Genomic DNA, 57,671 nt, shown 5'->3' on the forward strand with positions numbered 1-57,671 from the left:
GCCTTGCTTTAATCAAGACAAAAATTTTAAGGCAGAGCAACAAAGAATGAATTTCTTTGACCTCCCTTTCCATTATTTATCCCACCAAACACGAGTGTTCAAATCATTTTTACCTTGCACCGCTATGGCAGCATTTAAATTGGTTGAATTGGTAATAATCTCGCTATCAGGGTAAGGCATCCGGCGAATAAAACTGCCTGTAACATCTGCACTGGGGTAAGGATTTTTTTGTAATGCCGGATATCCACTTCGCCGGAAGTTAGCAAACAACTCAGAGCCGTTCATGAAAGTAGCAACCCAGTATTGAGTATTGATCTGTTCAATTGCATTAGCAGGGTTAAGTGGATTAGCATCTAAATAAGCTTTGATTGCACTTTCACCTATTGCAGCACTTGCATCGTATTCAACCATCTGCTCCATGTGGGCTCTTATACCTGATTGATATAATGCTGCTGCATCACCTGTTGCCCATCCCCGTACAACCGCCTCTGCTAAAAGCAATTGAGTTTGTGCATGTGTAACATGATACTCAGGTGCCGTTACCTTAAGAATGGTGTTTAAATTTACCTGTGAGTAATCATACAAACTTGCTACACCAAAGGTTGAAAAAGTATTTTTTATAGACACATCGTCATAACCCATTGGCATACCAATTTGCAGGGCCGGATCGGTTGTTGTACGTGGGGGTGCTTGCTCTGCACCTGACTTTGCCCCAACATGCCTGTAAGCAATTGATTTAAGACGTGGATCATTATTATTTTTCAAAAAATCTACAAACGGCTTAGCTAAATAAAAATTAGCTTTTTCACGCGCCGTCAAATGCACCGCTATCCAATTATTAAACAGCGAGGTATGGCGTAAAACAGAATTGTCTGCATTTGATTGCATTAACCCTCCGGCAACAGCTTTTGCAACATACGTTTTGGCTACATCGGGGGCTACTTTTGTAAGTCGCATAGCTGCTCTCAGCAATAAAGAGTTCCCTAGTTTTTTCCATCTCAGAATATTTCCTCCATACAATATATCACCGGTAGAAGTAGCCTTGGCAGGATCAAGTGCTGCAGAAGCTTCATCCAGCTCTTTCAATATATCCTTGTAAATTAATTCCTGTTTATCATACTTAGGTTGAATAATTTGAGAGGTAAAACCTTTGGATGCTTCAAAATAAGGAATGTCGCCGTATGTGTCTGTCAATATCATAAATGAATAAGCTTTCCATATCCTTGCCTGGTTGTGTAAATTAGTACGGTTAGCATCGCCTCTTGTCTTTTCTAAAGCGTCAACATTTTGTTTTAAAACATTGCGGTAGAAATTAGTCCATACGAGGCTTGAATTACCTGGATTAAAATTGTTGTAATTACCCCCCGAGAGTGAACTTCCAAAAGGCGTTATAATTTGCTGAACAATGCCAAAGTCATAACAAAGCATTTGCAGCGTTGCAAAATTGTCAGGGTAAGTCGTTTCTATTATTGCCCTGTTCATCACAAATTGGGCATCAAGAGTGGTAGGGTCAACTTTGTTAATGTTTAACTCATCGAATCCCTTATCGCAGCTTGCAAGCAAACTGATTGCAGCAAGCATTCCCAAAAAGTATGTTTTAATATGTTGCATGATTTGGTTTTTTTATTAAGCTGTTACTATAATTTCAACAAATTAAAATTTTACGTTTAGGTTTATGCCGATACTCCTTGTAGGAGGAACGGCAGTCCAGAAATCAAGACCTGTCTCATTATCAGAAATATTAGCAATGTTTTCAGGATCCATATTTTCCGTCCATTTTTTTAGGATAGCTACATTGTTTGCAACTGCACTAAGTCTTAACCCTTTCACAAACTTAAATTTGCTCATATGCTTTGTAAAGTCGTAGCCCAAAGTAACCTGGCGCAGCTTCCAGAAACCCGAGTTGAAAACAAAGTCTTCATTTACACCCAGTACATTTGGCGTTTCGTAAAAGGGTTGCAGATCAGATTTGGTTACATTTTCCTTTCCGTCAGGATTAACGCCCACTCCAATTACATATCCTTCTGCGCGGCCCACCAAAGTTCTTTTGTGTAATCCGTGACGTAAAGCATTCATGTTTGAACCTGCAATCATTTTAGCACCTAACTTAAAATCAACCAGGGTAGTTAAAATCAGTCCTTTGTAATTTAATGTGTTAGTTATGCCGCCAAAATACTTTGGCAAAACATTGCCGACATAGGAGTCGAAATTGTTCCTAATAGGTCTTCCGGTACTTGCATCAAATACCTGTCTGCCCTGGGCATCTCTTTGGTACAAGAAAGTATACAATGCACCAATTGGTTTGCCAACAACCTGTTTTACGATCCGGCCTCCACCACCGCCGACTGATATTACCGTATCGGCTGGGGATAACCCCAATTGTAAAACTTTAGAAGTGTTATAAGACACATTCGCACTCACATCCCATTTGAAAGAAGTTGTTCTAACCGGAGAGAAGGTTAGAAGCATTTCCAACCCTTTATTTATGCTGCGACCTACATTAATCAGTTGATTGGTATATGAAGAGGCATCCGAAACCTGTGCAGCCAGTATCTGGTCTTTAGTAATTTTGCGGTAGTATGAAACATCTAATCCAACCCTGCTTTGAAACAATCTTAATTCAACTCCAAACTCAGCTTCTGATACTCTTAACGGCTTCAAATTAGGATTTGGAATTAGTGATGCATTAATGCCACCCACTGGTATACTTTGTCCTGAAGGGTTAGGAAAAAGATTATTATTTACAGCATAATACAAAACATTGGAATAAGGAGCCACATTATCGTCACCTACTTCAGCATAAGCCGCCCTGATTTTTGCATATGAAATCCATTCGGGCAAGTTATTAACTGCCTCCGACACAATAAAGCTGCCCGTTACCGACGGGTAAAAAATGCTTCTGTTTGCAGGGGCAAGTGTAGAGAACCAATCGTTACGCCCGGTAACATTTAAAAACAAGAAACTTTTATAAGAGAATTCAACTGCGCCATATAAAGAATTCACCTTTCTTTCAGCTTTGCTATAGAGCGGATCTTTTGCTCTTCCATTCATGATAGTATACAATCCCGGCTGAACAAAATCTTGTACACTCACGCTGTTGTATTCACTTCTGCGATACATTTGATTGCCACCCAAAGTTAGATCTACACCAAAATCACTGATTTTACGATTAGCCCCTAAAAGGAAGTCATAGTTTCTTTCTCTAAACCGTCGTACATCCTGGGTATAGGAACCATTTATAAACCCGGTAGGGGCTGCCGGAATAGGTGCATATCCATTAGGTATATTATAGTCCTGACCGCGGGTATACATATCTTGTGCAATCCGTCCCTGCAAATAGATCCAGCTATTAATTTGATACCTTAAAGCTATGTTTCCAATAAGCCTGTCTCTTGTTATATTTTCAAAACGTTTATTTACTGAATAGTAGGGATTATTTCTTACTAAAAACCGTGACATCACAAATTCGTTACCATTAGGTAGTGTTTGATTTTCTTCCATTGCATAAAAAGGCATCGAATTAGCTAAAGTGTACAATACCGTTGGCACTGCCATATCCTGGGTGTTTACCTGCGGAGGATTGGTATTTTGCTCGTTAGAATAATTCGCATTGCCCTGCACTGACAATCCTTTTGCAATGTTTTGGGTAAACCCAAGATTAATTGATTTTCTATTGAACTTAGAATTGGGCATAATACCCCTATTATCTGTATTGGAGATTGAAAGACTAAAACCACCATTTTCTCCACCGTTTGAAAGTGTAATCGTATTGGTTAGATTTTTACCTGTTTTGTAAAATTTCTTATACCTGTTAAATACCGGCTCGTAAGGATAAGTTTTGCCATCAAATAAAACCTGGGTCATTCCCGGCTGAAACTTTTCTCCAAAACTCCACACCCCCGATTGTGGAAAAGCAGTTGTAGGCCGAACTCCTCTTTCTCCCTGCCCATATTCATATTGAAAATCTGTAAAATCTAATGGAATATCTTCTGTATAGTTAATGTTATAATCAACCCCTATTCCCTTACCTGCACCCCTGGTTTTTGTAGTGATCATTACTACACCATCTTTCGCCCTTGATCCGTATAAAGCCGAGGCAGTAGCACCTTTTAAAACCGTCATTGATTCTATATCATCCGGATTAAGGCTGGAAAGACCATCTCCACCATCAGTACTGTTTACCTGGCCGCCCCTAAACCCGTTTCCTCCTCCTAAACCAAAGTTGGTATTATCCATCGGTACGCCGTTAATGACTATAAGCGGACTATTTACACTGCTGAAAGACGATTGCCCCCTGATACGAATTTTGGCAGAGCCTGCAGGACCAGTTCCCATAGTAGAAATATTTACTCCGGCTAATTTACCTTGAAGGCCGCTAGCGACATTTGGTGTGCGGTTAGTTGAAATCTGATCAGCATTTACAGTTGCAGTTGCATATCCCAATCGTTTTGATTCTTTTCTAATGCCTAATGCTGTCACTACCACATCCTGAAGGTTTCGTGTATCAGTTAGCATTTTGACCTCAATTGAATTTCGTGAACCAACATTTACAGTTTGCTCAGCAAATCCAACAAAAGAAAATACCAAATTAGCGTTCCTGGGCGCGTTAATAGAAAAATTACCGCTTTCATTTGTAACGGTTCCCTGGTTTGTACCTCTGACAGTAACGTTTACCCCTGAAAGGTTTTCGTTATCTGGTCCGGTAACTTTACCGGTTATATTAATATTCTGAGAATACACATAACCATGGCAAAAAAACAATACCGAAAAGATTAGTTTTAAAATTTTTTTCATGGCAATCGTATTTAGTAAAAAGGTTAAATGAGAGAGTATGGATAGTACAAATATTTCAAATAGCTAAAAGAGAAATGGCAGATTTACCAATTATGGATAGCACCGTCGGGGCTTAACAAATAAGGATGAGGGAATTTGGTTTTAGTTGTTACCTCCATCACGAAATCTGCTTTTTTACGATCAAACTTCACTCCTAATCCAGGTGCAGGGTTAAGATACAATTTTCCATTTCTATACAGGAGATAGTCTTCGTTAAAGTAGGCGGGCTTCTCAATTTCCCCTCCCCCCAATTCCATCATACAACGGTTGGGAGAGCTTGAGCCTAAAGCATGTACAAGAGCCGCCGATGACAATGGACCCGTAAAGTGAGGGATCATACCCACATAGTGAGTTTCGGCCATTGAGCAGATCTTTTTAAATTCTGAAATCCCTCCGGTATTAGGCAGGGTTACACGTGTATAGTCTATCAGCCTGTTTTCGATTAATTCATTAATATCCCATCGATCGCCAAACTGTTCGCCTACTGCCACAGGCACTTTTGTCATCTGACGAACGGTTTTATAAACTCCCGGATTTTCAGATCTAACAATATCCTCCACAAAATAAGGTTCAAGCAATTCTAACGCGTTCGAAACTTTTATTCCCTCGGTTAAATCAAAACGTGTGTGTAAATCAATTGCCCATTTACCTCCGCCACCTACAGCCGCATCTATTCGCTTGCAGAACTCAATTGTTTTTTTCGCATTCTCGTAAAAGTCAAACCGTGCATCCCCATTTCCACCTGTAGGTCCAATCCGATAGCTTCGCAAACCGGCTTCAATGCAATCTCTTGCTCTTTGCTCCTCTGTAGTGGCCTTCGAAGCCCGAAAGCCTGTAGCATAACATTCCACATAGTCCCGCGTCGCTCCTCCCAGCAATTCGTAAACCGGCACATTTAAAGCCTTCCCTTTAATATCCCATAATGCCATTTCTATAGCTCCCAACGCATGCAACTTTTCCCGTCCCGGGGGATAAAACATACCCCTGTATAAGTATTGCCAAAGATGTTCAATTCTAAACGGGTCTTCACCAATAATCATCTGGGCACATTGTTCAATCATATCTTTCGATCCGCCTTCACCAATGCCTATAATACCACCGTCGGTTTCAATCTCAACTATGCCACGCGCCTGATTAAAAAGGGGTTTGTTATAACCGGGAGCAGCATAATACCTGATTTTAGTTATTCTCATTTTTGATGCTGCTGTCCCGCTTATAGCTGCGCTGGCTTTAAGCAAAGGGCTTCCAACTAAGGCAGCAGTCGTTCCTACCATCGCCGATTTTATAAAATTTCTTCTTCTCATATGGTACAAGCAGTTTAAAGAGTTGGCCTATTAATCGATTAAGTAAGAAATGTTCTTCTATTTTAAATAATGAGTAACTGGTTAATTTGCTAAATAAGAAGCTACTTACCTGATTTACTAACTAATAATAATTCTTCAGATAGAAGTGGTTTGAACATTCGCTATAAATGTTAAAGTAAACTAAATCTTTTTTCTTAAATCTCCATCTTTTTAAGAAACTGGGCTGGCTGTTTCTTAGTAATTAGTGAAGTGAACAAAGAATTAAGATCTCATTACTCCTTCTAACGAGTTTCCTGGTAACCGCCCGGCTACCAATCCACCACTGATCCGTCAAGAAAATTATAAGACTCCGGGTTTTTCCAATCGTGACCAATCTTATCCTTTATCAGGTCTTCATCCAGTTCTATACCCAGACCAGGCCCTTGAGGAATAAGTACGGTACCATCTTTTTGTAGTTTAAATGGGGTTTTTAAATAACCTTCACCCAGCGACACCTGCTCCTGCACAAGAAAGTTTGGAATACTTGCTGCCAGCTGTAACCCCGCAGCAAGAGAAATGGGACCCATGGGGTTATGGGGAGCAATAGGAATATAATAAGCCTCCGCCATGCCTGCAATGATGCGCCCTTCGGTAATGCCGCCTGCATGGCAAAGATCGGGCTGTAAAATGCTGGCAGCTTTTTTTTCAAGCAATTCTCTAAACCCCCATTTTGTAAAAATTCGTTCGCCTGTTGCTATTGGCAAATGCGTTCCATGAGCAATATCGGCCATCACGTCGGCATTTTGCGCCTGGCAAGGTTCCTCTATAAACATGGGCTGGTACCGTTCCAATTCTTTGATGACAACTTTCGCTGTTTGCGGCGATATATTACCGTGAAAATCTATTCCTATATCCATGTCGGGTCCCGCAGCATCTCTTAGTGCAGCAAAGCTATCAACCGCGTGTTTTATAAACCTAGGGTTCTCTACTATATTGGCAGGATGTTCATGAGCTAAACCTGTTTTTATTACTGTATATCCTTCACTCTTTCTTTTTTTTATGTCATCAGGGGTGCTGGCGCGGCCATATACTCTTACCCGGTCGCGGGTTGGCCCTCCTAACAATTCGTAAGTAGGTACTCCCAGCAGTTTGCCTTTTATATCCCATAAAGCCTGATCGATACCACTCAATGCGCTGGTAAGAATGGGGCCTCCACGGTAAAATGCATGACGATAAATAGCCTGCCAGTGGTGGATAACGTGCCTGGGATCTTTACCAATTAAATAAGGTTCAACTTCATTAATAGCAGTCTGTACAGTTAATGCTCTGCCTTCTAGCAATGGTTCGCCAAGACCAAAGACACCAGCATCGGTGTGTATTTTAAGAAACAGCCAGCGGGGTTTAATTAGAAAAGTTTCCAGTCTTGTAATTCTCACTTCCTTTTTGTTAGGCACTTTTTCGGGAGAGGGGGCAGCATAAGATGAAACAGGCAAGGTAATGCCTGCGCCAATGATACCTAGAACAGACTCGATGGCTCGGCGCCGCGAAACAGGCGTTCTCGTTGATTCCATTTTTTATGGTTTATGGTTAGAAGATCCTTTTAAGAAAATTTTTATACAAGCCGCAGTATCTGGCAGAGTCATCGTTGCGTCGCAGTTCGTTCATCTGTAAACCGCCGCGCATCTTAAGTTTCTACTGCAAAAGCTCTACTCCATCCACTTTCCTTAAAACTCATCAAATCATAACTAGCTTGAGCTATCACTAACTTCAATCCGTTCAACTTTACCAACTAAAAAAATATAAGAACAGGCGCCAATACAAGCGAGAACGCCGACGAAAATAAGTGCAGGAGCAAAATTGCCACCGCTAACTAAAAAACCGATAACGAGGGGAACAACTACAGAAGAAAGATTACCTATAAAGTTAAATACTCCACCGGTTAATCCAATTAAATGTTTTGGAGCCAGGGTTGAAACGAACACCCAGGAAATTGCAGCGAGTCCATTACCAAAAAAGGCAATAGTCATAAACAAAATAATAAGCGCGGTACTATCCACATAATTAGCACCAATAATCGAAATAGATAAAATAAGCCCGACAATGATGGGAGTTTTACGGGCAACACTTACTGACACTTGTTTTTTAATTAAAAAGTCAGAAAGAAACCCTGAAAGTAAAACGCCTGCAAATGCGGCTAAAAACGGAAACGATGCTAAAAAGCCGGATTTTAAAAAATCAAGCCCCCGGTATTTAACGAGGTAAGTCGGAAACCAGGTAAGAAAAAACCACATGGTAGAGGTTGCACAAAACTGGCCGATATAAATCCCCCATAATTTTCGATGAATAAACACTTCTCTAAGGTTAATCCATTTGATAGAAGTTTTTTGCTTGCTGTTGATAGCTGAACTGTTAATAACACCACCACCCTGTTGTATGTGATTAAGTTCTGCCTGGTTTACTTTTAGGTGTTCAAGCGGGTCGCGGTAAAAGAAGTACCAGACAAGTCCCCATACAATACCAAGGGCACCGGTTATGATAAAAAGACCCCGCCAGGTAAGAAAATGTTCTATTGTTGTAAGTACAGGAGTCAAAAAAGCAAGGCCTATAAACTGCCCTGACGTATAAGTAGCTATAGCAGAAGCCCTTTCCTTATCCGGAAACCAGGCAGTAACTACGCGATTGTTAATGGGAAATGATGGAGCCTCGAAAGCACCCGTTGCAAGACGAAGACTAAACAACATGCCGAAGCCTTTTACAAACCCCTGCAACAATGTAACGGCGGACCAGGCAATAAGGCAAAGCGCATACAAAACTCTTGGTTTGATCCGATCCACCAATACTCCACCGGGAATTTGAAGTGCAGCATAAGTCCAGCCAAAGGCGGAGAAAATAAGACCTAGCTGTACGGGGGTTAATTGCAAGTCTTTGGAAATGGCGGCTGCTGCAACAGAAATATTACTGCGGTCCATGTAATTAATGATGACGTTGCCAAACACCAGAGCGAGCATTCCAAATCGAACGCGGGTTGATTTTGATGCAGCTAGCTGTTTTTCCATGGCAATTAATCTACTTAAAATCGATAAAAAAGCTTTTTTGCAGAATATTGAGAAAAAGGACGGCGTAGACCTAAGTCTGTAATCGGCCTAAAAGCCGGATAAAATGGGCCGTCCACTTTTTTGTTGGCGTACAAGTGTGCGACGCAACGATGCTGCTGTATCTTCCCATAGGTGGTAACCAAAAAAAATCGTCTTCCTTAATACGGTTAAAGCTAATAAAGGCGGCTCACCAACATCTGTTCGTTTATGGTAAACTTCGGTATTACCATTCCGCTACACTACCGTCTTCATGTCTCCACAAGGGATTACGCCAATTATGTCCGATAGCTGCCATTTTTCTTACGTACGCTTCGTCGATCTCGATACCCAGACCGGGCGCTTCAGGAATTTTTACATAACCGTTTTCATAGTCGAAAACAGTTTTGTCGGTAAGGTAGTCGAGCAAATCGTTGCCCTTGTTATAGTGTATACCAAGGCTTTGCTCCTGTATAAACGCGTTGTGGCAAGTAGCATCTACCTGCAAGCAGGCCGCCAGGGCAATAGGGCCAAGCGGGCAATGGGGAGCAGCAGCCACATCAAAAGCTTCGGCCATCGAAATTATTTTTTTACATTCAGTAATTCCACCTGCATGAGAGACGTCAGGCTGAATAATATCAACATATCCGTCTTTTAATAAGTTTTTAAATTGCCACCTCGAAAACATGCGTTCGCCGGTAGCAATTGGAATAGCCGTGTGCCGCGCGATTTCGCGCAGGGCTTCATTATTCTCGGGCAAAACCGGCTCTTCAATAAACATTGGGTGATAAGGCTCAAGCTCCTTAGCTAATATTTTAGCCATTGGCTTGTGCACCCGGCCGTGAAAGTCGATACCAATACCAACGGAAGGGCCTACCGCCCGGCGTACAGCATCGATGCGGGCAATGGCATGGGTTATCTTTTCGTACGAGTCTATGTATTGCAGTTCTTCTGTTGCATTCATCTTAAGGGCAGTAATGCCCTGGGCAATAAGTGCTTTCGCGGCTTGCCCAACCTCCGACGGTCGGTCACCACCAATCCACGAATAAATTTTCATGGCAGTGTGGGCTTTGCCGCCCATCAGTTGGTGTATAGGTGCATTGTAAAATTTTCCTTTTATATCCCAAAGAGCCTGGTCGATACCAGAGATAGCACTCATGAGTATGGGTCCGCCGCGATAGAAACCCGCACGATACATGACGTTCCAATGATCTTCAATGTTCATGGGGTCTTTGCCGATGAGATTCTCCATCATTTCATCCACCGCTACTTTTACCGTGGCAGCTCTACCTTCAATAACCGGCTCGCCCCAACCAACAATGCCTTCATCAGTTACAACTTTTAAGAACAACCAACGGGGAGGCACCTGGAACAATTCGTAGCTGGTAATCTTCATGAGCTGAAAGCTTAATGGTTAAAGCTGTAAATTAAAAAGTAAGAATCTTATTTGCAGATGTTTTTTTACTAGTACCGCAAAGGGGTGTCTCTTGTGTCTGCGTAAGCTTTAGTAAAATCTCGTGCTTTAACCTTACTGGCTACATATTGGATGCCCTGGAAAACATGCTTTACGAATACGGGGTCAGAATAGTCTTTCTTATCATGCCCGTATACGGTGCACCAGCTATGTCCGCCATCATAGTCATAATACCAGACTGAGGGGTAAAACTGGGCATAGGCGCCTGCATTTTTTATAATTAAATTCTTTTGTGTTGAATCGCTTGTGTTTAATGTAGTGATATCATGAACTGCCAACACGCGTGGGCCGGGATACAATTCTTTTGCGAAATAACATTCGTCTGCTTTTTCCCATACTGCAGGTAATCCTACCATAGATGGATGTGAAGGATCAATAATTCTGACTTTAAATTTTTGGAAGTTAGCGTGCCATGAGAATGTGCCGCCCATCATCATCTTAAACCATTTCCAGTTACGTTCGGTACCGGTAACAGAATGAAGGCCAACAAAACCGCCGCCTGCTTCTATGTAACGCCTAAATGCCAGGCGTTGCGCATCTGTATCAAAAACATCATTATTGGTGCTGGGGAAAAGAAGCAAGGTGTACTGCTTCAGATTAGCTTCCGTCATCACTGAAGCACTGCTCGAAGTATCTACCTTAAAATTATATTGTGTACCTAGAGTTTGTACGCACTTTACTGCACTGGCAATATTATCATGCACGTATCCTTTACCGTTTTTTGTATAAACCAACACCCGCACATTTTTCCAGTTAACCTGATTTTGTGCCTGGGCTAACGAACAAAAGACAACAAGAAAAATGAATATAGACAGAATGACTCTTTTCATAAGCTTTGATATATGTATCCTAAAATTTGCAAGGATTAAAAATGGGTGGAAAAAAACCCGAAAGCAGTTTGCGATGAAAAGACTTTCGGCTTCAATTTAATTAAGAACGACTCTGTGTCTACTTTTTTATGCTTTCTTATTTACAACATAATTGGTTCCGTAAGGAAAGCGTTGTGGTCTTGACAATAATTTGTTTGCTTCGACATTATCTTTAAAAACTTCCTTCTTCGGATCCCAATACAACTTGCCCTCAGTTTTCATTGCTGCGTGTACTAAAAGACACGCACTACATGAACGATGGGCTACTTCGGCCGGGCTAATGTTTGGTTTTTTAGTTTGAATTGAATCCAACCAGTTGCCATGTTGTTCGTGGCTTGAATACAGATGCGTTTCATTTGGTCCGATAACTGAAGTAAGTAAAGCAGGGTTACTTGCATTAAAAGCTTTTTCAACTTTACCAGATGTGGGATCTGAAGCAGTAACACCTACATTACCGCGGGTAACAAAGATCCATCCGTCACTGCCTTCGAATTTAATACCGTTTGGATTTTTGCTGCTCAAAAACATATTTACGCCGTTCGCGTATTTCATTTTTGCTTCATAGTCTCCATGAACATTCCACAGCCCTTTTGTCGGAAAATCAGCAGTAGCTTCAATTTCGATCGGACCAGTTAATTCCGTATTCATTCCCCAATGGGCAATATCAATATGATGAACTCCCCAACCAGTAATCATTCCTGCTCCGAACTGCTCGCAACGCAACCACCCACCGCGTGAATTAGGATCGGATAGTGAATGAACCCTATCAACAGTGTAATAGATATAGGGAGTGGAACCCAGCCACATATCGTAATTGAAATTTGCAGGAACAGGCATTTCAGCAGTGTTTCCTCCAGATGGATCAGAAGGAAGGCCAACATGTACTGAATGTAGTTTTCCAATTCTTCCATTTCTGACAAGCTCACAAGCTCTCTTAAACTGTGGCCATGGATCTAACGAACGTTGCTGACTTCCCAATTGAAAAACCACTCCGGACTTTCTTACAATGTCACTCATCTGGCGGCCTTCTTCAATAGTTAGAGATGTAGGCTTTTGACAGTAAATGTGCTTCCCAGCCAATGCTGCTTCAATGGCAGGTTGGGCATGCCAATGATCGGGTGTGCTTATAATAACCGCATCAATGTCTTTATTTGCAAGCAACGCTTTATAATCATCATAGATCTTTACATCCATGTAGTTTGCTTTGCCTGTTTTTTTTGCATACCACCCTTCTATCATTTGTTTGCCACTTTCCAAACGCGTTCTGTCAACATCAGCAACAGCCATAATATTTGCAGTGTCATATTTAAAGGTTTCAACCAGGTCGTGTGTGCGGGCAATACGACCAATACCAATCTGGCCAATATTGATTTTATTGCTGGGGGCGTTTTTACCAAACACTGATGCCGGAACAATTGTAGGAAAACCTGCCAATGCCACTGTGCCTGCAGTTGCTTTTATTGTGTTCTTTAAAAAACTGCGTCTGCTGTTAGCGTTATTAATGTCTGTCATTTTTTTAATTTAAGTATTCTGTTTAGTTAAAAATGCGAGTTCTTAGCTCGCATTTTTACTTAATTTTTTTAAGTATAGCCCCGTTCTTAATTGAGACTAATCAGGGATTTTATCAAGTGCCGGAAGATTGTTTTCAAAACCAACGTATCCCTTATTTTGGTTGATACGTCCGTTACTATTTCCGTTGATAGAACGGGTTGGTATAGGCCACCAAATATGATATGGACTCATCGTGTATTTATCATTGTGGTTAGTAACAAGGCCGAGTTTATAGAAATTATTCTTAGCCATAACCCTGTCGTATAAATAATTGCTTTCAGAGATATTAGCTAAAGAATATACTTTTCCATTCTCGGCTGCCTTACCAGTCTTCGCAAAAAGTAAAGATATTCTCGTCATTTCTGTTTTGCGGTTTTCTTCAAAGAACAATTCGCGAGCTCTTTCGTCTAAGATAGCACCCATATTTACATTAGCTGCAGTTATTGGTGCACAACCTGCCCTGGTTCTAACGGCATTTATGTCTGCAGCAGCTAGTCCTAGGTCGCCTTTCCAGAAATAAGCTTCGGCTCTTAGCAAATAGGTTTCGGCGAGACGGAACATGTACCAATCACTATGACCACCGGTCTTTGGAGAATTTTCAACGTCATCAACGAATATTTTGTAATGAGGCCATCCGTACCAGCTCCTGATAGTATCAGTGGTAAGCAACCCGCCAGCAGGATTTCTTAGCTGCAGGTTCTTAAGATAATTGGTATCTTTTAAGGTCTTCAAACCGGGTTCGTTGTAAAGAAGATCCTCCATATTCATCCAGTTGCCTTTAGCATGCCTCAAGTCGTTGGGATCATTCCAAATTTCGTATTGAGCATAATTACTGGGACGTGTTCTTCCTATACCCCTTCCTACATAATTTGACTGGATGAACTCAGCTGTCAAGTTATCATAGGTTCCTTTTTTACCGGTCGGTGTATTTATAGTTGTACCCCAGAATGGAACTGCCTGGCGCATTATAGTCATACCAGTACCAAATTGTCCGTCTCCAAATCTGTCAATGATCGTATACAATCCTTCCCTATTTGCAGCAATGGATTTATTTTCAGGCCGGTGAAGATCCCAAATTACATTATGAGGCAAAGAAACAGGTGTTGGCGAGCCGGGTACAAATTGAAGTGGCCCAGGCGCACTACCGAAATTACCTTTCATTAAACTATAAGGCCCGTTGATGGCGACATTAGCTGCAGTAATAGCACCGTCAAAATCTCCCAGAGCCAGGTTTACTTTTGTAAGTAGATGTGCTACCGCCCCTTTGGTTACTTCACCCTTGTTCACATTATCCGAAGTCCATAAAAGAGCAGAATCAAGATCCAATTTAATTTTTTGAAGGATAACTTCCCGTTTGGTAGAATAAAAGTCAAGTCTTGGAGCAGTAATTTCTTTCATGATAGCTGGCACATCTCCAAACTGGTGTGTTAGTTTATAATACCGAAGTGCTCTATGAAAGTAGGCCGCACCTAAAATAGCATTACGTTCAGCAGGAGACGCGTACGTGGCATCATTAATTCTTGAGATAACGGTGTTTGCGTATTTGATTCCGCTATATCCTTCTCTCCAATAAACATAAATCTTATTATGGTCATCATCATCGAACTGAACACCGTCGGGGGTAATCTGCAGGTTTAGATCTTGTGCAGGTCCTGATTTATCTGTGATGCCTTCAACAGCAATCTCTGTAAAAAGCATTTCAGTAAGGATTGCCGGATTTCCACCATAGTACTCAAACCTCAGGTTCCTGGCACAGGCAGCTAAGGCAGCACGCATCGCTGTAGCATCAACATAAGTAGCAGAAGGTTCATAAAACGAAAGCGGCTCTGGTTCAAGGTACTCTTTCTTACAACTGGTAGCGAAAGCTATCATAATTGTAAGAACCCCGATGATCTTTATATATTTCAAATTTGTTCTCATTTTTAATCTTATTATGTAGGTGTAATTATAGGGTAAGGTTAACGCCGAATGTGTAATACCTCGGAGGTGGTACAACGGTACGATCGTTCGGTAGGTTATTTCTATATTCTGCATCCCAAAAAGTCCATTCTGGCTGATATACCGCAGCATTATTCACATTCATGTAAATCTTTAAAGCCTGAATTTTAGCTCTTGTTAAAAAGCGTGGAGATACTGTATATCCCAAGGCTATAGTGCTAAGCCTGATGAAAGAAGTTTTTCTGTAAACACTAAAACCGGCGCTTCCGTTACTAGAGAAAAGACGGGCATAATCATTAATAGGATTTTCTGGTGTCCAGTAAGGTACCTGGTAAGAATTCTGCCTGTCTATAAAACCACCATTATTTTTTGCCTGGTTGAATTCTTCCTTCTGTCCCCAGCTCGAATACATCATGAATGAAAAATCGAAATTCTTGTAATTAAAGTCGTTTCTAAAAGTCCACATATACCTTGGATTTCTATACCCTACAAATTGCCTGTCCGCATCCGAATACTTACTATCTCCGTTAACATCTTCTACTTTAAAGTCACCCGGCTTCACACCGAATTTTGCAGCCGCTGCTGCTTCATCTTGTTGCCAAACTCCAAGTACTTTCAAATCCCATAACTCATCTATATCATGTCCAATAAACCATCTGTTTACCACGTCATCTTTTTCTGACTGGCCTATTACTTTTCCGCTTGCATCGTAATCAGGTGTAGGCCCATATAGGTGAACTATCTTATTACGATTTAAAGTAAAGTTCACTGTAGATCTCCATGAAAAACTTGGACTTTTTATGTTTAAAGTATTGATGCTAAGTTCTATTCCCCTGTTTTGAACTTCTCCAAGATTATCCAACACATTAGCAAAACCAGTCACATCTGGCAATGCCCTGTTTATTAAAAGGTCTTTTGTTGATTTACGATATACATCTATAGATCCACCTATTCTGTCTTTTAATATAGAATAGTCAAGACCTAGATTATACGATTCTGTTCTTTCCCATTTAAGACCAGGATTTTGCAAACGACTTACATATAGTTGAGAAACCAAAAGGACTGCTCCGCTTGGAAGTATGTATTGGTATTTCCCTGTAGTAAGATTTGCCAGTGCATCGTATCGGCCAATATCCCTGTTGCCATTTATACCCCATGAAGCACGAAGCTTGGCATAATTTAACCAACTAATGCTTGAAGCAAATTTCTCTTTTGAGAACACCCAACCCAGTGCAATTGAAGGAAAGGTGGCACGTGGATTTTGCAATCCGAATGCAGAATAGCCATCCCGGCGAATAGAAGTGGTAAGCAAATACTTATCCTGGAATGAGTAATTTAAACGACCCATTAAAGCATCGCCTGTACTTCTTGTATCTTCACTAAATAGACCAGGTTTAATTCCAGCAGCTATGTTATGATAACTTAGATTGTCATTAGGATCAAATCCTTCATTTGTATAGGACTCATCCCAGCGCTGATACTTTTCTGCGTTCACGAGAAAAGTTGCATCTAACTTGTGCTCACCAAATGATTTGTTCCACATCAACAAGTTATCCATTTGCCAGTTGAAGGTGGTACGATTTTGTCTTGACGCAACACCTTTTCTTACTGAAACGCGGAAATCTTTTGCTGAGGTACCATTGAAGTTTCTGTAGAATTCAAAGTTTGGGGTGAAGTTAGATTGATAAGAAAATCCCCATGGCAAATTACCTTTTGCATAAATGCTTCCGAACAGCGTATTAAACTTTCTAAGACGGTTAGTGTACACATTATCAAGGAATGGATTGGTATTATTACCTATATCATCATTAGGGCTGTCTCTTAAAGTAACCCCATCGGCTTTGTAAACTTCACCGTATGGAGAAGCGTTTACCATTTGTCCCCATGTAACTGGAACCTGGCTCTCGTCACGATCGGCATACTGCAGGTTCATACCCACAGTCATGAATTTTGCAGCTTTAGCTTCCAGGTTAATACGTGTTCTAAATGTGGTAAACTGGTCACCAACTATATAACCTTCGTTCCTTGTATAGTTAGCAGACATATAGTAAGAAACGTCTTCTTTCTTGCCTGAAACACTTACAGTATGGTCGTTCCTAACACCAGTATGGAACATCATATCATACCAGTTGGTTGTTTTACCTATTTTATAATTTTCGCGTTCTACAGGCAACAATTTTAAACGAGTTAACCAAATATCTACAGCATCACCAAGTTGATTATCGTACGCCTTCCATTGATCAACTGTAATATTTGAGGGTAGATTTCTTGGATCGTCAAATTGATAAGGTTTTGCATTGCTGATGTTTGTACTTTTCAAAACATCTGTTCTCCACTTTACAAAGCCCGGCCCATCATATAATGGCTCGTTCATTGCCAAAGTAGCAAGACCAGTATTAGAGTTGAAAGTGATGGTTGGTTTAGCACCTGATCCTTTTTTGGTGGTAACTAGTATAACCCCGCTTGCGGCTTTTGCGCCGTACACCGCAGCCGAACTAGCATCTTTTAATACGTCGACAGTAGCAATGTCATTAGGGTTTATATCAGATAAATCTCCGGGATAAATGACTCCATCAAGAACTAACAAAGGCGACGTTCCCGCATTTATTGAAGATCTTCCCCTAACTAATAAACTTCCACCACCTTTGGCATTGGGGCTCGATGTAACGCTAAGTCCCGGTACATTACCTCTTAAAAGATCTTGTACACTTTGCGGGTTTTCATTCTCTAATTGCGTTGCTTTTACTTGTGACACCGCTCCTGTAACATCTCGTCTCTGGCGGGTACCGTATCCTATCACGACAACATCGTTTAAAGCATTTACAGCTTCGGCTAAAGTCACATTTAAAGTAGTCCTACCACTTACTCCAATTTCTTGCGCAGTAAAACCAGTTGAACTAACCACAAGCGTTCCTCTTTCCGGAACATTTGGAAGTACAAAATGACCGTCCGCATCGGTTGTAGTACCTCTTGTGGTACCTTTCACTGTAACACTTACACCTTGCAGAGGGGCTTTTTTGTTGTCTAATACACTACCTGAAACCGTACGGGTAGCCTGGGCTACTAACAGAGACGGTAAGAGAATTGCAAAAAGAAGGAGACAAAAAATGGGGGGCGGATTTTGTACGTGAAACACACGTAACAAGCATTTTTTCATTTGACAAGTTTTGTTTTAAAAAATTCCAGAATCGTTATTTCAGCCTTTGTACAGACAGTTACGGTGCACGAAACGCTGTTCAAGAAAATAAATATATAGTAAAAGCGCGCAGAAAAAATTTTACATTAAAATTTTTCAGGCACTACGGGCTGCATTTAAATTTTTGCAACTACATGAAGCGTATTCAAAATGTAGCAGATGGTCAATGCAAAAAGAACTATCATACATTTGACTTTCAACTTTCATCATCATCATCAAGCACAAAAAAATAAAAGATGTCTATTGCACAGCAAAACAAATATTTTAATTTAAAAGAAAAGGTAATTGTTGTAACGGGTGCCACAGGCATCCTTGGCGACTCGTTTGTTAATGGATTGGTTGATATGGAAGCAAGGGTGGTTCTGCTCGGTCGCAATGAAGCGGTAGGTGAAGAACGAATGAATGCACTGAAGGAAAAAGGTGGCGAAGCAATATTTATCAAAACAGATGTTTTGTCGCGGGCCGAATTGGAACATGCAAGAGACATCACGTTAAACACATGGGGTAAAATAGACGGGCTGGTAAACGCAGCAGGGGGCAATGTTCCCGAAGCCGTAGTTGCACCGGGAGCCGACGTATTCGACTTGGATATGGACGCTTTGAAAAGAGCTTTTGACCTTAATCTTTATGGCACCATTCTGCCAACCTGCATTTTCGGTAAGGCAATGACCCAAACAGGAAGGGGCAGTATCGTTAATATCTCTTCTATGGCTGCCCAATCTGCTATTACCCGGGTATTGGGGTACTCGATGGCAAAAGCAGGTATCGACAACTATACCCGTTGGATGTGTGTTGAACTTGCTCAACGGTATGGAGACTCCATTCGCATCAACGCCATTGCGCCCGGCTTTTTTGTCACCAACCAAAACAGGCATTTGTTAGTAGAGAAAGAGGGCTACACAAGCCGTGGCGAAGCTGTTATTCGCAATACTCCTTTTAAGAGGTTTGGCAATGCTGATGAACTCATCGGCACCTTAATATGGTTATTGAGCGATGCCTCGGTTTTTGTAAGCGGTGAGGTTATTTGCGTAGATGGTGGCTTTCACGTTTTCTCGGGTGTATAGGTAATATTCCTTTTTTGTAACCAGGCATTATTGCTACTATGGTGCATTGTTGTGTCACTCACTTGTACATTTAATCAATATTGAACGTGAAGGGTTCCTGCTATTAACGGCCTGATATCTTGTTTATTAAATAACTGCAAACCCCTTTATATTTAAAGTATTTTTCACTGTTTTCAACCTGCTATATGAAAAATTACGCGGAACGAAGGAAGTTTCTTAAAACTTTAATTGCGAGTCCTACACTTGCATTAACCGGAAGCGTGTTTCTAAACGCTTCCCCGCTTAAAGCCCAAAGTGCAGGCAAAGGAGCGGCCGGTTCAAAACTTAGAGTAAGCCTTAATGCCTATTCTTTTAATGGACCGCTGACCAAAAAAACAATGACTTTAGATGACCTTCTCGATTTTTGTGCTGAAAACAATTTTGATGCAGTCGATCTTACCGGTTATTATTTTCCTGGCTATCCCGGTGTGCCAGAAGACAGTTACATCTATCACCTCAAACAAAAAGCGCATCGACTCGGATTGGACATCAGTGGTACGGGAGTAAAAAATGATTTTACAAATCCCGATAAAAGCAAAAGAAAAGATGATATCAAATTAATAAAGAACTGGATTCAATGTGCAGCGAAACTTGGGGCTCCTGTTATCAGAATTTTTTCAGGCCTTAAAATTCCCGAAGGTCACACCTGGGATGAAGTGGCGACGTGGATGGTTAAAGACATGAAAGAGTGCGCGGAATACGGTAAGCAATATGGTGTTATTGTCGCAATCCAAAATCACGATGATTTTATTAAAACGGCAGAACAAGCTCAAAAAATTATAGAGCAGGTAAATTCGGAGTGGTTCGGTCTTGTTCTGGACATAGGTAGTTATAGAACCGGTGATCCGTTTAAACAAATTGAACAAACTGCCAGGTATGCAGTAAATTGGCAACTAAAAGAATTAATGTTTTTAGATGAACGTGAACAGAAAACTGATCTGCAGAAAGTGATAGGCATTATAAAAGCTTCGGGTTATCGGGGCTACGTACCGATAGAAACTCTAGGCGCGGGAGACCCCAAAATAAAAGTCCCCGTTTTTTTAGCAGAAGTACGAAAAGCGCTGGCATTAAACGCAATGTAATTTCCTGCTTTAAACAAACTTTTCTTTTTAATAATATGGATAGTTTTGTCACTATCTGAGAAACACAGAATTTCATTTCTGTAACAAGCTTCTTGTCCCCAAATAACTAATTATGAAAAAATCGTTTTTAATTGTCCTAAATAGTTTACTTTTTTTTGCTGCATCTGCTCAAAAGCAAAATTTGTCGGCAGCAGACGAATTGACCAAAAAGAGAGTTAGGTTACCCAATGGCTGGCAACTTTCTCCTGCAGGCAGGTCTTTCCCTTTAGGCGATCTTCCTCTTAATATAGCCGTTTCATCTTCAAAGAAATTTCTTGCAGTAACCAACAACGGGCAAAGTGTACAAAGCATTCAGTTGATAGATCCGAAAACTGAGAAGATTCTTTCTAATGTCATCATTCCTAAATCGTGGTATGGATTGAAGTTTAGCGCGGATGAAAAATTTTTATATGCTTCCGGTGGAAATGATAACTGGATTTTTCAATATGCTATTATAAATAACAAATTGCAGCTAAAGGACAGTATAATTCTTGGGAAAAAATGGCCCGAAAAAATATCGCCCGCAGGTATTGAAATAGATGATGCTGCAAAGCTGATGTATGTAGTAACAAAAGAAAATAATGCTCTTTATGTTATTAGCCTCACCGACAAATCCATCGTGCAGCAACTGCCTTTAGGTAGCGAAGGTTATGCATGCCTTTTATCACACGATAAAACCGAGCTGTATATTTCCATTTGGGGCGGTGATAAAGTGCGGGTATACAATACGAAGCAAAGAAAATTTACAGATGAAATAGCAGTAGGTGATAATCCGAACGAACTATTATTAAACAAAAGTGGCAATACTCTTTACGTGGCAAACGCCAATGACAACAGCGTTTCAGTGCTAGATATTAAAAAGCGAAAAGTACTTGAAGTGCTTAATGCAGCCCTTTTTCCCAATGCACCTGAAGGTTCATCTTCCAATGGACTTGCTTTATCTGCAAATGAAAAAAGCTTGTATGTAGCGAATGCAAATAATAATTGCCTGGCAGTATTCGACGTATCTATACCAGGCAGAAGCAAGTCAAAAGGTTTCATACCAGTGGGTTGGTATCCTACCAATCTAAAGGTGGTCGGCAATAAAATATTTGTTTCTAATGGTAAAGGTTTCTCATCATATGCAAACCCCGATGGACCCAATCCTTTAAAAACACAAGAGCTCGTTCTTCGTCATATGGGCGACACCTCGGCATTAGTCAGGCCGGGTTATATAGGAGGTTTAATGAAAGGAACCATGTCTATAATTGATGAGCCTTCTGATGCAACACTTGCAGGTTACTCAAAAGCGGTGTACACCAACACACCCTACACCAAACAAAGGGAAACGATTAGCCAGGGAGAGAAAGGCAACCCGATACCAATGAAAGTGGGAGACCCCTCACCCATAAAGCACGTGTTTTATATTATTAAAGAAAACAGAACGTACGACCAGGTACTTGGAGATGTACCCGAAGGAAACGGAGATACCAGCCTTGTTTTATTTGGACAAAGAATTACACCCAATCAACACAAGCTTGTAAAGGAATTTGTTTTACTCGACAATTTTTATGCAGACGGAGAAGTAAGTGCCGATGGTCATAACTGGAGTACCTCTGCACATGCAACAGACTACCTCGAAAAGAATTGGGTGACTAGCTACGGTGGCCGTGGCGGCTCTTATCCTGGCGAAGGAAAAAAAGAAATTGCAAATCCTAAAAGAGGATTTATCTGGGATTATTGCAACCGGGCTGGCGTAAGCTACCGGACTTATGGAGAATTTGCAGATGATGGCAAACCCAACATTCCTGTTCTTAAGGGTCACCTGTCTCCTACTTATACCGGTTGGGACCTAAAAGTTCCTGATACAACCCGGTATTTTCAATGGCAACGAGAATTTGATTCGCTTGTAAAGATCAATGCGGTTCCCCAGTTTAATTCCCTTCGTATGGGCAACGATCATACTGAAGGGCTGCGTCGTGGCAGCGCGACTCCTTTTGCACAGGTTGCTGATAATGACCTTGCAGTTGGAATGTTTATAGAGCATCTTTCAAACAGTCCTATATGGAAAGAAAGTGTTGTTTTCGTTGTTGAAGATGATGCACAAAATGGTCCTGATCATGTTGATGCTCACCGAACAACGGCATACCTGGCCGGGCCGCATGTAAAACGCGGTTATGTTGACCATAGTATGTATTCCACCTCTTCTATGTTGCGCACCATCGAATTGATACTTGGTCTTCCGCCAATGAGCCAGTACGACGCTGCTGCAACACCTATGTTTAAGAGTTTTACAGCCACCCCAAACCTCACTCCTTTTAAAGCGCTGCCTTCTAACATAAACCTGAACGATAAAAATTCAGCTACCGACAATTCACGTACAGCAATGCTGAGTGACAAAATTGACCTTAGTAAAGAAGATCTGGTACCTGATATGCTTTTTAGCCAGATTATTTGGAAAGCTGTAAAAGGCGAGGACAGCGAAATGCCGGCACCCCGTCGTAGTGCTTTTGTAAAAATTTCAGAAACGGAAGACGAGGAGGAAGAAGAAGAGAAAATGGAATTGATAAAGGAGAAAAAGCTAAAAAACAAGAGCGGCAAAAAAGCCAGATAGCTTTGTAATAGTACAAGCGTGCGACGCAGGAGTAACGCGGAACCCGTAAAAGGAGCTTTGAAACCAGACAAAGTGAACCTGCTGATTTTTTTGTTGCAGTACAAGAGTGTGACACAACGATGTTTAATAGATATTCTGCTGCCGGTAACAAAAAAATAAACATGTTCATTAGTACCGAGTGAAATGTTGTTACAATCGTGGGCTTCCATAAACTTCTTTATTGTGTTGGCATTAAATCCCCGCTCAACATTGTTGTGTCACTCTCTTGTACCTGTTTTCTCTTTATTTATCTTTTCGAAAACACGCTGTATTAACCCCCAGGCTGTATTTTATTTTTGAACAATTATGGGAAAATTTGCCACTACTGCTTATTTAATTTTATTGAATGTACTTGCTGCAAATGCGCAACAAGACACCACAACTGCTACGTTAGATGAAGTAGTAATTACCGCACAACGCAGCGCACAAAAAAAGTTACTGAGTCCTTATAGTACCCAGTCCGTGTCGCGATCTTACCTGGATAATTACTTGCCTCGCACCGCACCGGAAGCATTAACGGGTATAAATGGCGTATTCGTTCAAAAAACAAATCATGGCGGTGGCTCACCATTTCTGCGCGGAGTTACCGGAAATCAAACCCTGATATTAATAGACGGCATCAGGCTAAACAACTCCACTTCAAGGTATGGACCTAACCAATACTTCAATACGATAGATCCTTTTACCATAAATGAAATTGAAGTGGTAAAAGGTTCGGGTTCTGTACAATATGGCTCAGACGCTATCGGCGGTGTTTTACAGGTGTTTTCGAAAGAACCGCAATTTTCGTCGGCAAAGGGCAAATGGTCCGGCAGGGCAATCGGAAAGTACACGACGGGCAACATGGAAAAAACCCTGAGAGGTGAAGCGATGTACAGCACTGAAAAAGTGGCGACAACTATTGGCGCTACTTACCGAAACTTTGGCGACCTGATTGGTGGAGGTACCACAGGAAAACAATCACCTTCAGGCTACAACGAATTTGCGTTCGATGCAAAAGCGAAAATCCTCTTGCAGCCAAACCTTCAGCTTACGCTGGCTCATCAATTCTTAAAGCAGCCAGATGTACCGGTTTATCATAAAGTAGTGTTGGAAAATTTTGCTATCAACAATTTTGATCTGCAACAGAGAATGTTGAATTATGCCAAATTGAATATGAAGAATAATTCAGCATGGATCAGGAACATTGAAATAATTGCTTCGTGGCAACAAACCGTTGAGGGAAGAGGCAGCCGGAAAAATGGAAGTAACATTTTGAGAAGGGAGCGGGACGAAATAAACACGTTGGGACTTACCACCGACATTTCCTCAACCTTTACTAAAGCATGGACAGCAAATTCAGGCATTGAACTGTACCGGGATAAGGTTAACAGCACCCGGAAAGATATCAACCTGCAAAGTGAAGCAAAAACTACGTTAAGAGGATTGTATCCCAATAATTCAAATTATGGCAACTATTCAGTTTACTCTTTGCATCATTTTGCCTTCGATAAATGGATTGTAGAAACGGGTGTTCGATACAACACTTTTGCTATCAGTCTTTTTGATACAACTTTGGGTAAAGTAAAAATCCATCCATCTTCTTTCGTTTATAATGCGTCCCTTTTGTATAAACTTAAAGGCGAACAAAGTTTATACGCCACCTACAATACAGGTTATCGCGCTCCTAATATTGATGACGTGGGAACGTTGGGGATAGTAGACTTTAGATACGAAATTCCCACTGCCAATCTTGCACCCGAAAGATCGCAAAATATTGAATTGGGGTACAAGCTACAATCTGGTAAATGGAATGTTAGTCTCGCTGCGTACTACATGCATTTAAACAACTTAATTACAAGGGTTAGAATAGCTGGCGAAGTAATCGCAGGATACCCGGTTTATAAAAAAGAAAATGTAGAAGAGGGCTACATAAAAGGATTTGAAACCGAGGTTGGTTTTCAACCTTTAGCAGGCTTACAGGTAAAAGGAAACCTGGCTTACACCTACGGACAAAGTTTGAGCAAGAACGAGCCTCTCCGTAGAATTCCACCTTTTAATGGCAGACTGATTAGCACTTATCATCATAATAAGTGTTTTGCTTCTGCTGAGTTTTTATTTGCCTCCAGGCAAAGCCGCCTGGCACAAGGAGACAAAGACGATAACCGCATTGCAGGAGGAGGAACACCAGGATGGGACGTGTTTAACTTGTATGCCGGCTATCAACTTTCTCAACTTAAGTTTAACCTTAGCTTGCAAAACCTTTTGGACGAAGATTACAGAACCCACGGCTCGGGCATAAATGGAGTGGGGAGAAGTGCGTGGTTATCGGTAGCTGTTACATTGTAACGCATAAAGCAGCTATTTGATAAAACGTAAAAGTTGCTTAAAAAGATACAGTACAAGCGAGTGACACAACCGAAGCTGGAGATTGAACTGAAGTTAAGTACAAAAAATTAAGGTTTGCAACAGTGGGTCGGTTGCGTAGTATTTCATCAACTTGAAGTTTCCCTAGGTCAGATTTAAGTATTTAAAAAGCCTGCAGAAGTTTAAATACTTACTTTAAACTTCTACAGGCTTTTATGGTTCCTAAAATTAAACCTCTATTGGTTTCATCTTAGGAACCAATAATCTGAACATGATAAACCATGCGAGGAGGTAGCCTAAACCGCAATATAAAAACAGGATGTAGTAGCCTGTTTCAATATGTCCTAAAGCCTTATAATGATCAAATAATTTACCCGCCACTTTGGCTACTGCCATACCTCCGAAGCCCCCGGCCATTCCCCCAATACCGACAACAGATGCGACGGAGTTTTTTGGGAACATATCAGAAACCGTGGTAAAAAGGTTCGCAGACCAGGCCTGGTGTGCAGAAGCGGCAATGCCAATTATTACAACTGCATACCACATTCCGTAGCTACCGGCTGCTTGTGACACCATTACTGTTAATGGAAAAAAGGCATAAATAAGCATGGACGTTTTTCTTGCCTTCACAATGTCCCAGCCTTTTGCCTTTACAAACCACATCGGTAACCAACCTCCAAAAACGCTGGCGATACCGGCAAGGGTGTATACAAAAGCAATAGGCAAACTTACCTGCATACCTACAAGGTGGTACTGGGAATTTAAGAAAGCCGGTAACCAGAACAGAAAGAACCACCAGATACCATCGGTTAAAAACTTACCAACAATAAAGGCCCAGGTTTGTTTATAGCCTAATAATTGCGTCCACGTAATTTTAGGTTTCTCTTCGCCGGTTGCGGTGTGTGTATCAGGTTCAACATCGCTATGTATATAATCGAACTCTGCCTTCGAAAGCCTTTTTTGCTTGGAAGGAATTTCATAATAGATAAACCAAAAAATCAACCAGACAAATCCGATAGCACCAATGGCTATAAAAGCAACCTTCCAACTATAATTGATCGCTAACCACGGAACTAACAGCGGCGCAAGTATGGCACCTACGTTTGTACCCGAATTAAAAATACCCCCTGCAAAAGCCCGTTCTTTTTTGGGGAACCATTCTGCTACCGTTTTAAAAGCTGCAGGAAAGTTTCCTGCTTCAGTAACGCCTAAAAAAGCCCGAAAAACAGCAAAACTGACGGTGCCTGTAGCAAATGCATGTAGCACAGAAGCAATACTCCACAAGGTTAGGGTTAGTGCATATCCTATCTTGGTACCAATTTTATCAATAAACCTTCCCGCCCCTACCATACCTAAAGCATAAGCAAATTGAAACGCTACTACAATATTCGAATAGTCAGACTCTGTCCAGTTAAATTCTTTTTCTAAAGTTGGTTTTAGCAGGCTGATTACCTGCCGATCGAGGTAATTAATAGTGGTAGCATAAAACACTAATGAACAGATCGTCCACCTATATCTTCCTATTTTGGTCTGTAGACCTGTATTCATTTCTATGGCTGCCATTTATTTTAGTTATTGAAAAACAAGTGAAATAAGCGTTGTTAGATTTTTAAAATTATTGAATTAGGCAATTAGTTAAGTAAAAACATCTCAGAGGATGGTAATGGGCACCTCTGCCCCTTTTCTTTCGGCAGACACGTATCCCGCGTAGATGGTTGCTATTACGTCGGATGCGAGACTGCTATTGCTTTCTACAGGCTCTCCAAAAGCCGCCGATCTGTAAAAAGCATCCATTTCATGCTGGTATCCTGCAAACCAACCTTCATCAGGTGATATAGAAGACCACCCTTGTTTGGTTTCAGTTTTCTCCACTACGTAAACATCCTCAAAATGTTTATGAGCAGGGGTGTAAGCCTGCATAGAAGTATTAGGATTAATGTTGCAAATGGTTCTGTGGTTCGTAGTATTTACCTCCAGCCAATTATGCACCCCGCCAAGAACAAGTTCACTTGCAATTAAATTGGCAATGGTGCCATCTTCAAAAACTACATGAAGCATTGCAAAATCTTCCGTGTCCTTATAGGTTGTTCTTAAATATCCTTCGTCTTTAAAAGAGGGCATGCGGGTAATTGCATGGGTACGGGCTGAAATACTTTTCGGCCTTATCGGGTTTCCATCACGTGCCCTACCCTCTGCATGTTTCAGGTATATGGCAGCAGACAATGGATGGCACCCCTTTCCTATCATAGAACCACCGCCCGAAAATTTCCATTGTCCATACGTTAAAGAATGTGAGCCCGAATGAGACTCTTCGCCATTCATCCAAACAATCTGTGCCCCTGTTTTTTGCAACAGCTCCCGTTCTTTTTGAATAGCGGGCGCATACACCCAATTTTCAGCATACATGATCATTCCTTCACTCTCCTTCTCTGCGTCCAACATCCTCGTTACACTTTCCATTGAATGGCGCAATCCTTCTTCTTTTGAAAAAGTATCCCCGTTAAAGGCTGCACTTCCATCACCAAAATAACCTGTAAACGGCTTCTCTACAATAACGTGTTTATGTTGTTTTAAAGCTGCAACTACAATTGGCTCGTGTGTAACAGGCGGGGTACATACATGCACCACGTCAGCATTTGCTATTAATTGGTCTAAGCTGTCAAATGCTTGTAAGTATCTTGGTTCGGTAAATTTCCGCAGGTTTTCTGAAGAAGGAGAATAAGCGCCGGCAACTTCAACCTTTGTGCTAAAAACCCTTTGTAAAGCATCGTAATGAAACTTAGCGGCGAAGCCCGACCCTATTATTCCTGCCCGTAGCACTTTTTTTTCCATACGTTTTGTTCAGATACTTTCAGGAATTCGATTACAAATAATCGTTTAAAGATCTTTTCTTGTCAGCCGTCTAATAGCTACTGGTGTACATTGTTGCGTCGCACCCTTGTACAGATATTTCTTTATTCAACCTTACATTTGCCTAGCTAAATGTAGACATCACCCCTCTAAAGTATCCAATAGACTCAGCCATACCCGCCAACGGATCGCTCATATCTTTTTCAAATTCAATACTGCACATTCCCTTAAAATTATTCTTTTTTAACGCCTTCACCACTGCATTAAAATCAATAACACCCCTACCAATTTCTATGGCTTTACCTTCTTTCTGAGCGAGCGATACATCTTTTATGTGTAGATCATATAAACGGCCCCTGTAATCTTTGATAGCTTTCACCAGGTCTGTTCCGGCTCTTTGCGCATGACCAATATCTAAGCAAAGACCCATACGGGAGTCCTTGTCTTTAATACGGTCGTACACCTGCTGCGGACCTGGGTACAATGCGTCCTCCGGACCATGGTTGTGGATTGCTATACTTATGTCAGTTTCTTTTACCTTTTGTTCTGTGTAATCTATCAAGTCATAGTTAGGCACACCCACAATTAATTTAACCCCTACCTTTTTTGCATACGCAAAAGCATCGTCGACCGCTTGCTTTGTTTTCATGTAAATAACCCCAACGGCATATACATTAATATTTGCAGCAGCAAACTGCGCCATCACCGATTTCACCTTTTCATCACTGCTGTTTATTGGCAGATGAAACTCTTTCAAAGAAAGATTTTGTACTCCTATACGCTTCATCATTGCAATAGACTTCTCTAAATCAAACTTGTTGAAGGTGTATCCCGCAATCCCGACAGGTAATAAGTCACCTTGCTTTGCTACGAAATTATTTGATTGAGTGGCTGCCTCGTTGATAAAAGGCAGGCTGACAGCACCCGCAATACCTAGTGTTGCCTTTTGAATAAAGTTTCTTCTGGATTGTTCCATATTAGCAATTATTATTTAATCGTTTTTTGTCAGAGGTTTTAATGTCATTTATTTAGTGGCCATCTCCAACGCTTTTGTGGCGGTGTAATATTTAGCAAGCATATTGGGCACTTCCCACTCAGGTAATTTTTTATCTTTTAGATATTGTAGATAGCGGGTCATGACCTGTCCAAAATGAGCTTCGTGACCAATTTTATAAGATTGAGGAATAACAACTTTCCATCCGTTTGCCGTTTTTTCTGTGGTTACTCCGGCGTAAGTATTATTTAATTTTGAAATCGTGTTTCTAACTGTAGATTCAAAACTGTTTTGGCTACCATTAGGAATAATATATAAAGTAGGTTGATAAGCCTCTTCTTTTCCTTGTTTGATTTCAAGGTTTGATTTTGTTCCTTTTAAAATGGAATAATGAGTATCTCCGCCACCAGGAGGAGCTTTATATTCCCAACGTGCAATTGTTTTAACATGCACGTCTTTAAGCGTATAGTTTATTTCGCCATTTCCGTGCGTTTGCAGTATGGTGTCGTTCTTTACATATTGCTTCAGAAACTCAGGAAAAGCGCTTTGTTTTGTTATCAGGCTAAACTGGGAGATGGTTAAAGGCTCGGGCCATATTCTGGCAGAATTAATCTTAATGTCTCTTTTATAATCTATTGTTTCCTCCGGAAAACATTCCCACTGAACCAGGTCAATTAAATGAGTTCCTACATCTGCTATAGCATCTCCTTGTTGAGTGGGATCAAAAAACCATGCTGGCCTTGTTAATACTTTACCAGATACAAATTTGTAGAAAAAGTGCACGCTTTCTATTATAACCGAAGGGTCATCAGCGGTTCCCTTTTTCAATTCACCGAATAGCTCGGGAACCTGTGCAAACTCTCTCTGCAGTATGTTTGTAATTTCAGATCGCTCCGTCATAATATCGTACAGCAATAACTTTTTCTGGGCTGCTTTTGCAAACGCTGCCTGCAGTAAATTGAAATTTTGAAAGTTGATGGCCATCGGCTTATCGCCAAGCACGTGTAAACCTGCATCAATTGCCTTATTAATGTACTCGGTTTTTTGACGATTATTGCCAGATAGTACAACTACGTTTCCTTTCTTTTCGCTAAGCATTTTTTCAAAGTAATCGCTGCCGGTATAAACCTTTTCAACCCACTTTGTTGGATTTTCGGCTCTCTCATTATATTGTTTAACCAAGGCAAGATGAGCTTCTAATTCGGCTCCACCCGGTGCGTATACAGTTACCTCCGGATCGATGCCTGCATACATTTCTTTCTGCACTAAAGCGGCATGAAAATGACCTGGGTCTAACGTTATGATCTTTATGTTTTGATGGTTTGCGGAAGTGCTATTGGATACATTATTCATAGTACCGCAGCTATTAAGAACTGTAACCAATATAATTGCCAAAGATATTTTAACCGTGTATCTCATTCCTGTTATTACTATTTAGCTTGAAAGATAATTAAGTTTTGAATAGGTAATTTTTCTTCTGATGGCTGACCTTGCAGATCTTTATCTTACGAATACATTACCATTTAATCGTAAGAAAAATGACATGAATTGGTGAGTTCATGTCATTCATGTGGTGGCTTAGTTGTAAAGTATGCTAACACCGATCCATGAAGAGATATAGTACAAGGGTGTGACACAACCGGAGTTGATTTGAAAAGAAGTGTCGGCTACAAAATATATTGCATTACACTTTAGGCTCCCAACCCGGCTGATATGTGCGACCCCAAAGTTCCATTGCTTTTTTGTCGCCTACCACATGGCCGTTTGCCTGATCAATATTTAAAGTGTGTCCTGTGCGTTGTGCTATATTTCCGAGTTGCATCCAAAGTGTGCTTTTAAAACCGACTGCTACATCTGCATTTGGAACCTTTGAAAGACGAATACTATCTAAAAAGTTAGCGATGTGTACGGCGTCGAGGCTTTCACCAGGGCTTGATGTGTTGCGACCATCTATGACTGCATTTGATTTAATTTCTTTTAAAACCTTTCCCTTCTCATCGTAAATGGTATAACCGTCGTGACCGGTGAGCATAACTCCTTTGTCTCCGTAAAACAAAACACCCCTGTCGAGCCCCTCGGTTTTGAAATTATTACAGCTTCGACCCTCCCAAACCACTGTAGCCTCAGGACAGTCGAAAGTGATTAGCTGGGTATCGGGAGTCTGCCAGTCGTCTTTTGCAAAATACCTTCCACCGGTGGAGTTTACACGCAACGGGTAATCAACACCAAGGCCCCAGCGCGCTACATCAATTTCGTGGGTGCCATTGTTAAGCGCCTCGCCAGTGCCCCAGTGCCAGAACCAATGCCAGTTGTAATGGATCACATTATCCTTATACGGCATTCTTGGCGCGGGACCTTGCCAAAGATCATAATCAAGTCCGGGCATCACTGCTGTATGCAGACCAACACCAATAGGTTTTCTTGCATTTGTGTACCATGTTTTTGCCATATGCACTTTGCCGATCGCTCCGCCTTTTAGCTCGTTGATACCTTCTGTAAGCAACTTCCACGATCTACGTTGTGTACCCATTTGAACAATCCTGTTATACTTTCTGGCTGCTGCAATAGACATTTCCCCTTCGCGTGGATTATGTGCCAAAGGCTTTTCGCAATACACATGTTTGCCAGCGGCACAGCCTAAAATGGTTGCAGGAGCATGCCAGTGATCGGGCATGGCTATATAAATTGCATCAACATCTTTGTCTAGCAAAACTTTACGAAAATCGTTTTCTCCTTTTGGTGCGTCCTTACCTGTTTTTTTAACAGCATCAATTCCTTTTTGCCTTGCTTTTTCCTCTACGTCACATACATAAGTTACATCTGTGTTTGCTTGTTTGGCAAATGTTGCTGCCATACCTGCACCACGGCCGTTAGAGCCAATGACTGCAACCCGAACCCGATCATTTGCCCCTTTTATATTTCGATAACTTTTGGCTGTAAAGCCTGATGCAAGGCCACCAAAAGCAACGGCTGCAGAACTGCCTGCCATATTTTTAATGAACCTTCTTCTTGAATTTTTCATATGCCATTTTTAAAATTAAAGTTCCTTTATTTTAATGTTTCTATAGGCGACCCTATCGCCATGAGCCTGCAACAGAATGGGGGATGTGGCAGCTTCGGCAAAACCCTTATTATTTTTAAACTTGCTTTGTGCAATTGCCTGTTTAAACTGCTCGCTTCCCCTTGTGTATTCAAGAACTTTTGCTTCATTTAACCAGTGTTCCACCTTATCTCCTTTTACCACAATCCGGGCGGTGTTCCACTGGCCTGCCGGCTTGTAAGGTTTGTTTGGGTCGGGGGGAAGTACATCATACAAAGCAGCAGTTTGACGATTGCCGTTGATGCCGAGCTTAGCATCAGGATGTTTGCTATCATCGATTAACTGATATTCGCAACCAAGTGAAGAATTGGAAAATAACCGGTATTTAATGCCGCTATTACCAGCTTCGGAGACCTTAAAATCGACAGAAAGGTCAAAGTCTTTAAAAGTTTTTGTAGTAACAATATCACCACCGTGGCCTTTTGTTGGATCAAAGTGAAGCTCTGCATTTTGTACAAACCACGCCTGCTCTGGTGCAGTGTCGCGATCTGCTTTTCTCCAGCCATTTAAAGACTTTCCATCAAACAAACTCAATGAACCGTCTTTTGATTTAGGTTGGGCGTTTGCGATGTCAACAAATAGCACTGCCATGAGTAAGAAAAAATAGGGCAATCGTTTCATCTTTTTTCAGGAGTAATTTATGAATGATGAAGGAATAAAAAGTGTTTGAATTATATTTTAAAACTAGTCTATTTTTTAAAACAACCGATAACCGGGCTATTTCCAGGTAGTAGAAAAACTGATCTTATTAACGACAAAGATGGTAGCGTTACCTTTCTAAAACAATAACACCTTCTTTACGGGCAACGACAGCTTTGTTTGCTATTCGGTAAAACAGCGATGTTTCAACTATTCCGGAAACGCTTTTAAAAATGGGATTAATTGAAGAAAGGTCTGGCCACTTTTCAAAATATACATCTATTAAATAATTTCCATTTTCAGTTATTACAGGCCCGTCTTTGCCAGTCATTCGCATGTCAACTTTTGTTCCTTTGAAAAGCTGGCTGATTTTATAAGGAACAAATGCAACGGATTGAGGAAGTATCTCAAGAACAACCGGATACTTTAAATCAAAACTTTCTACCAGTTTTGTTTCATCCCCGATTAAAACAAATTGTTTTGCCATTGAAGCTAATAGCTTTTCGTGGGTATGAATTCCCCCTCCGCTTTTTAAAGCATTCAATTGCTTGTCCAACTGGTCACATCCATCAAAATAAATATCCATTTCTTTAAAGAGTGCGGAAGAGTAAACAGGAAGCTTTTTCTTCTGCAACATTAGAGTTGTAGAAAAAGACGATGTAACAAACCTGATGTCTAAACCATCCCGTATTAATAACTCTAAAAACCCGGCTAAATAAGCAATAGTAGAACCTGCTCCCAGCCCTACAATAGTGTTGTCTTCAACTAATGTAGCTGCCTTTTGTGCTGCTTGCATTTTTAAGTCCATGACCACGTACGATTTAAGTTGTAAGTAACGAACTATTTAATAACTATCAGAAAGTTGTAATAATAGCTTCGGTCACCTTGAATTTTTTGCGCTACTAAACAAACTATCATCAACCCCATTTTAGTTATCGTAGCGATCCAATTTTGAACTGCCCTTTATTTGCAGCTACAGTAAACAAAGACGCTCAACCTGCCAGCAACAATATCTCAAACATTATAATTTGTTAGATTTACTCATTAACTAATAGATGAAATACTTTTTACTATTCATATTATTTACAAGCTCTTCGTTGATCTATGGCCAGGTAGATCCAACTATCAGTGTTATTAGTCGAGCCCGAGGAGCGGTGCTTCAAGCAACTGATGCAACTGGCGGGCCGATACCATCAGCAAAGGAAGTAGTTGATGGATCTTCTATGTTAAATGAAAGCTTTGAAAAAGGAGTAGTGAAATTTAAAACCGGGCAGCAATTCAAAGACGTCCTCCTCAATCTTTCCCTCGTTAACCAACAGCTTTATCTTAAAAAAGACAGTACCGAAATGACTTTTATTCTGCCGGTAGACTACTTTGTGCTGCCGGTTACAGACGAAGGAAAAGTACAAACGTTTCTATTCAGGAGCGGATATCCTGCAATTGGAAAACAGACCAGTAAATCGTTCTACCAGATAGTGGCCGATGGTGCGAAATTCGAGTTATTGAAATTTAGAAATAAGACAATTAATGAGCGGTATGTTTATGGAAGTCCTTTTAAAAAAGAATATAAGTTAGAGCATCGTCTCTTTATTTATAATGTGATCAACAAGCACATTTCAGAAATCACCACTAAAGTAAAATCTTTGAAAAAAGCATTACCAGGCTACGAAGCAGACTTTGATAATTATCTATCTCAGAAAATATTACCCTTCAAAAAGGAGGAAGAAATAAAGTCATTAGTTGATCGTATCAACAACTAATAGTAAAGAAAACTTTCTATTTAGAGAAGTAGTTTTCATTCATAACGTTACCAAGCCCAAAAAAGCCTTTTAGAAGTATCTCTAATCTTATCGTCAAATTTTCCACAAAGTCATACTGATTAAAATTCCATTTAATGCAAAGACTATTTTTGCCGGATGATGTTATTGAGTCATTGGCGTGAGATTGTTTTTGCTGCTTTTTGCCTGGTCACCATTATTCAACTATTTTATTACATAGCTATTTTTAGTCGCCTAGCCTTTTATGAAGTGCAAGCTAAATCACAGTCGCAGCAACAACCTGTTTCTGTTATTATTTGTGCACGTGACGAAGCGGATAATATTGTAACAAATCTGCCGGGTGTATTAGTTCAAAATTACCCCACTTCTAATGAAGTTATTTTGGTAAATCATAATTCTACCGATGATACAAAGTACCTGATTGACGAGCTTAAAAGAACTTTCAAAAACCTCATCCCGGTTTCGTTAACCCAGGATGCGATGATGATCTCCGGAAAAAAATTTCCATTAAGCATGGGAATAAAGTCGGCACGATATGAAACGCTGCTATTGACCGACGCAGATTGTGTTCCTGCCAGCGAGAATTGGATTCAGTTGATGCAGGATGGATACAGCGGTGAAACTGAAATTGTACTTGGCTACGGTGCTTATAACAAAACCGATAGCATGTTGAATAAAATAATCCGCTTCGAAACTTTTCATTCGGCTCTGCAATATTTAAGTTATGCCCTTGCCGGCATACCCTATATGGGAGTGGGTCGAAATCTTAGTTATAAGAAGCAAGTTTTCTTTAAGAACAAAGGTTTTTCATCTATCAACTTTATACCTGGCGGCGATGATGACCTTTTTATAAATAAAGTGGCAACAAAAAAAAATACGGCTATTGTAATAGATCCTGAAGCGCATACTTTAAGCAAGGCAAAAAAAACCTGGGAAGAATGGTTTACGCAAAAGACAAGGCATTACTCAACAGCTAAATACTACCAGAAAAAGCACAAGTGGTTGCTTGGAATGTATTCAGCAACGCAATTTTTATTTTATCCCCTTTTTATTGCTGCTGCCATTTTTTTTAGTTGGTGGATGGCACTTATTGCTTTTGGAGTTAGATTAATAGTGCAGGCCTTTATCTACTTTAAAACCATGAAAAAACTTAACGAAGCAGATCTGTTTCCCATGTTTCTGTTATTCGAATTGTGGATGTGTGTATACTACGTATTGTTTTTGCCAGCTTTATTTAAGAAGGCAAAAAAATCATGGAATTAGGAAACTGATCATTTGCTAATTTCTAATTCAAATAAATAATTCATATGGAAGTCATCCTTAAATATTTCAGCGATTTTAATGAAAAGCAATTGCAACAATTTGCCCGGCTGGAAGAATTGTATAAAGAATGGAATAGCAAGATCAATGTTATTTCACGCAAAGACATCGAAAGTTTATACCTGAAGCACGTTTTACATTCACTTACCATTGCTGCAACTATAGAGTTTCAGCCGGGAACCAACGTTATCGACATTGGCACGGGCGGCGGCTTTCCTGGTGTACCGTTAGCTATTTTTTTTCCTGATGTACGATTTCATCTTGTTGACAGTATTGCCAAAAAGCTTAAGGTTATAAATGAAGTTTCGGGTGCAATTGGATTAACGAACATAACGACTCAACATACACGTGCAGAAGAAATTAAAAACAGGCAGTTTGATTTCGCAGTTTCAAGAGCTGTGGCACCAATTAAAGATTTATGGAGATGGGCTTATCCTCTAATTAAAAAAGGTAATAAGCAACAGCTTCCAAATGGATTGATCTGTTTAAAAGGTGGAGATCTTGTGCAGGAGATTGCAGAAAGCACAGTTAAACCTAGAATGATAGCTATTGATGAAATGTTCGAGGAAGATTATTTTAAAGAAAAGCACTTACTACACATAACAAGGTAATTATTGACCGTTAGAGACCTGTCACTTTCTCAACACAGCGAGGATATCGTCACTCTTTCCAATTCATACAAAATAAAAACCCACGTTATAAACGCAGGCTATAATATGACAATGTGTAATAATTTTATTTACTTTCCTTCGCTCTATGACAAACCACCTCAATAGAGAAACTAAATGCCAGGGCAAAAGCAGCAGCCTCCCAATACGCTTGTTTATTAATCAAAGCAATAAACATCATCACCAGGCAAAACAGGCTGGCCATTACAGTTAATGCGTTTTTTTCCGAAAAGTACTTCTTCATATAAAAATTGGTTTGGGTCTATGGCGAAAATAGACTCCATTATATCCTTTTCAAAATATCAACGGTAAAACATCATTAATTTTCTATTAAAAGCTAACAGTTTAATATTTTGTAAACCTTTTTTAAAAATCATTAAAAATCTTCATAAAGCTTTAACCGGTTTTTTAACCCAATTACCTCGTTCTGCAGGTGTTTTACCTTTTCGAGCAAATGAGCAATCGCATCAATACCTTCAAGGTTTATATCAAGGTCGTAATGTAACCTAACCAATTGTTCTAGTTTCTGTAATTCACTTTCGGGAATGTAGGTCGCTCTTTCAACTGAAGTTATTTCTATAAGACCGACTCGTTGCAGGTCGGCGATAAAGGAATAATCAATTTTATAGTAATTGCAAAAGGCTTCTGTAAGTATTAATTCATCTGTTTGCATAAACCATACTTTTTATAAATCAGGATTCAGATAATTCGCGAAAAAGCTCTTTTTGCTTTTCGGTCAGGTTGACGGGAATTTTTATAGAATAAGTTACATACAGATCTCCGAACTCCCCGTCGCTTTTGTACACCGGAAACCCTTTTCCCTTCAATCTTATTTTGGTTCCATTTTGCGTTTCAGCATTTACTTTCAATTTTATCTTACCCGACAAGGTCTCAAGCATTATCTCGCCACCTAAAACTGCGGTATATAAATCAATGTCAACGGTAGTATGAAGGTCGTTTCCCAACCTTTTTAAAGTGGGGTGCGGCGCAATAACAAACGTTATATACAGGTCGCCGTTGGGTCCGCCGTTAATCCCCTCCCCTCCGTGTCCCTTAAGTTTTATTACCTGCCCATCTTCTACGCCAGCCGGTATTGTAATTCTTATGTTTTTTCCGTTAACAGCCATGGTTTTCTGGTGAGTTGCATACGCATCTTGCAGGGTTAAATGCAACTCTGCATTATAATCCTGTCCTCTGAATTTTGCTTGCCCGCCACCCCGCCTACCTTCCGACCGGCCAAACATCGATGAAAAGAAATCCGAAAAATCCTCATCGCCCTGGCCGCCTGCACCTGCATAAGGGTTGCCTCCTGTACTGTATTGCCGACGCCCTTGCGATTGTCTTGCCTTCTCAAATTCTTCTGCGTGCTGCCAGTCTTTACCATATTTATCGTATTTCTTCCGCTTCTCCGGATCGCTCAATACCTCGTTGGCTTCATTTAATTCCTGGAACTTTTTATGGGCGCCCTTATCGTTTGGATTAAGGTCGGGATGGTATTTCCTGGCCAGCTTTCTAAACGCTTTTTTAACGTCTTCATCACTCGAATCTTTGGCCAGTCCAAGTATTTTATAATAATCTACATACTCCATGCTTTATCGCTTTGTTTTATAAAATTGTAACCTGTCCGACAAACTATTGTTCACCTGGATGCATTGTTGCGACGCTCCGTTCAACTGCATATCGTTTCGCAACTTTTACCACGGTGTGGTTGCGCGAGTAATACTTTTCAAATTTAAGACCATTGCAGGATTTCGAATTTTTAAAAAAATGGCACTAAAACATTGTCAGTCGAAATGAACAATAATTAAGATCGGTCTGACAATTTTGCAAGTAGTAACAGAATTAGGTGTTCAAATAATTTACAGTAATAACAAAGCTTTTATAAATAGTATTTACGGTAGCATAAAGCGGGCACTCAGGCTGTGATTGTTAACTTATATTGGAGGTACCGAAGATCCTATCAGGCCAATTAAAAACATTAGTCGAAGTGTGCGACGCAACAAAAGCACCTGCTTGCTCCCCTGCTTAGTACATCATTCCCTACAAATTCTCTTCGACAAGCAGGCCATTAGGTTTTATATTCAAAGCTCTCCCAATGCCTTTCGAGGCAACGCTTGCTTGCAACAATAGAAACCCAGCCTGGCAAAGAAAGTTGGAGCATTTATATAAAGCTTATTGTTTTAGGCAGCAGCTAACCTGCCCATAAAATTCATATTGTTGTAACCCAATCTTTCGAAATGAAAATATTTGCAACAAAATTTTCTATAAAAGGTTATCACTTGTACTACTGCTATCTTTATTTATATGAATTATCAATCAGATCATTTCAACGGAAAAATTTTCCTGAACCCCGTTCCTACAGATGTTATGGGTAAAGGTTCTTTTGTAAGGATAATGAAAATGTATATGCAAAAGCATCGCGACCGTTCGCCTTTGCACCCGCCCGGACCTTTTAAAGCCGATCTTACGGTGTTGAATAAATTACAACCTGGCCAACTTAGGGTAACGTGGTTGGGGCATTCATCTAACTTAATAGAGATAGATGGAAAACGTTTTCTTACTGATCCGTTATGGTACCAGCGGGCATCACCTGTTACAGCGGTGGGACCAAAACGCTTTTTCGATAATCCACTTCCAATAAACAATCTTCCTGCGATTGATTATGTATTGCTGTCGCACGACCACTATGATCATTTGGATAAAAATGCTATGCTGCACCTTTTGTCTAAACGCATTCCGGTAATTACTATGCTAGGTGTAGGTAGAAGGCTGATTAATTGGGGGGCAGATAAAGACCTGGTGACAGAATTAGATTGGTGGCAGTCGATTGAATTAGGTAACGGTTTTGTAATCACTGCGTTGCCTGCCAGACATTTTTCGGGCAGATGGATTAATGACCGCTTTTCTACTTTGTGGGGTTCTTTCGCAGTAAAAGGTCCGGCACATAACGTTTACTTTGGCGCTGACTCCGGCTACTACGACGGCTTCAAGAAAATTGGCAACCAACTTGGACCGTTCGACTTAACTATGCTTGATTCCGGGGCTTATAACACAGAATGGGAAAGCATACATATGGGACCTGAAAATACAGTGAAGGCTCATATTGATCTAAAAGGAGAACTGCTAATGCCTATACATTGGGGACTGTTCAATCTTGCATTTCACCCGTGGATGGAACCTGTAGAGCGTGTTATAAAAGCTGCTGAAATAAATAATGTAAAACTGATACTTCCCAGGCCTGGTGAAACCTTTATCGTTAATGGCAATTCTTATAACTCTAAATGGTGGGAAACATATAAGCGATGAAGCACGGCTATCTCGCTGGCTCTTTCGGTTGGTTAAAGCAGAACGTTTTTCGATTTGCAATCTTTTTTGCCCGATAAGCATAATTTATTGCAGCCTCTTATTTTAATTTCCCTTCTGATTAATCCCAAACCGCTCGCAATTCCAGTTTCTAATAATTAACGCCAATTTGGGAATGTGTCTCTTTCGGCTATCCTTTTACCTCAAGAACGTATTCTTTAACTAACGGATCGACGTTCTTCGTATTGTTATCAACAACAATCCAAAAAAGGGAAGGCTTCCCCGGGTAGTGAGCGACAACAACCTAAATCCAATCCTAAGAAAATTATCCATTAATCCTACAGAAAACCCTAACAATGAACATCCTAACACAGGCAACCGACAACCAACTCGTTCAGTCTTTTCAAGAAGGCAACAACAGTGCTTTAGAAATTTTAGTTAACCGTCACAAAGACAAAATCTTTACCTCGATAAACATATTGGTAAAAGACAAGTACCTCGCTGAAGATTTATTTCAGGATGTTTTTATTAAGATCATTGATACGTTGCGGAACAACCGTTATAATGAGGAAGGCAAGTTTTTGCCATGGGCCATGCGTATTGCACACAATCTTTGTGTAGATCATTTTAGAAAAGTTAAGCGTACACCCACTATTACAACGAGTGATGACAGGGATATTTTTGAAGTGATTAATATAATGGAAGATGGTGCTGATAAAGCTATTATGAAAACCCAAAGCCATGACAGGATTCGCGCTATCCTGGACATGTTGCCAGAGGAACAAAGAGAAGTAATTGTTTTACGTCATTATGCTGACCTTAGTTTTAAAGAGATTGCAAAAATGACAAATTGCAGTATCAACACGGCATTGGGACGTATGCGCTATGGTTTATTAAACATGAGAAAAATAATGGCTGAAAAGCAAATCGCATTATAAATAACAGAACAAAGAAAGATTTGAAAATATTTACACGAATAGGTAACTCCCCTTACCTACCCTATACGAAAGGCTTCCAGTGAAACGGAAGCCTTTCGTATTTTACCTGAAAAAGCTTTTCTCGAAAACACGAAAAAACTACCGCGAATTATAGGACTACATGCTCGCTTGTTGCACCTGTAGCGTTACAATAATTACACACCCGATCCGTTTTGTATTGTAAACTGTTTCTATGGTAAATAATTCCAGACTTCTTTTTTGTAGCCGCGACATGCACAAGTTTATGGAAGCCAACCACATTACGTCCATAAAAAATCTATTTGACATTTCTATTATTGAATTAGTGCAGATGAAAAACTTTCCGTTTAGACTATTAACTGAATGGGTATCTCTACGAGATAAGTTTAATTTGTTAATTGAAAATTGAACCAAGAATCAAATAAACCTAAAAGTTATTTCTTTAGAATGCCTGATTAAAAGCAAAAAAGGCTCCCCTACTGAGGAACCTTTTTATTGCGTTTTATAGTGCTGTAAATTTAAAAATCTTTACCCCTTCTCGTAAACTGCTTTAGCTGCAAATGTTCCTCTTGTAGAAACTGAAGTCGATTCTATTGAAAGCGTTTTTCCACCATCTAAAAGTTTCCAATTCTCGGTTCCTTTAATCTCCATCGTTTGTCCATCCCTTTCAAACAAAATGTTAGAGTTAAGATTTAAAGTCTGCCCGTTACTCTCCCATTTAGCTATTGACTTCTTTTTCGAAGTTCCAAATACAATGTTTTCAGACTCTTTTCCATCAAGGGTTATTTTTTCGTTTGTTTTTCGTTCCTCCCCATTGAAACTTGAAGTTCTTTCGGTTGTTACCGCATCTGCAGTCTGAGTAACTTTAAGTTTTGTTGGAATTCTCCCGGCCATTTCGCCCAGTTCGCTTTTTTGTGCGTTTAATGTCCAGTCGCCCGAAAAGTTGGCGCTCTGTCTAATTGTATGTGCAGAACATATGGCAGCGAACGCAGCGGCAGTTACAAAAACAGTTGATTTACCAGTAAGCTTTTTTATAGCTGTTTGATGAAAACTCATATTTTAAAGATTTAAGACGATGAATTTAATAGAAATAATTTTACTAACGTGATAAAAAAAACTTATTCGAGGGGATGAAGCGGAATAATCGGTAAACCAATATTCAACACTTATTTATAAAAGCTGCCATTAGAAACAGCAGTAGAAGGGAGTGACACAACAATGCTGAGCAAAATTGTTTAGCCAATACTAAAATAACCTGTAGAGAATTCTTAGAAATACCGCGTAACCCTTAGCTGAGGGAACTTCATTTCTTAAGGTTTCGCGTACGTTACCACCATTAAAATTAAATAAAAGGCACGCATAGCCATGTAAAGTTTCCGCTGCGGCAACAGATGCATGTTAGTAGAAAATTGAGCTGCCGTACTTTTTTAAGTATAGTGAAAGTTTTGACAGAATGGTACATACAGCTGGCTCTGGCTACGCTTGTAAAATTTTACGGGGAACTGTTAAGTTGTGTAAATAAGATGCCTGGGGTGAGAAAGTAATGCCTTTTGTTGAAGCAATCGAGTCATTTATGTGATCGAAATTGTAAGCCCCTTTCGCGCGCCTCGTTTGGCCAAAAACTTTATTTTTCTTTATTTAACTTCTTTCTACCAAAATTAAAAGTGTTTGTAAGGGAACAAAAAGCGCGAACACTTACATTTACAAAATCAGTCTTTATAATTTAAACTAACATCGCGGGGGCGAAGTTGTAATACAAAAATGGGAACTGCATGCGGTTTTTGCCCTTTTTAATGTTTAATTTCGCAACTTACAATAACAGCAAGAGGAGTACTTTTATATATGAAAATAGAATTTATAAAAAACATACAGTTTACTAAACTGGTTAAGGCAGACGGCCAATTAAGAGAATTTAATTTTAGAAAGATCAGCGGGTCGAAAGAAGGATTATTTTCTGTTGACGTTAGTGATGACAGGGGAAACCGCAAAATGTTTAAGATGGCAAAATCTGAGAATACATGGAAGATTGTTGGCGACGAACCTTTACCCGATTGGATTTTTAAAAATGAGAGCATTTTTAATGAATTGATTGAAGAAGAGTTGAAGATTAACGGGTAGCCAATATTATATTTATAATTGAGCTGTTCGTAAAGGGCAGCTTTTTTTATGACTGGTAATTTAATTATGTTATCTGCCTAACCGCAGACTTTCAAAACCATATCTGGCCGTACTCCAAAACTCGTCGAGAGCAATAATGCGAGGTTTAAAAAATGAAATAAGGGAAGGCCAATCAGCTTTATTAAAAACGGTGAGACCAACGGTCTGGCTAAAAATTTTACTGACGACTTTTCCATTTTCGTCTTTTGAATGTAAAGTCCAGGTCCAATTGTTACCTGCTACATTTTTAAACATATTTTTTAGTTGCTCAAACTGCTCATAATACAATTGCTGAATTTCTAAGTCTGCATGCGCTATTTCAATTGCAATGGTTGCCATTTTATTATCTGCTTCCATTTTAAATAACACGTCTTTCTCCCCTGTTTTATAATTTAACCAATTAACCTTTTCTCCTTCAAAAGATGGAACAGGTTTCATGTATTGCCCAAATACTGTCCAAAATTCTTTTCGTAGTTGGGAAGCTTCCTGTTTTGAGAACATAGTGATTAGGTTGGGAGTTATTTTACAACCGCGCAAACGACCATCATGATTTGATGTACAAGTGAGTGACACAACGACGATGCCATGGAAAGCAGCTGTTTGAAACAAAAAAAGCAGCACTTTTAAAATGCTGCCTTTAAAAATAAGTTATTACGGGTCTAAGATTTAAGTGCCTTAATAATTGCTACAAATTCATCAGCTATCAACGATGCTCCACCAACAAGACCTCCATCAACATCCGGCTTTCCGAAGATTTCTTTTGCATTCGACGCCTTTACACTTCCGCCATATAAAATGGACACGTTGTTAGCCACCGCATCGCCGTACTTATGCGCCAGCCGGGAGCGAATGTGTGCATGCATTTCCTGGGCTTGTTCGCTGGTTGCAGTCTTTCCTGTACCGATTGCCCATATAGGCTCGTAGGCTATTACTACCTGCTGCATTTCATCGGCAGACAAATCGAAAAGGCTCTCTTCAAGTTGGGTTTGAACGAACTGATTTTGTTGGTCAACTTCCCTAATAGGCAAAGCCTCGCCGCAACAGAAGATAGGGACGATGCTTTCTTCCAAACACAGCTTTACTTTATCGCGCAGGAATTGATTGCTTTCATTAAAATATTCCCGACGCTCACTGTGGCCAATAACTGCATAATTGACCCCAATACTTTTAAGCATGGTAACAGACACCTCGCCGGTAAAAGCTCCGGATTTTTTTGAATAAATATTTTGAGCTGCAATAAACACATTGTTATTATCAGCAACTTTTTTTGCGGCTAGGGTGAGGTAGGGTGCGGGAACTGCAAAAACAACTTTTTGATTTTCGGAAACCTCAACGTTTGCATCGAGGATGCTGTACAATAATGTTTCAGCTTCGTTAATCGTCAGGTTCATTTTCCAGTTGGCAGCCGCTATTTGTTTTCTCATATGTAGTACTTTTTTTCTTTGAAGTTTTTATTGTGCTTACAACGTTTTCCTATCGGAAAGTTTCAAAGATATGTTTCAAAACCTGTGTTTCCTGTTCACCGATTGTTTTATTCTTCATCTTTTTCCAGTTGCTAATATCGGTTATTGCTTTTTCTAACTTATAACTGCAAGCTGCGTCTGAACCCCAGGTAAAATCAGGAATGAACTTCGGCAGAAGTCCTGTACCAAAAACGTTGCTGCAAACACCAATAACAGAGCCGGTATTTATTGAGGAATTAATAGCCGTACGGGAATAATCTCCCATAATAACGCCACACTTATTTCCTGCCGGCACATAGCCGTTTAAGTCGTAATTCCAAAGTTGTACAATACCACCGGTATTTTTCAAATTACTATTACTGGTTCCGGCGCCCAGGTTACACCATTCACCTATTACACTATCGCCCAGGTAGCCGTCGTGCGCCTTATTACTGTAACCCGTTATGATGCTATTCTTAATCTCGCCACCTCCCATACTGTGCGGACCAATAGTAGTTGCCCCATACACCTTTGCCCCCATCTTAAGAACTGCACCTTCTCCCAAAACAAAAGGGCCGCGAATAAAGCAGCCTTCCATAATGGTTGCATTTTTACTTATATAAATAGGGCCGGTTGATGCATTTAGAACGGCATGATCAATAAGGGCTCCCTCTTCAATAAATATTCGGGACACTTTAGTAATGTGAACGGTGTCATTGGTGTCGTTCGAAATTCTACCTTTTGTAAACAGGGTAAAGTCGGATTCAATCATTTGCTGATTGAGTAGTAATAAATCAAAAGGAAACACAATTCTTTGTACTGGTGGTATTGAACTCACTTGCTTAAAAAGTGAAGAAAGATGATTGATAGAAGGTGCAGCGTTTATAACGGCTCTTCCGGCTATTAGGCCATTATGATCTTTAATTGCCTCATTTGCCTTTAAGGCTGATATCGTATTTATTAGTTCGAGACTTGGAATAACACAGGCATCAACAAAAAAATATTCCCCTGAAGGAGTATTTATGTAAGAAGATTGAAGGTAAGTGTCGGTGAGAACAAAAGCCTGGCGACCTGACATTTTTTCCCATCGTTCCTTTATTGTTACTATACCCATTCTGAGGTCAGCAACCGCTCTTGTTAGTGTAAGAGGAAACAATTTCTTCCGTGACGGTGTGTCGAATAAAATAATATTCATATGAAATAATTAAGGGCAGTTAAATTTGAATTAACTGCCCTTGCAAGGTTTTTATTTAAAGCAAATCTTTTAGAATTAAAAATACTGACCGATCTTCTGCAATTCACTCTCGATTTCTTTTTGCTTATTTTCTCCCGCAAGCAAGTAAGAATTCTTAATGGTATTCAGACTTTCTTTAGTAAGGTTGATATCTTGTGTTAATTGGTTGATCTCAGTCTTTAGTGCATTTATTCTTTGAGTTAATGCTTGTAACTCTTCAGTTTTCTTTTGAATTTGCTGCTCTTTTTGCCTGACTTCTTTTTGATACTTCAGTGAATGCGCTCCCTGGAAGGCGTTCATGTCCCTGCCAATAATATTTAAATACTCCTGCCCTGTAGATAACAATTTCTCCTTAGTAAGGCCGGTACTTTTTAAAACATTGTAAGCGGTTCGGTATTTAATTGCTTCGTCCAGTATGTCGTCAATATCTACTTTACTGTCCACAAATTCTTTATAGTCTGTTCCCTGAAATACCGGGTTAGTTAAGTTGGCGTTATCAATTAACTTCTCAAAATATTGCGCATGTTCTGGTAGCGGACCTGCAATAGTGCCGCCGGGACCATACCTTGGAACTTGATTAGCACTGATTGCATTAGCCGGGGTACTTGTAATTAACGGATGTTGTGCATTTGGATCTACTGCGTTTGGTGCTGCTTTAACAGGGGTAACCGGAGGCGTAGAAGCAGCAGGAACGGTAGGTGCTACAGAAGAATTAGGACCCGCTTTATTATTTTTTGCCTGCTCCTTTTTCTGTTCCTCGTCAAATTCTACAAAAGGGGTTAACAACTGCTTAAGAAAACTCATAACAAAGAAGATTATTTATTCAAGCTTAGTAAAAAGCCGATTGTAAAGTTTGCATCCCAGTCAAAAACGAATGTGTCGGTTTTGGTAGCATCAGATATAGCTTTATAGATATTTAATCCTGATGCCATTTTTTTGTCGGCTGCTTTATACGACGCCGGCGCGTGTAACACTGTATATCTTTCTTCACCCTTGCGATGTTGTTTAGCCAGGGTAAAAGGAACACCCCCGATGATAAAACCTACGTTGCGCTTACCTTCCGGAATTTTACTGGCCTGGCTTTTTACCTGGCTATATACATCTTCGTCAGAAGTTCCTTTATCATAATATTTTGCTCCTGGCAGCTCTTGAGATTTCAGCGTGCCGTTTTCATCCCACGAAACTTTGGTGTTGCCTGAGCCAATGTCAACCATAAAGGAGTTATCTGCAAATGAAGGAGGAACAGTAGCTTTAAGGGCCAACTTTGCTTCTTGCTCAGCAGTAACATTGTTTACTACAAAACCCATTTTTTTCAGTTCGTTACTGATAGTAGTTGTTTTAGGCTCTTTTTGTGCTCCTGAAGAAATAACAAAGTGCATGTTATTTTTTGAAACACCTTTATCAAACATTGAAGAGAGGTATTTTTTTAAACCTGCCCTAATGTCTTCGGTGGTAGCCAAACCTTCATACGCAAGTGACTCTCCAAAATCTTTGGATACAATTTCCCATCGCTTTTGGTTGTCCATATTAATAACAAAGGAGTTGAACCCTGTTGCGCCAACTTCAACCACACCGCGCATCGTTCCATTTTCCGGCTTTTGCGGCGTATAATTAAATTCCCTTGATTCGGTTTTTGCTTCGCTTGTTGCGGTAGGTGTACTTGCCGCCTCTTTATCGTTGCCTGGTGGTGTAGTTGAAAGCTCGGTAGCGTTTTCTTCTCTTAGCTGGGAGAATTTCGGCTTAAGGGCAAAATATGCCAGAGCTGCAATTATTAGAACAACTACAATAATACCCGCTGGTTTTATTCTCATTTTATATCGTTTTTTGTTTTAGTAATATTGATCTATCAAAATTCAGTCCTTGCTGCAATTATAGAATGTTCACACGCTATTGCCGGCAGCATACAATAAGAAAGTTTATCAAAGTTAAAGGACCGAAAATCAATAACTCAAGGTGAATCGTTGAAATCTATAAAGAGCAATATAATTATAGTAATTTTCATAATAACAATGCTAATGTTAAGTTCAACCAATTTTTTAACCGGCATTTTAATTCTGTAATATTTCCACTTTCTATGAAATATACTCAAAATGATGATTTACTTATTCCGGAACTATTTGATGCACAACCAGAATCAGTAGTATGGTTTGAAGCTGTGTACAGTGGTAATCAACGTGCTGACGGAAACTCACTCGATTTTGAGGTTTCCTATTGTAATAATGCTGCTTGTAAATTTTTAAACGTTACAAAGGAAGCATTGATAGGGCAACGTTTGTTATTCAACTCTATACTTGACGAGGCCTCAACTACATTAATCTTCCAACAATCAGCAGAGGTGTACAAAAGCGCCTTGCCTCTGGAATTCACGTACTTTAATCAGCACCTTAACAAGTACTTCAACGTTTCGAGAAGTAAAGTTAAAAACGGTGTGCTTTCGGTTACACGAGACATAACCCAACAATACCTGCTGCAAAAAAGGCTTGAACAGCAAGCCAAAAAATTTGATAGTGTTATAAATACTTCCGGAGATGGAATTATTCTTTTTGAATCAATAAGAGATAAAAACAATGCTATTGTAGATTTCAGCATTACCCATACCAACGCGGTTGGAGCTCAATTAGGAAGAATACCTTCTGACACCAAAGGAAAAACCCTACTTGAAATATTACCTCACCTGAAACATTCGGAGCAGTTTATGCTTCATAAGCAGGTGGTAGAAACAGGGGTTCCGGTTCAGTTTGAAACCACATTCCGAAACGAAAAGGGGGAAGAATACGGGTGGTTTATAGTATCTCTTTTAAAGCTGGAAGATGGAGTGTTATCAAGATTTGTAGATATTTCGGAGAAAAAGAAATATGAAGAAAAAACGGAAAAACTCGTTTCTGAACTAAAAAGGTCGAATGCGCAGTTATCAGAATTTACTTATGCAGCTTCACACGATTTAAAAGAGCCTATACGAAAAATAAATATTTTTATTAATCAACTTAAACGTACTTATAGTTCTATAGCGAATGTAGAAGGAATACCGGTCTGGGAAAAATTAGAACTGGCAACCGAGCGCCTTCAGCTATTAATAAACAATTTGCTTGAATATGCCAATGTTAGTGGTCCGGCAGTAGAACCGGAGGACATAGACCTTAATGAAAAAATTAAAAACGTTTTGGAAGAACTGGATGTGGCAATAGAAGATAAAAAAGCAAAAATTCTCGTGGATGAGTTGCCTAAAATTAAAGGCTATAGCAGGCAAATACAGCAGTTGTTTCAGAACTTAATTGAAAATGCCCTGAAATACAGTCAACCTGGAGTAGCACCGGAGATTAGTATACACTGCAAGGTAGTTTTGGGAGCTGACATTGAACTAGAACTAACTGACGAACAAAAAAATAAGACCTTCTACCTTATTGCCATCACTGACAATGGAATTGGTTTCGAGCAGAAGCACGCGCAAAAAATCTTCGATATTTTTCGGCGCCTACATACTAAAAAAGAATATCCCGGAACAGGTGTCGGGCTTTCAATAGCACGTAAAGTCGTAGAAAACCATTATGGCTATATAACTGCAAAAAGCGAAAATGGTATGGGTGCGGAGTTTAAAGTTTATTTACCCAAAAGTCAGCAATAATGAAAATACGCGGCATTCTTCATGTCCGTTGCAGTAGTGTTTCGGTTCCTTACTTATTGGCGATAGTAATCATGACAACTCTTCCGCCTTCTTCGTTTGATAGCAGTAATTTTTTGCCATCTGTTAAATCGACCATCGTATTTATTGGGATCTCTTTGTCTTCAGTAAGGTCTTTTAAAGACTTAAGTTTTTGATTTACCAGCACCCACTTCCCCTTAAAAAAAGTAAAATAACCTACCGGCACTTTTTGTTCTGCTGTAAGTTTTTCGTTTCTAACAACGTGTCGGTTCACATGCCATTGAAATAAGTACTGGTTATTGTAAACCATCAAACGGTGGTTTTCAGGCTTCCAGACAGAAGGCTTAAATTGATAATACAGGTCCAGCACAGGCAAAGTGCCTTTAACATGGGTACCACAAAAAGGGCATTTTGGCGAGGTTGAATTATCAAAAACAAACCACTTCTGATCGCATTGCGCGTTGCTGCAAGGCTGCATAAGATCTGTGGTTTTTAATAAAGCCTGCTCCCAGGTGTCGGCATTGGGTCTAAGGTTGGGATGATGTAAACCGGTAATAAAAGCCTGCTCAAACAATGCCTTTAAATAAGGCCCCGTAATAGCGTAAGGAAGCTTACTAACATCGGCCCATGGCAAAGCCGATTTAGATACCTGGTCTAGCTTAGGTCTGTTAGATGCATCTGTAGGATGCTCTATAAACAGTGCCTTTTCTCCCATCGACAACAAGTCGTCCTGTTCAGTATCCAGCGAATTCACCTTGCCTCCTTTTAAGGGATGGCGATACAAGAGGTACATGTAAATCATAACCGCCAGTGCATGCAGATCAGTTGTACGGTTAGCATGTTTTCGATTTGGGTCTCTTAAATTTAAATGTTTGGTAGCCAAAACTTCGGGAGCTATAAAATCAGCGGTACCGATCACATCCGGCGGATATAAACCTGGCACAACCAGTCCGTCAATATCTATGATAGTGGCAGACTTACTTGCCGGGTCAACCAACACGTTCTTATACGACAGGTCAGAGTGCGCAAGCCCTGCCGAATGCAGACGTTTTACGCCCCTGGCAATTTTTACACATATCTGAAAATAGCTCAACCAGTTTCCTAACTCACTTTCATCAAGCCGCAGCGCAAATTGCTTATTCCTAAACTTCGCAGAGGCAAACCAAAGGCCCTGTTTTTCCTTACCCTTAATGCCTTCACTGGTTGCATATCCTTTTTTAAAAAAGAAATTCTTGTTATACGCCGGCACTATAAGCCCTACTTTACCGTCAACTTCCACCATATCAGTAGGCCAACAGTACAGCTCTTTAAAATAGTCGCCCCCTTCCCTATTAAAGAAACTATCGTAATACTGGGTCACCAGTTTCTTTAACCGCTCACGGGAATTAAAGTCCTGCTTATCCCGGTAAAATGCAACAACGTACGACTTGTCAGGCCCGAAATAAACATCTTTCATACCGCCTCGCATTGGCTCGCCGTTGTCCACATACTGGTACGTTTTCCCTGTACTGATAACAGATGCAGCCGATTTTATATTCGTAGCGGGAGTATTTGAAAAGTTGCTTAAGTAACTCACTCGAAATGTTTTATTTTTTGTTTACAAGCCTTATAACGCTCCTCAACATCGTTGTGTCACTCACTTGTACTTTTTTATCTATAAGGAACCGGTGAATAGCTAATTGTTATTGATTAATGTTTGATGGAATAATTGAACATTGGCTTCAAACCCAAAACAATAAACCCTAAACCTCTAATCTCTAAAACACGATCGCCAACGTTCTGTCATCATGATTTCCGGTACTCCAAAAATCCATCCATCCCGAAAACTGCTGCTCTATCTCTTTATTATCTGCCCTTAATTCCACTTTTACTCCGTCGTCATTCTTGCCACCGAGGTCCGCTAAAAATTCTTTCCACTTTTTTATGTTTGGCAAATTTGCTTCCACTACAAATTTCGGATCATAAATTCCATCCGACATCATTATCAGGTAAGAGAAGTCATCAACCAGCTTAAAACCAAACCTGGTTGAGAATTTCTCATTCTTAAAGATTTCAGGCATTGTAATGAACCTTGTCCCCCCGCCAAACTCACCAACGTCGAGCCAGTTCATTAAGACCACTTCAGTAATACCCTTATTTAATACTGCAATCGGGCAGTCACCTACGCCAAAAGAAAGCAATGCATAGCCAATATCATATTTTTTAAACAGCATAAATATTAGCGTGCTGTTTAAGTCTTTTAAAGCAATACTTTTTTCGGTGGCAAAAGCCTCCAGTTTCTTATGTACCTGGAAAGCTGCTTTTCCAAGGTTGTTGTACACAAAATGGTTCAGCTTTTTTTGAATGTCTTCGCCTGTGTTGCTTTTGTATTGTTGCAACAGGCCATCAAACTCCACTAGTCTTTCAACTGACTCTCTCTCTTCAAAAAATTCTACCACCCCATTACAAGCTAATGCAGAACCTTTTCTTGACAGCTTTGCACTTCCTGCTCCGTCTGCAACAACTACAAGGCTCCATCCATTTTCCAGGTCTTTAAAAGCAAAATCATCTTCTCTATAAGAACCAACATTCGCATGCGAACGTCCACGTTTTGATGAAACAAGAATATGCCGGTCACCTATAGGAGCAAACACGGTTACATCGTTCTCCTTCCAATAAGGGTCGTTCTTATCACTTTCTACATTTTTCCACAGACTTTTCGGATCGGGGTTAATGATGAAAGGGATGATTTTTTCATTGAAAGGTGCCTCCTCGGGCTGACCATCCACTTTAAATTTGAACGTAATTTTAATATCTCCGCTTTGGGTAGGTACGCCGGTAATTTGTTTTGTTTTTTCATCATACCGTAGTCCAACCTCTTCCAGTCCTTTAAATTCAAATGCAACTATGTTCTTCCAGTTCAACTTATTAAAGTCAAAACTGGTTTCATAAGGCTTACCTACCGTTGCGTTTAAAACGCGAACCGGTTGTTGCATTATCTCATTAATCTTTTCTTCCGACTTCCAATTACCCATAAGCTGGTTCAGGTTTTCGACAATAATATTAATAGAGGCTGCATTTTTTTCGTCCTGTAAAAACTTGTCCAGCAAGTCAGTCCTGTTAGCCGGAATATTGATTTGATTACTTTTAAAAAGTTTTATTACCAACTGCTTTACATCATTCATTCTATCTTATTTTCTTACAACGTCGATGTGGTCTCACTTTACTTTCAGCCGTTACACTAACAGGATGCCTCTGTAGCCTCAAACATTACAACTCAAAATGTAAACGCTCGCCCTGATTTTCGGACTTAGGTTACAATATTTAATTCAGAAGGTGGCGGAGGTAGTTCCCCAAGGCCGGTAACTTCTTTGCCTCCATCTTCCACTTTTGTAGAAGTAACACCAATAGAAGCGGTTACCCAGGTGAAGAACTTTGCTATGCTTTGACTGTCGGCCGTATCAAGACTAACAACATTTTCAGTAATTTGTTTTAGCAGGTTAGTATCTGCACCACTACCCGCAGCACAAGCGACGGTAAAAGCTGTTTTGCGTTTTTTAAATTCCTCCAACCCCACTTGCCAATCATCTGTTGGTATACCATCTGTCATAATAAAGACTAGTGGTTTCCAGTCACCTTTTTGCTCCGCAGTTGTTTTTGCAACCTCATTGTCGATGCAAGTTGAAACAACCTTTAGAGCATCACCCAGGCAAGTAGTACCTGTAGCCTTAATATCTACCATCTGGAAAGAAGCGAGGTCCGTAAGCGGTACCACCTGCTTCGCAACACTATCAAATGTAATAATGCTGATAAAAGCTGTTTCGATAGCCTGGGGATTTTGGCGCAATGAACTAATCATCACTTGTACACCATTTTTTACTGCTTCAATCGGCTCCCCGGTCATTGAACCTGAAGTGTCTAATAATAGATAGACTGGTAATCTTCTCATTGTTATAATTATTTAAATTGTGAAGTAAATTCCGGGTAAAGCTACATGCAAATCCTGCGCCTCCGGCTTTATAAATTGGCAGGCGAACCCGGTATATAAGTTCATTAGGTTTATGAGAATTTTAAAAGCCCCACCCGTTTTAAGTCCAATCAGTACTTTTGAATATATTCTTGCAATTAGCATACAATAATGCAAATTTAATTTCCCTAAGGGTATTTATTCTGACACAAAAATTCTTAATTGATAATTGAATTACATAATAGAAATAGCTACCTCTAATTATGCCTCTACTGCTGCTGCAGTAGCGGGCGGTGCAAGCCGGATAGAACTTTGCGCTGCGCTGTCTGAGGGCGGCATCACTCCTTCTTTTGGCTATTTAAAAAAATGTCGTAAAGATTTTACGGTTCCGTTGTTCCCTATTATTCGGCCCCGCGGGGGCGATTTTTCATATACAGATGAAGAATTTGAGATTATAAAACAAGATGTAATATTTTGCCGCGAAACAAATTTTGAAGGTATCGTAACTGGTTTTCTTGCAACGGACGGAAGCATTGATAAGGAGCGCATATTAACGATTGTAGAACTCGCGTATCCTATGGAAGTTACTTTTCACCGCGCATTTGATCGTTGTAAGAATCCTTTTGAAGCTTTAGAAGACATTATTAGTGTTGGATGCAAACGAATACTTACTTCGGGACAAAAACCGACAGCACCCGAAGGCGCCGATCTTATCCAGCAATTAATCGGGCAAGCTGAAGACCGAATTGTTATTATGCCCGGAAGTGGTGTAAGAAAAGAAAACATAGCCATTTTAGCGAGGACAACCGGTGCAAAAGAGTTTCATTCTTCCCTAAGTTCAACAACAAAAAGTAATATGCGCTTTATTCACCCTGATTTTGAAAACGAAGCAGGGGATTATAGCATAAACACTGTTTGGGCAGAAGAAGTTCAATTGCTTTTTAATGCCTTTTTATAGTTTGGCTTGATAATATACTTTACGTTGATAAAATGCTTTTACCCATGAGTGAAAATAATACAAAGCCTACTGCGCAAATGAGACGCATTTTTCCTGAAGAAATGGAAAGACAATTTTATAAAATCCTGGTTAGAGACGGAATGAACGCCGATAAAGCAACAACATGCGCAAGAGTCTTTACAGAAAATAGTGTGGATGGAGTGTATACTCACGGGGTAAACAGGTTTCCAAGGTTTGTTCAATATATAAAAGACAAGCATGTAATTACAGAGGCTGAACCGGTCTTAAAAAACACACTTGGTGCGGTAGAACAATGGGATGGGCAATCGGGGCCGGGAATTACAAATGCGTTATTCTGCACCGACAGGGTAATGGAAGTCGCCCGAAAAAGTGGAATTGGTTGCGTAGCTATAGGCAACACAAATCATTGGATGCGTGGCGGAACCTATGGCTGGAAAGCAGCAAAAGAAGGTTTCGCTTTTATTTGCTGGACAAACACAATTGCTAATATGCCTGCATGGGGAGCCCAACAGAACCGTCTTGGAAACAATCCCCTGATTTTTGCCGTTCCTTACGAGGATGAGGCAATTGTTCTTGATATGGCTATTTCACAATTTTCGTTTGGAAAAATAGAATTGATGAAAATGCAAGGCGAAAAACTACCGGTCGCCGGCGGTTTTGACAAAAGTGGCGATTTGTCTACCGATCCCGTAGCCATTATGGACAGTAGTCTTTTACTTCCGGTGGGTTACTGGAAAGGGTCCGGGCTGTCGTTGTTATTAGACATTTTAGCCGCTATTCTTTCCGGTGGTTTGGCTACAAACGAAATCAGCAAACTACCTGCGGAGACAAATGTTTCGCAAGTGTTTATTGCTATTGATTTATCGAAGCTGCAAAGCACGTCTGCAATCAGCCAAACTTTGCAGGAAATAATCCAGGATTATAAAAGTGCAACGGCTCTACCGGGAAAGTCAGTGCGCTATCCAGGTGAAGGAGTAGTAAAAACAAGAAAAGAAAATCTTGAAAGAGGAATACCGGTTAACTTAAAAGTTTGGAACGAAATTATGGGCCTTTAAATCTGATTTGTCATTCCTTTTCCACAAGGCCTTTTGCCAAACCTTTCCATTGAAGTTTTGAACCACCAAAAATTGCCCCGATACCTGTAGCCACGTCTCGAACTTTGTCCATAATTTTTCCGGTATCGGTGTTAGGCTTCGTGTTACGGTCGTAAATAGTAGCAGTAATTTTGTTTCTTTCTCTTGTTACGATAAATGTACTTGTAGATTCTTCAGAGTAAAAGTGTGCAATACCCTCTTTGTTGTTCAGAGGACTTGTTGAAGGCCTTACGCGTAAACCAACACTGTCCACATCACCTTGAGATACTTCTTTTACGTCTTCGACCTGCACCCAGTCATACCCATCTCCGGCACTGCTGCCTGGCCCCGGAACATCAATCTTAAAGTAATCACCTTTTTCTACGCTGCGGCTTACTTCGTGCCCATTTTTATCAATTAGTTGAAATTCTGCACTAGCCTTTCCAGCTACATCGTGCCAACCATTAACAGCAAGTAAACGGCTTTTTACCGTAGCAAAAAAAGCCCTGGCATCTTCAGTACTCGAAAATTCTTCAGTAGCTGCAGAATCTATTATTACCCCCGTTTCCTGGTGAGGAATTAGTCCTGTATAATTTTTTTCTTCCATTACAGCACCAATTAAAATTTTATGCCATAGGAATTGTCTTACCAAAGCAACCGGTAACACCATGTGGACGCCATTACATTTAAGCACACTTTTTCTAAAACTTACATTATACAGAGGAACAAAAGTTGCAATATGATAATTTTCATCAAACCATTACCTGCTTTAAAAAATACATACATAAATGGATAACAATAAAAAACTGAAAGAACAGACGGCTTTGGTGACGGGAGCAAGTAGTGGAATAGGAAAAGCAGTTGCTATTGCCCTTGCTAGTGAAGGAGCAAAAGTTGTTATTAATTACTCTTCCCACCCCGAACGGGCAGAAGAAGTTGTTGCCGAAATAAAAGCAAACGGTGGAACTGCCATGATATATGGGGCAGACGTAAGTAAAGAAGATGAGGTTCAGGCAATGTTTCAGGCAATGTTTAAAGAATATGGAACTATTGATATTTTAGTAAGTAATTCAGGAATACAGAAAGATTCCTCTTTTGCAGAAATGATACTAGCGGATTGGCAAAGAGTAATTGATGTAAATCTTACCGGGCAGTTTTTATGTGCAAGGGAGGCAGTAAAAGAATTTTTAAAAAGAGGAGTAGTACCAGAAAGAAGTGCTGCAGCAGGAAAAATTATATGCATGAGCAGTGTGCATGAAGTAATACCATGGGCAGGCCATGCAAATTATGCCGCCAGTAAAGGGGGTGTTATGCTGATGATGAAATCAATGGCACAAGAACTTGCTCCGCATAAAATAAGAATAAACAGCATTGCGCCAGGAGCTATTCAAACACCTATTAATAAAGAGGCCTGGGAAACACAGGAGGCGTTGGACAAACTACTTACACTAATACCCTACAAGAGAATCGGCAAGCCGGAAGACATTGGTAAGGTTGCCGTCTGGCTGGCCAGTGACGAGTCTGATTATGTTGTCGGCACTACCATTTTTGTTGACGGTGGTATGACTCTATATCCCGCGTTTGCTTCTAATGGATAATTATCGAACAGATTTTGCGCAACCTGGAACGGCTTATGCACGTTTTCAAAAAAAAGCATTTTATTTCTTAAGACATTGCCTTTTTATCTTTTGAACCATTTTTGATTTTATAAAAGAGAATTGTTGCTGATAATAAAAAGGTTACTGCATTTGCTAAGCTGACCGGTAAGTTTTTGGTATAAACACCATAAAGAAACCAGGTTAAGGTGCCAAAGGTGAATAACGAATACATGGCTAGAGAAATAGAAGAAGTGTCTTTAGTGCGAATAGTTTTTAATGCCTGAGGAACAAAAGATACGGTGGTACAAAAAGCTGCCACCAATCCGGCCACTGATACCCAATCCATATATATAAGTTTTTAAATTATTGTTTACAAACCTTCTGGTTAAGAAAAATAATGCCACTTTTCTGCTGTGGCTATTAGCCGGGGCAAATTGTACCAGTTTTAAAATAATTATTAGCAAAGGGATTAAGTTTCTTTAGCAATCAGCAAATGAAGAAACGGCACGTGGTGAATTTGTTCTACATGAAGAGGCTGAATAATTAACTGTGATAAAAAATATGGCTAATACCCGAT

Annotated in this window: 46 protein-coding genes (1 of these 46 running past the window's edge); 14 read left to right on the forward strand and 32 right to left on the reverse strand. The window is 40.1% G+C overall.

Going from position 1 to position 57,671, the window contains the following annotated elements; translation table 11 throughout:
* Positions 1–72 precede the first annotated feature (72 nt).
* The 10 genes from JWR87_RS04635 to JWR87_RS04680 form a co-directional block, all read right to left on the reverse strand.
* Positions 73–1,611, reverse strand: a complete 1,539-nt coding sequence (locus JWR87_RS04635; protein ID WP_297816160.1) for a SusD/RagB family nutrient-binding outer membrane lipoprotein — start codon at positions 1,609–1,611, stop codon at positions 73–75.
* A 42-nt stretch (positions 1,612–1,653) separates the two neighbouring features.
* Positions 1,654–4,794 carry a SusC/RagA family TonB-linked outer membrane protein gene (locus JWR87_RS04640; protein WP_297816162.1) on the reverse strand — a complete coding sequence of 1,047 codons (3,141 nt, stop codon included), beginning with the start codon at positions 4,792–4,794 and terminating at the stop codon, positions 1,654–1,656.
* An 83-nt stretch (positions 4,795–4,877) separates the two neighbouring features.
* Positions 4,878–6,137: a mandelate racemase/muconate lactonizing enzyme family protein gene (locus JWR87_RS04645; protein WP_297816164.1), complete on the reverse strand. Its 1,260-nt coding sequence runs from the start codon at positions 6,135–6,137 to the stop codon at positions 4,878–4,880.
* A gap of 308 nt (positions 6,138–6,445) precedes the next feature.
* Entirely contained in the window at positions 6,446–7,552 is a 1,107-nt protein-coding gene (gene dgoD, locus JWR87_RS04650; RefSeq protein ID WP_366090176.1) for a galactonate dehydratase, read from the reverse strand.
* Between the two features lie 309 nt (positions 7,553–7,861).
* Complete coding sequence (locus JWR87_RS04655) at positions 7,862–9,172, reverse strand: MFS transporter (RefSeq protein ID WP_297816168.1); 1,311 nt, start codon at positions 9,170–9,172, stop codon at positions 7,862–7,864.
* A gap of 262 nt (positions 9,173–9,434) precedes the next feature.
* Positions 9,435–10,583 (reverse strand): galactonate dehydratase, encoded by a 1,149-nt coding sequence (dgoD, locus tag JWR87_RS04660; RefSeq protein ID WP_297816170.1) that lies wholly within the window; start codon positions 10,581–10,583, stop codon positions 9,435–9,437.
* 68 nt (positions 10,584–10,651) lie between these two features.
* Entirely contained in the window at positions 10,652–11,491 is an 840-nt protein-coding gene (locus tag JWR87_RS04665) for a ThuA domain-containing protein (RefSeq protein ID WP_297816172.1), read from the reverse strand.
* Positions 11,492–11,617: 126 nt separating this feature from the next.
* Positions 11,618–13,042, reverse strand: a complete 1,425-nt coding sequence (locus JWR87_RS04670) for a Gfo/Idh/MocA family oxidoreductase (protein WP_297816174.1) — start codon at positions 13,040–13,042, stop codon at positions 11,618–11,620.
* 96 nt (positions 13,043–13,138) lie between these two features.
* Positions 13,139–15,001 carry a RagB/SusD family nutrient uptake outer membrane protein gene (locus JWR87_RS04675; RefSeq protein WP_297816176.1) on the reverse strand — a complete coding sequence of 621 codons (1,863 nt, stop codon included), beginning with the start codon at positions 14,999–15,001 and terminating at the stop codon, positions 13,139–13,141.
* Between the two features lie 25 nt (positions 15,002–15,026).
* Positions 15,027–18,176 carry a SusC/RagA family TonB-linked outer membrane protein gene (locus tag JWR87_RS04680; protein WP_297816178.1) on the reverse strand — a complete coding sequence of 1,050 codons (3,150 nt, stop codon included), beginning with the start codon at positions 18,174–18,176 and terminating at the stop codon, positions 15,027–15,029.
* 275 nt (positions 18,177–18,451) lie between these two features.
* Here JWR87_RS04680 and JWR87_RS04685 point away from each other — a divergent pair, with 275 nt between their 5' ends.
* From JWR87_RS04685 to JWR87_RS04700, 4 genes are all read left to right on the forward strand, one after another.
* Positions 18,452–19,279 carry an SDR family oxidoreductase gene (locus JWR87_RS04685; protein ID WP_297816181.1) on the forward strand — a complete coding sequence of 276 codons (828 nt, stop codon included), beginning with the start codon at positions 18,452–18,454 and terminating at the stop codon, positions 19,277–19,279.
* Between the two features lie 185 nt (positions 19,280–19,464).
* Complete coding sequence (locus tag JWR87_RS04690; protein ID WP_297816183.1) at positions 19,465–20,400, forward strand: sugar phosphate isomerase/epimerase family protein; 936 nt, start codon at positions 19,465–19,467, stop codon at positions 20,398–20,400.
* Positions 20,401–20,512: 112 nt separating this feature from the next.
* Positions 20,513–23,032 carry a bifunctional YncE family protein/alkaline phosphatase family protein gene (locus JWR87_RS04695; RefSeq protein WP_297816185.1) on the forward strand — a complete coding sequence of 840 codons (2,520 nt, stop codon included), beginning with the start codon at positions 20,513–20,515 and terminating at the stop codon, positions 23,030–23,032.
* 345 nt (positions 23,033–23,377) lie between these two features.
* Positions 23,378–25,399 carry a TonB-dependent receptor gene (locus tag JWR87_RS04700; RefSeq protein WP_297816187.1) on the forward strand — a complete coding sequence of 674 codons (2,022 nt, stop codon included), beginning with the start codon at positions 23,378–23,380 and terminating at the stop codon, positions 25,397–25,399.
* A 246-nt stretch (positions 25,400–25,645) separates the two neighbouring features.
* On the opposite strand, the gene JWR87_RS04705 is transcribed toward JWR87_RS04700, so the two are convergent.
* The 7 genes from JWR87_RS04705 to rpiA form a co-directional block, all read right to left on the reverse strand.
* Positions 25,646–26,980, reverse strand: coding sequence for an MFS transporter (locus JWR87_RS04705; RefSeq protein ID WP_297816189.1), 1,335 nt, complete (start codon positions 26,978–26,980; stop codon positions 25,646–25,648).
* An 87-nt stretch (positions 26,981–27,067) separates the two neighbouring features.
* On the reverse strand, positions 27,068–28,249 hold the full coding sequence (locus tag JWR87_RS04710) for a Gfo/Idh/MocA family oxidoreductase (protein ID WP_297816191.1): 1,182 nt from the start codon (positions 28,247–28,249) through the stop codon (positions 27,068–27,070).
* A 142-nt stretch (positions 28,250–28,391) separates the two neighbouring features.
* A complete protein-coding gene (locus JWR87_RS04715; protein ID WP_297816193.1) occupies positions 28,392–29,243 on the reverse strand; it encodes a sugar phosphate isomerase/epimerase in 852 nt (283 codons plus the stop codon).
* Positions 29,244–29,291: 48 nt separating this feature from the next.
* A complete protein-coding gene (locus tag JWR87_RS04720) occupies positions 29,292–30,614 on the reverse strand; it encodes a putative oxidoreductase C-terminal domain-containing protein (protein ID WP_297816194.1) in 1,323 nt (440 codons plus the stop codon).
* A gap of 331 nt (positions 30,615–30,945) precedes the next feature.
* Positions 30,946–32,283: a Gfo/Idh/MocA family oxidoreductase gene (locus JWR87_RS04725; protein WP_297816196.1), complete on the reverse strand. Its 1,338-nt coding sequence runs from the start codon at positions 32,281–32,283 to the stop codon at positions 30,946–30,948.
* A 15-nt stretch (positions 32,284–32,298) separates the two neighbouring features.
* On the reverse strand, positions 32,299–32,952 hold the full coding sequence (locus tag JWR87_RS04730; protein ID WP_297816198.1) for a DUF1080 domain-containing protein: 654 nt from the start codon (positions 32,950–32,952) through the stop codon (positions 32,299–32,301).
* A gap of 178 nt (positions 32,953–33,130) precedes the next feature.
* Positions 33,131–33,808, reverse strand: a complete 678-nt coding sequence (gene rpiA / locus JWR87_RS04735) for a ribose 5-phosphate isomerase A (RefSeq protein ID WP_297816200.1) — start codon at positions 33,806–33,808, stop codon at positions 33,131–33,133.
* A 247-nt stretch (positions 33,809–34,055) separates the two neighbouring features.
* Here rpiA and JWR87_RS04740 point away from each other — a divergent pair, with 247 nt between their 5' ends.
* The 3 genes from JWR87_RS04740 (at position 34,056) to rsmG (ending at position 36,709) form a co-directional block, all read left to right on the forward strand.
* Positions 34,056–34,760, forward strand: coding sequence for a hypothetical protein (locus tag JWR87_RS04740; RefSeq protein WP_297816202.1), 705 nt, complete (start codon positions 34,056–34,058; stop codon positions 34,758–34,760).
* A gap of 156 nt (positions 34,761–34,916) precedes the next feature.
* On the forward strand, positions 34,917–36,041 hold the full coding sequence (locus JWR87_RS04745; protein ID WP_297816204.1) for a glycosyltransferase: 1,125 nt from the start codon (positions 34,917–34,919) through the stop codon (positions 36,039–36,041).
* Positions 36,042–36,085: 44 nt separating this feature from the next.
* Positions 36,086–36,709, forward strand: a complete 624-nt coding sequence (gene rsmG / locus JWR87_RS04750; RefSeq protein ID WP_297816206.1) for a 16S rRNA (guanine(527)-N(7))-methyltransferase RsmG — start codon at positions 36,086–36,088, stop codon at positions 36,707–36,709.
* Between the two features lie 124 nt (positions 36,710–36,833).
* Here rsmG and JWR87_RS04755 read toward each other — a convergent pair whose 3' ends face one another.
* From JWR87_RS04755 to JWR87_RS04765, 3 genes are all read right to left on the reverse strand, one after another.
* Entirely contained in the window at positions 36,834–37,010 is a 177-nt protein-coding gene (locus JWR87_RS04755; protein WP_297816208.1) for a hypothetical protein, read from the reverse strand.
* Between the two features lie 132 nt (positions 37,011–37,142).
* Positions 37,143–37,439 (reverse strand): chaperone modulator CbpM, encoded by a 297-nt coding sequence (locus JWR87_RS04760; protein WP_297816210.1) that lies wholly within the window; start codon positions 37,437–37,439, stop codon positions 37,143–37,145.
* A 19-nt stretch (positions 37,440–37,458) separates the two neighbouring features.
* Positions 37,459–38,355 (reverse strand): J domain-containing protein, encoded by an 897-nt coding sequence (locus JWR87_RS04765; protein WP_297816212.1) that lies wholly within the window; start codon positions 38,353–38,355, stop codon positions 37,459–37,461.
* Between the two features lie 715 nt (positions 38,356–39,070).
* On the opposite strand from JWR87_RS04765, the gene JWR87_RS04770 reads away from it, so the two are divergent.
* Together JWR87_RS04770 and JWR87_RS04775 are read left to right on the forward strand one after the other, a co-directional pair.
* Positions 39,071–40,072, forward strand: coding sequence for an MBL fold metallo-hydrolase (locus JWR87_RS04770; RefSeq protein ID WP_297816214.1), 1,002 nt, complete (start codon positions 39,071–39,073; stop codon positions 40,070–40,072).
* A 353-nt stretch (positions 40,073–40,425) separates the two neighbouring features.
* The gene (locus JWR87_RS04775; RefSeq protein ID WP_297816216.1) at positions 40,426–41,007 is read left to right on the forward strand and encodes a sigma-70 family RNA polymerase sigma factor; all 582 of its coding nucleotides are present in this window, start codon (positions 40,426–40,428) and stop codon (positions 41,005–41,007) included.
* Between the two features lie 546 nt (positions 41,008–41,553).
* On the opposite strand, the gene JWR87_RS04780 is transcribed toward JWR87_RS04775, so the two are convergent.
* Entirely contained in the window at positions 41,554–42,081 is a 528-nt protein-coding gene (locus tag JWR87_RS04780) for a hypothetical protein (RefSeq protein WP_297816218.1), read from the reverse strand.
* A 786-nt stretch (positions 42,082–42,867) separates the two neighbouring features.
* On the opposite strand from JWR87_RS04780, the gene JWR87_RS04785 reads away from it, so the two are divergent.
* Entirely contained in the window at positions 42,868–43,143 is a 276-nt protein-coding gene (locus JWR87_RS04785; protein WP_297816220.1) for a hypothetical protein, read from the forward strand.
* 69 nt (positions 43,144–43,212) lie between these two features.
* Here the strand turns inward: JWR87_RS04785 and JWR87_RS04790 are convergent, their stop codons facing one another.
* The 5 genes from JWR87_RS04790 to JWR87_RS04810 form a co-directional block, all read right to left on the reverse strand.
* A complete protein-coding gene (locus JWR87_RS04790; RefSeq protein ID WP_297816222.1) occupies positions 43,213–43,683 on the reverse strand; it encodes a DUF4268 domain-containing protein in 471 nt (156 codons plus the stop codon).
* 158 nt (positions 43,684–43,841) lie between these two features.
* A complete protein-coding gene (gene tpiA / locus JWR87_RS04795; RefSeq protein WP_297816224.1) occupies positions 43,842–44,606 on the reverse strand; it encodes a triose-phosphate isomerase in 765 nt (254 codons plus the stop codon).
* Between the two features lie 49 nt (positions 44,607–44,655).
* Positions 44,656–45,819, reverse strand: coding sequence for a putative sugar nucleotidyl transferase (locus JWR87_RS04800; RefSeq protein ID WP_297816226.1), 1,164 nt, complete (start codon positions 45,817–45,819; stop codon positions 44,656–44,658).
* 75 nt (positions 45,820–45,894) lie between these two features.
* Positions 45,895–46,662: a hypothetical protein gene (locus JWR87_RS04805; RefSeq protein WP_297816228.1), complete on the reverse strand. Its 768-nt coding sequence runs from the start codon at positions 46,660–46,662 to the stop codon at positions 45,895–45,897.
* 11 nt (positions 46,663–46,673) lie between these two features.
* Positions 46,674–47,669, reverse strand: a complete 996-nt coding sequence (locus JWR87_RS04810; RefSeq protein ID WP_297816229.1) for a hypothetical protein — start codon at positions 47,667–47,669, stop codon at positions 46,674–46,676.
* Between the two features lie 263 nt (positions 47,670–47,932).
* On the opposite strand from JWR87_RS04810, the gene JWR87_RS04815 reads away from it, so the two are divergent.
* Positions 47,933–49,480: an ATP-binding protein gene (locus tag JWR87_RS04815; RefSeq protein ID WP_297816231.1), complete on the forward strand. Its 1,548-nt coding sequence runs from the start codon at positions 47,933–47,935 to the stop codon at positions 49,478–49,480.
* A 49-nt stretch (positions 49,481–49,529) separates the two neighbouring features.
* Here the strand turns inward: JWR87_RS04815 and JWR87_RS04820 are convergent, their stop codons facing one another.
* From JWR87_RS04820 to JWR87_RS04830, 3 genes are all read right to left on the reverse strand, one after another.
* Complete coding sequence (locus tag JWR87_RS04820; protein WP_297816233.1) at positions 49,530–51,074, reverse strand: kinase; 1,545 nt, start codon at positions 51,072–51,074, stop codon at positions 49,530–49,532.
* Between the two features lie 181 nt (positions 51,075–51,255).
* Positions 51,256–52,662 (reverse strand): PP2C family serine/threonine-protein phosphatase, encoded by a 1,407-nt coding sequence (locus tag JWR87_RS04825; protein WP_297816235.1) that lies wholly within the window; start codon positions 52,660–52,662, stop codon positions 51,256–51,258.
* Positions 52,663–52,787: 125 nt separating this feature from the next.
* On the reverse strand, positions 52,788–53,426 hold the full coding sequence (locus JWR87_RS04830) for a VWA domain-containing protein (protein WP_297816237.1): 639 nt from the start codon (positions 53,424–53,426) through the stop codon (positions 52,788–52,790).
* 247 nt (positions 53,427–53,673) lie between these two features.
* Here JWR87_RS04830 and JWR87_RS04835 point away from each other — a divergent pair, with 247 nt between their 5' ends.
* On the forward strand, positions 53,674–54,402 hold the full coding sequence (locus JWR87_RS04835; RefSeq protein ID WP_297816239.1) for a copper homeostasis protein CutC: 729 nt from the start codon (positions 53,674–53,676) through the stop codon (positions 54,400–54,402).
* A gap of 44 nt (positions 54,403–54,446) precedes the next feature.
* Entirely contained in the window at positions 54,447–55,478 is a 1,032-nt protein-coding gene (gene yiaK, locus JWR87_RS04840; protein WP_297816241.1) for a 3-dehydro-L-gulonate 2-dehydrogenase, read from the forward strand.
* A 10-nt stretch (positions 55,479–55,488) separates the two neighbouring features.
* Here the strand turns inward: yiaK and JWR87_RS04845 are convergent, their stop codons facing one another.
* Positions 55,489–56,190: a hypothetical protein gene (locus JWR87_RS04845; RefSeq protein WP_297816243.1), complete on the reverse strand. Its 702-nt coding sequence runs from the start codon at positions 56,188–56,190 to the stop codon at positions 55,489–55,491.
* 94 nt (positions 56,191–56,284) lie between these two features.
* Here JWR87_RS04845 and JWR87_RS04850 point away from each other — a divergent pair, with 94 nt between their 5' ends.
* Positions 56,285–57,094, forward strand: coding sequence for an SDR family oxidoreductase (locus JWR87_RS04850; RefSeq protein ID WP_297816245.1), 810 nt, complete (start codon positions 56,285–56,287; stop codon positions 57,092–57,094).
* A 67-nt stretch (positions 57,095–57,161) separates the two neighbouring features.
* On the opposite strand, the gene JWR87_RS04855 is transcribed toward JWR87_RS04850, so the two are convergent.
* On the reverse strand, positions 57,162–57,440 hold the full coding sequence (locus tag JWR87_RS04855) for a SemiSWEET transporter (RefSeq protein ID WP_297816247.1): 279 nt from the start codon (positions 57,438–57,440) through the stop codon (positions 57,162–57,164).
* A gap of 219 nt (positions 57,441–57,659) precedes the next feature.
* On the reverse strand, positions 57,660–57,671 hold the 3' portion of the coding sequence (locus JWR87_RS04860; protein ID WP_297816249.1) for a nucleoside deaminase. Its footprint extends 462 nt past the window's final position; only the last 12 of its 474 coding nucleotides appear in the window; its start codon lies beyond the right edge, outside the window; it ends in the stop codon at positions 57,660–57,662.

The organism is Segetibacter sp. (assembly GCF_025963695.1).
Taxonomy (GTDB): Bacteria; Bacteroidota; Bacteroidia; order Chitinophagales; family Chitinophagaceae; genus Segetibacter.

What these genes read in the sequence shown, in the direction of transcription:
- JWR87_RS04635 (WP_297816160.1), bottom strand. Translation starts at nt 1,611, where the DNA reads ATGCAACATATTAAAACATACTTTTTGGGAATGCTTGCTGCAATCAGT.
- JWR87_RS04640 (WP_297816162.1), bottom strand. Translation starts at nt 4,794, where the DNA reads ATGAAAAAAATTTTAAAACTAATCTTTTCGGTATTGTTTTTTTGCCAT.
- JWR87_RS04645 (WP_297816164.1), bottom strand. Translation starts at nt 6,137, where the DNA reads ATGAGAAGAAGAAATTTTATAAAATCGGCGATGGTAGGAACGACTGCT.
- JWR87_RS04655 (WP_297816168.1), bottom strand. Translation starts at nt 9,172, where the DNA reads ATGGAAAAACAGCTAGCTGCATCAAAATCAACCCGCGTTCGATTTGGA.
- dgoD (WP_297816170.1), bottom strand. Translation starts at nt 10,583, where the DNA reads ATGAAGATTACCAGCTACGAATTGTTCCAGGTGCCTCCCCGTTGGTTG.
- JWR87_RS04665 (WP_297816172.1), bottom strand. Translation starts at nt 11,491, where the DNA reads ATGAAAAGAGTCATTCTGTCTATATTCATTTTTCTTGTTGTCTTTTGT.
- JWR87_RS04670 (WP_297816174.1), bottom strand. Translation starts at nt 13,042, where the DNA reads ATGACAGACATTAATAACGCTAACAGCAGACGCAGTTTTTTAAAGAAC.
- JWR87_RS04675 (WP_297816176.1), bottom strand. Translation starts at nt 15,001, where the DNA reads ATGAGAACAAATTTGAAATATATAAAGATCATCGGGGTTCTTACAATT.
- JWR87_RS04680 (WP_297816178.1), bottom strand. Translation starts at nt 18,176, where the DNA reads ATGAAAAAATGCTTGTTACGTGTGTTTCACGTACAAAATCCGCCCCCC.
- JWR87_RS04685 (WP_297816181.1), top strand. Translation starts at nt 18,452, where the DNA reads ATGTCTATTGCACAGCAAAACAAATATTTTAATTTAAAAGAAAAGGTA.
- JWR87_RS04690 (WP_297816183.1), top strand. Translation starts at nt 19,465, where the DNA reads ATGAAAAATTACGCGGAACGAAGGAAGTTTCTTAAAACTTTAATTGCG.
- JWR87_RS04695 (WP_297816185.1), top strand. Translation starts at nt 20,513, where the DNA reads ATGAAAAAATCGTTTTTAATTGTCCTAAATAGTTTACTTTTTTTTGCT.
- JWR87_RS04700 (WP_297816187.1), top strand. Translation starts at nt 23,378, where the DNA reads ATGGGAAAATTTGCCACTACTGCTTATTTAATTTTATTGAATGTACTT.
- JWR87_RS04705 (WP_297816189.1), bottom strand. Translation starts at nt 26,980, where the DNA reads ATGGCAGCCATAGAAATGAATACAGGTCTACAGACCAAAATAGGAAGA.
- JWR87_RS04710 (WP_297816191.1), bottom strand. Translation starts at nt 28,249, where the DNA reads ATGGAAAAAAAAGTGCTACGGGCAGGAATAATAGGGTCGGGCTTCGCC.
- JWR87_RS04715 (WP_297816193.1), bottom strand. Translation starts at nt 29,243, where the DNA reads ATGGAACAATCCAGAAGAAACTTTATTCAAAAGGCAACACTAGGTATT.
- JWR87_RS04720 (WP_297816194.1), bottom strand. Translation starts at nt 30,614, where the DNA reads ATGAATAATGTATCCAATAGCACTTCCGCAAACCATCAAAACATAAAG.
- JWR87_RS04725 (WP_297816196.1), bottom strand. Translation starts at nt 32,283, where the DNA reads ATGAAAAATTCAAGAAGAAGGTTCATTAAAAATATGGCAGGCAGTTCT.
- JWR87_RS04730 (WP_297816198.1), bottom strand. Translation starts at nt 32,952, where the DNA reads ATGGCAGTGCTATTTGTTGACATCGCAAACGCCCAACCTAAATCAAAA.
- rpiA (WP_297816200.1), bottom strand. Translation starts at nt 33,808, where the DNA reads ATGGACTTAAAAATGCAAGCAGCACAAAAGGCAGCTACATTAGTTGAA.
- JWR87_RS04740 (WP_297816202.1), top strand. Translation starts at nt 34,056, where the DNA reads ATGAAATACTTTTTACTATTCATATTATTTACAAGCTCTTCGTTGATC.
- JWR87_RS04745 (WP_297816204.1), top strand. Translation starts at nt 34,917, where the DNA reads ATGATGTTATTGAGTCATTGGCGTGAGATTGTTTTTGCTGCTTTTTGC.
- rsmG (WP_297816206.1), top strand. Translation starts at nt 36,086, where the DNA reads ATGGAAGTCATCCTTAAATATTTCAGCGATTTTAATGAAAAGCAATTG.
- JWR87_RS04755 (WP_297816208.1), bottom strand. Translation starts at nt 37,010, where the DNA reads ATGAAGAAGTACTTTTCGGAAAAAAACGCATTAACTGTAATGGCCAGC.
- JWR87_RS04760 (WP_297816210.1), bottom strand. Translation starts at nt 37,439, where the DNA reads ATGCAAACAGATGAATTAATACTTACAGAAGCCTTTTGCAATTACTAT.
- JWR87_RS04765 (WP_297816212.1), bottom strand. Translation starts at nt 38,355, where the DNA reads ATGGAGTATGTAGATTATTATAAAATACTTGGACTGGCCAAAGATTCG.
- JWR87_RS04770 (WP_297816214.1), top strand. Translation starts at nt 39,071, where the DNA reads ATGAATTATCAATCAGATCATTTCAACGGAAAAATTTTCCTGAACCCC.
- JWR87_RS04775 (WP_297816216.1), top strand. Translation starts at nt 40,426, where the DNA reads ATGAACATCCTAACACAGGCAACCGACAACCAACTCGTTCAGTCTTTT.
- JWR87_RS04780 (WP_297816218.1), bottom strand. Translation starts at nt 42,081, where the DNA reads ATGAGTTTTCATCAAACAGCTATAAAAAAGCTTACTGGTAAATCAACT.
- JWR87_RS04785 (WP_297816220.1), top strand. Translation starts at nt 42,868, where the DNA reads ATGAAAATAGAATTTATAAAAAACATACAGTTTACTAAACTGGTTAAG.
- JWR87_RS04790 (WP_297816222.1), bottom strand. Translation starts at nt 43,683, where the DNA reads ATGTTCTCAAAACAGGAAGCTTCCCAACTACGAAAAGAATTTTGGACA.
- tpiA (WP_297816224.1), bottom strand. Translation starts at nt 44,606, where the DNA reads ATGAGAAAACAAATAGCGGCTGCCAACTGGAAAATGAACCTGACGATT.
- JWR87_RS04800 (WP_297816226.1), bottom strand. Translation starts at nt 45,819, where the DNA reads ATGAATATTATTTTATTCGACACACCGTCACGGAAGAAATTGTTTCCT.
- JWR87_RS04805 (WP_297816228.1), bottom strand. Translation starts at nt 46,662, where the DNA reads ATGAGTTTTCTTAAGCAGTTGTTAACCCCTTTTGTAGAATTTGACGAG.
- JWR87_RS04810 (WP_297816229.1), bottom strand. Translation starts at nt 47,669, where the DNA reads ATGAGAATAAAACCAGCGGGTATTATTGTAGTTGTTCTAATAATTGCA.
- JWR87_RS04815 (WP_297816231.1), top strand. Translation starts at nt 47,933, where the DNA reads ATGAAATATACTCAAAATGATGATTTACTTATTCCGGAACTATTTGAT.
- JWR87_RS04825 (WP_297816235.1), bottom strand. Translation starts at nt 52,662, where the DNA reads ATGAATGATGTAAAGCAGTTGGTAATAAAACTTTTTAAAAGTAATCAA.
- JWR87_RS04830 (WP_297816237.1), bottom strand. Translation starts at nt 53,426, where the DNA reads ATGAGAAGATTACCAGTCTATCTATTATTAGACACTTCAGGTTCAATG.
- yiaK (WP_297816241.1), top strand. Translation starts at nt 54,447, where the DNA reads ATGAGTGAAAATAATACAAAGCCTACTGCGCAAATGAGACGCATTTTT.
- JWR87_RS04850 (WP_297816245.1), top strand. Translation starts at nt 56,285, where the DNA reads ATGGATAACAATAAAAAACTGAAAGAACAGACGGCTTTGGTGACGGGA.
- JWR87_RS04855 (WP_297816247.1), bottom strand. Translation starts at nt 57,440, where the DNA reads ATGGATTGGGTATCAGTGGCCGGATTGGTGGCAGCTTTTTGTACCACC.